Annotated in this window: 47 protein-coding genes and 1 riboswitch; of the genes, 21 read left to right on the forward strand and 26 right to left on the reverse strand. The window is 65.1% G+C overall.

Annotated features, from left to right (window positions below; genetic code table 11):
* Positions 1 to 23 precede the first annotated feature (23 nt).
* The 3 genes from GSQ79_RS22550 to GSQ79_RS22560 are packed head-to-tail and all read left to right on the forward strand — an operon-like array spanning position 24 to position 2499.
* Positions 24 to 1037, forward strand: a complete 1014-nt coding sequence (locus GSQ79_RS22550) for a branched-chain amino acid ABC transporter permease (protein WP_246725515.1) — start codon at positions 24 to 26, stop codon at positions 1035 to 1037.
* Positions 1034 to 1771 (forward strand): ATP-binding cassette domain-containing protein, encoded by a 738-nt coding sequence (locus GSQ79_RS22555; RefSeq protein ID WP_158811016.1) that lies wholly within the window; start codon positions 1034 to 1036, stop codon positions 1769 to 1771. The genes GSQ79_RS22550 and GSQ79_RS22555 overlap by 4 nt, the downstream gene beginning before the upstream one ends.
* A complete protein-coding gene (locus GSQ79_RS22560) occupies positions 1768 to 2499 on the forward strand; it encodes an ABC transporter ATP-binding protein (protein ID WP_158811017.1) in 732 nt (243 codons plus the stop codon). Before GSQ79_RS22555 ends, GSQ79_RS22560 begins: the two co-directional genes overlap by 4 nt.
* Positions 2500 to 2577: 78 nt before the next feature.
* Here GSQ79_RS22560 and GSQ79_RS22565 read toward each other — a convergent pair whose 3' ends face one another.
* Together GSQ79_RS22565 and GSQ79_RS22570 are read right to left on the reverse strand one after the other, a co-directional pair.
* Positions 2578 to 2847, reverse strand: a complete 270-nt coding sequence (locus GSQ79_RS22565; protein WP_158811018.1) for a hypothetical protein — start codon at positions 2845 to 2847, stop codon at positions 2578 to 2580.
* An 83-nt stretch (positions 2848 to 2930) separates the two neighbouring features.
* The gene (locus GSQ79_RS22570; RefSeq protein ID WP_246725512.1) at positions 2931 to 3491 is read right to left on the reverse strand and encodes a MarR family winged helix-turn-helix transcriptional regulator; all 561 of its coding nucleotides are present in this window, start codon (positions 3489 to 3491) and stop codon (positions 2931 to 2933) included.
* Between the two features lie 205 nt (positions 3492 to 3696).
* Between GSQ79_RS22570 and GSQ79_RS22575 the strand changes: the two genes are divergently transcribed.
* The 9 genes from GSQ79_RS22575 (at position 3697) to GSQ79_RS22615 (ending at position 13071) form a co-directional block, all read left to right on the forward strand.
* Entirely contained in the window at positions 3697 to 4974 is a 1278-nt protein-coding gene (locus GSQ79_RS22575) for a sorbosone dehydrogenase family protein (RefSeq protein WP_174243257.1), read from the forward strand.
* Between the two features lie 77 nt (positions 4975 to 5051).
* Positions 5052 to 5618, forward strand: a complete 567-nt coding sequence (locus GSQ79_RS22580) for a cytochrome c (RefSeq protein ID WP_158811019.1) — start codon at positions 5052 to 5054, stop codon at positions 5616 to 5618.
* A 547-nt stretch (positions 5619 to 6165) separates the two neighbouring features.
* Entirely contained in the window at positions 6166 to 6405 is a 240-nt protein-coding gene (locus tag GSQ79_RS22585) for a hypothetical protein (protein ID WP_158811020.1), read from the forward strand.
* Positions 6406 to 6653: 248 nt separating this feature from the next.
* Complete coding sequence (locus tag GSQ79_RS22590; RefSeq protein ID WP_368669966.1) at positions 6654 to 9137, forward strand: TonB-dependent receptor; 2484 nt, start codon at positions 6654 to 6656, stop codon at positions 9135 to 9137.
* 10 nt (positions 9138 to 9147) lie between these two features.
* Positions 9148 to 9831, forward strand: coding sequence for a Fe2+-dependent dioxygenase (locus GSQ79_RS22595; RefSeq protein ID WP_158811022.1), 684 nt, complete (start codon positions 9148 to 9150; stop codon positions 9829 to 9831).
* The gene (gene exbB / locus GSQ79_RS22600) at positions 9828 to 10808 is read left to right on the forward strand and encodes a tonB-system energizer ExbB (protein ID WP_246725513.1); all 981 of its coding nucleotides are present in this window, start codon (positions 9828 to 9830) and stop codon (positions 10806 to 10808) included. Before GSQ79_RS22595 ends, exbB begins: the two co-directional genes overlap by 4 nt.
* 3 nt (positions 10809 to 10811) lie before the next feature.
* Entirely contained in the window at positions 10812 to 11264 is a 453-nt protein-coding gene (gene exbD, locus GSQ79_RS22605; protein WP_158811023.1) for a TonB system transport protein ExbD, read from the forward strand.
* On the forward strand, positions 11261 to 12061 hold the full coding sequence (locus GSQ79_RS22610; RefSeq protein WP_158811024.1) for a TonB family protein: 801 nt from the start codon (positions 11261 to 11263) through the stop codon (positions 12059 to 12061). The genes exbD and GSQ79_RS22610 overlap by 4 nt, the downstream gene beginning before the upstream one ends.
* 143 nt (positions 12062 to 12204) lie before the next feature.
* On the forward strand, positions 12205 to 13071 hold the full coding sequence (locus GSQ79_RS22615; RefSeq protein ID WP_158811025.1) for a dienelactone hydrolase family protein: 867 nt from the start codon (positions 12205 to 12207) through the stop codon (positions 13069 to 13071).
* Between the two features lie 6 nt (positions 13072 to 13077).
* On the opposite strand, the gene GSQ79_RS22620 is transcribed toward GSQ79_RS22615, so the two are convergent.
* The 3 genes from GSQ79_RS22620 to GSQ79_RS22630 form a co-directional block, all read right to left on the reverse strand.
* Complete coding sequence (locus GSQ79_RS22620; RefSeq protein WP_158811026.1) at positions 13078 to 14184, reverse strand: alpha/beta fold hydrolase; 1107 nt, start codon at positions 14182 to 14184, stop codon at positions 13078 to 13080.
* 44 nt (positions 14185 to 14228) lie between these two features.
* Positions 14229 to 14453: a hypothetical protein gene (locus GSQ79_RS22625; protein WP_158811027.1), complete on the reverse strand. Its 225-nt coding sequence runs from the start codon at positions 14451 to 14453 to the stop codon at positions 14229 to 14231.
* Between the two features lie 283 nt (positions 14454 to 14736).
* Entirely contained in the window at positions 14737 to 17151 is a 2415-nt protein-coding gene (locus GSQ79_RS22630) for a TonB-dependent receptor (RefSeq protein ID WP_158811028.1), read from the reverse strand.
* A gap of 489 nt (positions 17152 to 17640) precedes the next feature.
* Here GSQ79_RS22630 and GSQ79_RS22635 point away from each other — a divergent pair, with 489 nt between their 5' ends.
* Genes GSQ79_RS22635 through GSQ79_RS22645 form a run of 3 tightly spaced genes read left to right on the forward strand, consistent with a single transcriptional unit; the run spans position 17641 to position 20644 of the window.
* Positions 17641 to 19623, forward strand: coding sequence for a pilus assembly protein TadG-related protein (locus GSQ79_RS22635; protein WP_158811029.1), 1983 nt, complete (start codon positions 17641 to 17643; stop codon positions 19621 to 19623).
* On the forward strand, positions 19620 to 20201 hold the full coding sequence (locus GSQ79_RS22640; protein WP_158811030.1) for a TadE/TadG family type IV pilus assembly protein: 582 nt from the start codon (positions 19620 to 19622) through the stop codon (positions 20199 to 20201). Before GSQ79_RS22635 ends, GSQ79_RS22640 begins: the two co-directional genes overlap by 4 nt.
* Positions 20198 to 20644, forward strand: a complete 447-nt coding sequence (locus GSQ79_RS22645) for a TadE/TadG family type IV pilus assembly protein (RefSeq protein ID WP_158811031.1) — start codon at positions 20198 to 20200, stop codon at positions 20642 to 20644. The genes GSQ79_RS22640 and GSQ79_RS22645 overlap by 4 nt, the downstream gene beginning before the upstream one ends.
* 5 nt (positions 20645 to 20649) lie before the next feature.
* On the opposite strand, the gene GSQ79_RS22650 is transcribed toward GSQ79_RS22645, so the two are convergent.
* From GSQ79_RS22650 to GSQ79_RS22660, 3 genes are all read right to left on the reverse strand, one after another.
* Positions 20650 to 21108 (reverse strand): NUDIX hydrolase, encoded by a 459-nt coding sequence (locus GSQ79_RS22650; RefSeq protein WP_158811032.1) that lies wholly within the window; start codon positions 21106 to 21108, stop codon positions 20650 to 20652.
* A gap of 82 nt (positions 21109 to 21190) precedes the next feature.
* Complete coding sequence (locus GSQ79_RS22655) at positions 21191 to 21859, reverse strand: MgtC/SapB family protein (RefSeq protein WP_158811033.1); 669 nt, start codon at positions 21857 to 21859, stop codon at positions 21191 to 21193.
* A gap of 140 nt (positions 21860 to 21999) precedes the next feature.
* Entirely contained in the window at positions 22000 to 22788 is a 789-nt protein-coding gene (locus GSQ79_RS22660; protein ID WP_158811034.1) for an OmpW family protein, read from the reverse strand.
* 55 nt (positions 22789 to 22843) lie between these two features.
* Here GSQ79_RS22660 and GSQ79_RS30115 point away from each other — a divergent pair, with 55 nt between their 5' ends.
* Complete coding sequence (locus tag GSQ79_RS30115) at positions 22844 to 22966, forward strand: hypothetical protein (RefSeq protein WP_256379047.1); 123 nt, start codon at positions 22844 to 22846, stop codon at positions 22964 to 22966.
* A 131-nt stretch (positions 22967 to 23097) separates the two neighbouring features.
* On the opposite strand, the gene GSQ79_RS22665 is transcribed toward GSQ79_RS30115, so the two are convergent.
* The 5 genes from GSQ79_RS22665 to GSQ79_RS22685 are packed head-to-tail and all read right to left on the reverse strand — an operon-like array spanning position 23098 to position 30639.
* Positions 23098 to 24888, reverse strand: a complete 1791-nt coding sequence (locus GSQ79_RS22665; RefSeq protein WP_158811035.1) for an acyl-CoA dehydrogenase C-terminal domain-containing protein — start codon at positions 24886 to 24888, stop codon at positions 23098 to 23100.
* Positions 24889 to 24899: 11 nt separating this feature from the next.
* Complete coding sequence (locus tag GSQ79_RS22670; protein ID WP_158811036.1) at positions 24900 to 27227, reverse strand: 3-hydroxyacyl-CoA dehydrogenase/enoyl-CoA hydratase family protein; 2328 nt, start codon at positions 27225 to 27227, stop codon at positions 24900 to 24902.
* On the reverse strand, positions 27227 to 28363 hold the full coding sequence (locus tag GSQ79_RS22675; RefSeq protein ID WP_158811037.1) for a thiolase family protein: 1137 nt from the start codon (positions 28361 to 28363) through the stop codon (positions 27227 to 27229). Before GSQ79_RS22675 ends, GSQ79_RS22670 begins: the two co-directional genes overlap by 1 nt.
* A 45-nt stretch (positions 28364 to 28408) precedes the next feature.
* On the reverse strand, positions 28409 to 28993 hold the full coding sequence (locus GSQ79_RS22680) for a MerR family DNA-binding transcriptional regulator (RefSeq protein ID WP_246725514.1): 585 nt from the start codon (positions 28991 to 28993) through the stop codon (positions 28409 to 28411).
* Entirely contained in the window at positions 28990 to 30639 is a 1650-nt protein-coding gene (locus GSQ79_RS22685) for a long-chain fatty acid--CoA ligase (RefSeq protein WP_158811070.1), read from the reverse strand. Before GSQ79_RS22685 ends, GSQ79_RS22680 begins: the two co-directional genes overlap by 4 nt.
* Before the next feature lie 205 nt (positions 30640 to 30844).
* Here GSQ79_RS22685 and GSQ79_RS22690 point away from each other — a divergent pair, with 205 nt between their 5' ends.
* Positions 30845 to 31849 (forward strand): nitronate monooxygenase family protein, encoded by a 1005-nt coding sequence (locus GSQ79_RS22690; RefSeq protein WP_158811038.1) that lies wholly within the window; start codon positions 30845 to 30847, stop codon positions 31847 to 31849.
* Between the two features lie 116 nt (positions 31850 to 31965).
* Here the strand turns inward: GSQ79_RS22690 and GSQ79_RS22695 are convergent, their stop codons facing one another.
* From GSQ79_RS22695 to GSQ79_RS22715, 5 genes are all read right to left on the reverse strand, one after another.
* A complete protein-coding gene (locus GSQ79_RS22695; protein WP_158811039.1) occupies positions 31966 to 32187 on the reverse strand; it encodes a hypothetical protein in 222 nt (73 codons plus the stop codon).
* A gap of 228 nt (positions 32188 to 32415) precedes the next feature.
* Positions 32416 to 33285, reverse strand: a complete 870-nt coding sequence (locus GSQ79_RS22700) for a DMT family transporter (RefSeq protein ID WP_158811040.1) — start codon at positions 33283 to 33285, stop codon at positions 32416 to 32418.
* Positions 33282 to 34010 carry a precorrin-2 C(20)-methyltransferase gene (locus tag GSQ79_RS22705; protein ID WP_158811041.1) on the reverse strand — a complete coding sequence of 243 codons (729 nt, stop codon included), beginning with the start codon at positions 34008 to 34010 and terminating at the stop codon, positions 33282 to 33284. The genes GSQ79_RS22700 and GSQ79_RS22705 overlap by 4 nt, the downstream gene beginning before the upstream one ends.
* The gene (locus GSQ79_RS22710) at positions 34007 to 34633 is read right to left on the reverse strand and encodes a precorrin-8X methylmutase (RefSeq protein ID WP_158811042.1); all 627 of its coding nucleotides are present in this window, start codon (positions 34631 to 34633) and stop codon (positions 34007 to 34009) included. The genes GSQ79_RS22705 and GSQ79_RS22710 overlap by 4 nt, the downstream gene beginning before the upstream one ends.
* A gap of 10 nt (positions 34634 to 34643) precedes the next feature.
* Positions 34644 to 35051 carry a DUF1636 domain-containing protein gene (locus tag GSQ79_RS22715; RefSeq protein WP_158811043.1) on the reverse strand — a complete coding sequence of 136 codons (408 nt, stop codon included), beginning with the start codon at positions 35049 to 35051 and terminating at the stop codon, positions 34644 to 34646.
* 90 nt (positions 35052 to 35141) lie between these two features.
* A riboswitch (cobalamin riboswitch) is annotated at positions 35142 to 35354 on the reverse strand.
* A gap of 110 nt (positions 35355 to 35464) precedes the next feature.
* Here GSQ79_RS22715 and cobD point away from each other — a divergent pair.
* Positions 35465 to 36466 carry a threonine-phosphate decarboxylase CobD gene (cobD, locus tag GSQ79_RS22720; RefSeq protein WP_158811044.1) on the forward strand — a complete coding sequence of 334 codons (1002 nt, stop codon included), beginning with the start codon at positions 35465 to 35467 and terminating at the stop codon, positions 36464 to 36466.
* Positions 36467 to 36495: 29 nt separating this feature from the next.
* On the opposite strand, the gene phbB is transcribed toward cobD, so the two are convergent.
* A complete protein-coding gene (gene phbB / locus GSQ79_RS22725; RefSeq protein ID WP_158811045.1) occupies positions 36496 to 37221 on the reverse strand; it encodes an acetoacetyl-CoA reductase in 726 nt (241 codons plus the stop codon).
* A 101-nt stretch (positions 37222 to 37322) separates the two neighbouring features.
* Entirely contained in the window at positions 37323 to 38498 is a 1176-nt protein-coding gene (locus GSQ79_RS22730; protein ID WP_158811046.1) for an acetyl-CoA C-acetyltransferase, read from the reverse strand.
* Between the two features lie 240 nt (positions 38499 to 38738).
* Here GSQ79_RS22730 and phaR point away from each other — a divergent pair, with 240 nt between their 5' ends.
* Positions 38739 to 39374 carry a polyhydroxyalkanoate synthesis repressor PhaR gene (phaR, locus tag GSQ79_RS22735; protein ID WP_158811047.1) on the forward strand — a complete coding sequence of 212 codons (636 nt, stop codon included), beginning with the start codon at positions 38739 to 38741 and terminating at the stop codon, positions 39372 to 39374.
* A 57-nt stretch (positions 39375 to 39431) separates the two neighbouring features.
* Here the strand turns inward: phaR and GSQ79_RS22740 are convergent, their stop codons facing one another.
* From GSQ79_RS22740 to GSQ79_RS22755, 4 genes are all read right to left on the reverse strand, one after another.
* Positions 39432 to 41858, reverse strand: a complete 2427-nt coding sequence (locus GSQ79_RS22740) for a bifunctional diguanylate cyclase/phosphodiesterase (protein WP_158811048.1) — start codon at positions 41856 to 41858, stop codon at positions 39432 to 39434.
* A 199-nt stretch (positions 41859 to 42057) separates the two neighbouring features.
* A complete protein-coding gene (locus GSQ79_RS22745) occupies positions 42058 to 43317 on the reverse strand; it encodes a L,D-transpeptidase family protein (RefSeq protein ID WP_368669967.1) in 1260 nt (419 codons plus the stop codon).
* Positions 43318 to 43485: 168 nt separating this feature from the next.
* Positions 43486 to 44439, reverse strand: coding sequence for an acetyl-CoA carboxylase carboxyltransferase subunit alpha (locus GSQ79_RS22750; protein WP_158811050.1), 954 nt, complete (start codon positions 44437 to 44439; stop codon positions 43486 to 43488).
* Positions 44440 to 44848: 409 nt separating this feature from the next.
* Complete coding sequence (locus GSQ79_RS22755; protein WP_158811051.1) at positions 44849 to 45091, reverse strand: hypothetical protein; 243 nt, start codon at positions 45089 to 45091, stop codon at positions 44849 to 44851.
* Positions 45092 to 45233: 142 nt separating this feature from the next.
* Between GSQ79_RS22755 and GSQ79_RS22760 the strand changes: the two genes are divergently transcribed.
* A complete protein-coding gene (locus GSQ79_RS22760) occupies positions 45234 to 45473 on the forward strand; it encodes a hypothetical protein (RefSeq protein WP_158811052.1) in 240 nt (79 codons plus the stop codon).
* Here GSQ79_RS22760 and GSQ79_RS28845 read toward each other — a convergent pair.
* Positions 45470 to 45643 (reverse strand): hypothetical protein, encoded by a 174-nt coding sequence (locus GSQ79_RS28845; protein ID WP_174243258.1) that lies wholly within the window; start codon positions 45641 to 45643, stop codon positions 45470 to 45472. The genes GSQ79_RS22760 and GSQ79_RS28845 overlap by 4 nt on opposite strands.
* A gap of 98 nt (positions 45644 to 45741) precedes the next feature.
* Positions 45742 to 47286 carry a cryptochrome/photolyase family protein gene (locus tag GSQ79_RS22765; RefSeq protein WP_158811053.1) on the reverse strand — a complete coding sequence of 515 codons (1545 nt, stop codon included), beginning with the start codon at positions 47284 to 47286 and terminating at the stop codon, positions 45742 to 45744.
* A 447-nt stretch (positions 47287 to 47733) separates the two neighbouring features.
* Between GSQ79_RS22765 and GSQ79_RS22770 the strand changes: the two genes are divergently transcribed.
* Positions 47734 to 49227: an efflux transporter outer membrane subunit gene (locus tag GSQ79_RS22770; RefSeq protein ID WP_158811054.1), complete on the forward strand. Its 1494-nt coding sequence runs from the start codon at positions 47734 to 47736 to the stop codon at positions 49225 to 49227.
* Positions 49228 to 49391 lie beyond the last annotated feature (164 nt).

The raw sequence follows: 49391 nt of genomic DNA on the forward strand, positions 1-49391 counted from the left end.
GTTTTTACGGTTTCATCGCCGTGGTGGTTTGCGGCGTCGCGATTATGCTGGGCGCGCCGCAGATCCTCGACACTTATGGACTGGTGCAGCTCACCGTGTTCGCCGCGATGGCGGTGTTCGGGCTGAGCCAGGGCTTCGTCTGGGGCTATGCCGGCATCATGTCGTTCGGCCAGGCGGCGTTTCTCGGGCTCGGCGGCTACGCCTATGCGGTTGCGGTGATCAACATGGGCGACAGCACCGTACCGGTGATGCTCGCCATCGCCGTCCCGATGGTGTTCGCCGGACTGCTCGGCTATTTCATGTTCTACGGCCGCATCAGCGACGCCTATATCGGCGTGATCACGCTGACCGTGTCGGTGATCCTGTTCCAGCTGTTCAACACGACGTCGGGCAGCCAGTACCATATCGGCAGCGCCGAACTCGGCGGCTTCAACGGCATGCCCTCGATCCCGCCGCTCAACCTGCCGGGGTCTTCCGACCCGCTGGACCAGACCGGCGTGTGGTACGCCGCTATGGCGAGCGTCATCCTCGTCTACGTTATCCTCCGGGCGCTGCTCGCCAGCCGCTTCGGCCGGGTCATCGTGGCAATCCGCGAGAACGAGACCCGGGCGCAGCTCATCGGCTACGATCCCCGTCTGTACAAGCTCCTCGCCTTCATGATCTCGGCGGGCATCGCCGGGCTCGCCGGCTGCCTGTTCGCCAACTGGGGCGGCTTCATCAGTCCCACCGTGTTCGGCCTGACGATGTCGGCGCAGGTCATCATTTTCGTGCTGGTCGGCGGTCTCGGCACCCTGCTCGGGCCGATGCTTGGGGCGGTCATCATACAATGGCTGATCAACACCGCGGGCACGCAGACCGTGGTCGATCCCAACCTCGGGCTCGGCCTGATCCTGGTTGTCTTCGTGCTGCTGATCCCGCAAGGCGTGGTGCCGGTGGTGCGCAGCCTGTTGGCCCGCGCGGTCGGCCTGCCGAGCCGCGGCAAGGCGCGCCGGGCCGCCGCCTCCACCAAACCCGCCTTGGCGGAGGATCAGCCATGACCGCGCCCGCCTACGCCCCGCGCCCGCTGCTCGAGGCTCGCAACGTCACGATGCGCTTTGGTGGTGTGACCGCCGTGGCGGCCGTCGATTTCGTGCTCGGCGAGCGCGAGCTGCGCTGCCTGATCGGCCCGAACGGCGCCGGCAAGAGCACCTTCTTCAAGATCCTCACCGGCCAGCTCACGCCGAGCGAAGGCACGATCCGCTTCCGCGACAGCGACATCACCGGGTTCAACCCGCACCAGATCGCCAGGCTCGGCGTCGGCATCAAGACGCAGGTGCCGAACGTCTTCAATGGCCTCTCCGTGCGCGAAAACGTGTTTCTGGGCGCGGCGCGGCGGAAGTCGGTGGCGCGCGCCAACGCCATCGTCGACGAAATGCTGACGCGGCTGCGCCTCACCGACATCGCCGACCTCGTCGTCGGGCAACTCGCCCACGGCCAGCGGCAATGGGTGGAGATCGCGACCGTGCTGGCGCAGGAGCCGGAGCTGATCCTGCTCGACGAGCCCGCCGCCGGCATGACCCACGAGGAGGTGCAGCGCACCGCGGCCTTGATCAAGGAGATCAACCGCACCCATGCCCTGATCGTGGTGGAGCACGACATGCCGTTCATCCGGCTGATCGCCAAGACCGTCACCGTGTTCAACCAGGGCAGGATCCTGATGGAGGACGACGTGGGCAAGGTGCTCGCCGACGAGCGGGTGCGCGACGTCTATCTCGGAAAGCAGGCGGCATGAGCGCGGCTCTTTCCGATGGCGCGCCGCTGCTCAGCGTCGAGGGGCTGCACGCCGGCTACGGCCGCATTCCCATTCTGGGCGGCGTCTCGCTGAGCGTCACCGCTGGCGACTTCGTCGGCATCCTCGGCCACAACGGCATGGGCAAAACCACCCTGCTGCGCGCGCTCATGGGCTATCTGCCGGCCACCGCAGGAACGGTTTCGTTCGCGGGCCGCGACATCACCACCGTCTCGTCGACCGCGCGGGCCAAACTCGGGATGGGTTTCGTGCCGCAGGGCCGCGAGATCTTCCCGGGTCTCAGCGTGTTCGAAAACCTGCGCATGGGCTGCCTGCTGAACAAGGCGAACGAGCAGGCGACGATCGCCGAAATTCTCACCATTTTTCCGCGGCTGAAGGCCTATCTCGACCGGCCGGGCGGGGCGCTGTCAGGCGGAGAACAGCAACTGCTGGCACTTGCCCGCTGTCTCTGCGGCGCGCCCAAAATATTGCTACTGGACGAGCCGACGGAAGGGATCCAGCCCTCGATCATCGAAGAGATCATCGAAGTGCTGCAGGCCATCGGCCGCGAGCGGGGCCTAACGGTGCTGCTCGTCGAGCAGAACCTCAATTTCATCGCCTCGCTGTCGAAGCGGGTGCTGATCTTGAAGAAGGGCGTGATCACCCAGGAGGTGGCGCCGGAGGTTGCCCGCGACCGCACGATGATCGACGAATTCGTCGGTATGGATTGAGGAGGCCTGCCGACACGATCTTGTCAGCACCTGTCAGGGTTTCCAGGCCCGGCATTTTCGGCCTGTCAGGAGCGGTGCCTAACCGAACACCGAGTTGCAGACGTCGTCGCATCCAAGACTCGACGGCGCGGGTTCGGCCACGCCGGTCAGCTCCCCGCCGCTATGGACGATGACGTTCAACGGCGGCCGGAATCGATTGTCCTCGTCGCAGGCGTAGCGCGCTTCGTTATGCGCATCGATTCCAAGAGTCGTCGAGACCTGGGCGCGTGCGTCCCAATCGTCGATTGCATAGACCCAGAAGCTATCGGTGTCGGCCGCGTCGAGCGGCCATACGGCAAAAGTCGGCATTGATGGTCCCAAAATTAGCTTGGGCACAATCGATCATCCGACCCGGAGTTGCAATGCTTTTCACATAAAGAAAATTGCTTTCTTTATAAATGGTTTCCGGAAACCACTTTTCGCTCGTCCATTTCCAGCCGTTTGGTTTTGCGGAGTCGGAAATCGGGCGAGGCCAGAAGATCCATGGTCTTGCGGAGCGCGGCCGCTTCCTCGATGCCGAACGTAGCTTCGAACTGTGCCTGGGCGCGCTGCCACAGCTTGTTGCAGACGTCGAGCTTTTCGCGGCCCGTTTCCGTCAGCGCCACCAGTTTGATACGCCGGTCGTTCTTGGCCGGATGAAGCGCTACCAGCGCATCACGCTCGAGGGGGCGCAGCGTATGCGAGAGGGCGGACCGGTCGAGGACGAGGGCGCTTGCCAGATCCGTCATCGAGGGCGCGCCCAATCGCGCAATCTGCTCCATCAGCGCGTGCTGCGTTGCGCGCAGTCCGCTAGGGGCCAAAACATCATCATAGAAATGGCCAAGACGTCGCGAGGCACGTTTCGTCGCAGCATTGTTGCATATACTACTATTGAGGGACATTGGAGTATCCTCCATTACTTGAAAACTTAACATATGTGAAATTTTAGGAGTCGCAAGGATTACTTCAGCCAATATGCAACCCTAAATAGTTAGGGTGCGCGCAATCGGCATGTCTGCATCCCGAATGCGTCGGAGGCTGGCGTGTCTACCTGCACCTTCACCAAGCTTTGTTGCCGCACGCCACCTCGCGCCGTTGCAATCCACGGCCGCCGTTGTACAGCTGGCGCGCGCGGGCAAAGCTCTGCGTAAGCGTGGCTTTTTGGGGAGAGAACCGTCGATGAAACGGCTGATGCGAAGCTTGAATGTTGCCGTAGCCTTGAGCGCCCTGCTGACCGCCGGTGTCGCCTTTGCCCAGAGCCCCGCCGCTCCGGCCGCCGATGCCCCGGCAGCTCCCGCGGCCCCTGCGCCGAAGCCGCCGACCACGGACCGCCAGTCCACCCTGTTCGGCCAGCCGCAGACGGCCGAAGCCGCCAAGCTCGCACCCGTCGCCGGACCGGTGCTGCCGACCCCGCTCGCGAAACTGCCGCTCGCGAAGCTGCACGTGCCGGACGGTTTCAAGGTCGAAGTCTACGCCAGCGGCGTCGGCAACGCCCGCTCGATGCGGCTCAGCGACAAGGGCACGCTGTTCGTCGGCTCGCGCGTGCTCGACAAGGTCTATGCCATCACCTCGGAGAACGGGGTCCAGACCGTCAAGGTCATCGCCAGCGGCCTGCATCGACCCAACGGCGTCGCCTTCCACAACGGCTCGCTGTTCGTCGCCGAACTGTCGAAGATCTGGCGCTACGACGATATCGAAGCCAACCTCGACCATCCGCCGAAGCCGACGCTGATCTATGACGATCTGCCGAAGGATGAGGCTCACGGCTGGAAGTTCATCAGCATCGGGCCCGACAACAAGCTCTATGTGCCGATCGGCTCGCCCGGCAACATCACCATGCCGCCGTCGACCCACGCCCAGATCCGCCGCATGGACCTCGACGGCAAGAACGTCGAGCTGGTGGCGACCGGCGTGCGCAACTCCGTCGGCTTCGACTGGAGCCCGATTACCAAGGACCTGTACTTCACCAACAACGGTCGCGACTGGGTGTCGGAGGATATCCCCAACGACACGCTGCACCGGGTGAGCGCGGATTCGAAGACGCCGCCGAACTTCGGCTTCCCGTTCTGCCACCAGGGCAATTTTACGGATCCGGAATTCGGCTGGGGACGCTCGTGCGATGAATTCGCCAAGCCGACGGCGCTGCTCGGGCCGCACGTCGCCTCGCTCGGCATGCGCTTCTACACGGGCGATATGTTCCCGGCGAGCTACAAGAACGCGATCTTCATCGCCCGTCACGGCTCGTGGAATCGGACGAAGAAGCTCGGCGGTGACATCGTCGTCGTCAAGCTTAAGGAAGACGGGACCTTCGCTTCGATGGAGCCGTTCATGACCGGCTTCCTCGAGAACAACAAATACAACGGCCGTCCCGTCGATGTGCAGCCGATGAAAGACGGATCGCTGCTCGTCTCCGACGACTGGAACGGTGCGGTCTACCGCGTCAGCTACGCCAAGTAGCCCTTGCAAGCCGGTGCGTGGCCTCGAGGCCCGCACCGGCCGACCGCGTTCATCTCTTTTTGGAATAGAGAAAACCCATGCGTTTCGCCGCGATCTGCCTCGCATTGGTTGGCCTTAGCGCTCCCGCTATGGCGCAAACCGTCGCGGAGCGTCTGCCGACCTGTCTCTCCTGCCATGGCGCGCAAGGCATATCCGACACGCCCGGCATCCCCTCGCTTGCCGGTCAGCCTGCGGACTACCTTCTCGTCCAGCTCGTTCTGTTCCGCGACAAGCAGCGCGTCTCCGAAGTGATGAACGCAATGGCGGACGGCCTGAGCGACGACGATCTGCGCGGCCTCGCCGACAGCATGGCCAAGCTTGCGCCGCCGAAGGCGAGCGGGCCGGTCCTCGAAGCGGCGGTCCTGGATCAGGGCCGCGGTCTCGTCGAAAAATACCGGTGCGGCTCGTGCCACGCCGCAAATCTGTCGGGTCAGGAGCAGATTCCGCGGCTGGCTGCGCAACGCGAGGATTATCTCGGCAAGCAGCTGACGGACTACAAGTCCAACGCCCGGGCCGGCTACGATCCCGCGATGAACGAAGTCGCGCAAGAGGTGCAGCCGGCGGATATTCCCGTGCTCGCGAAATACATCGCCAACCTGCGTTAAGACAGCTTTCGCGGACGCGCGCCGAGCATAGCGCGCAGCCCGCCGTCGGCTTCGCGTCCAGATGGCGATTCAGCGATCGCAAGTCTCATGCAGCCGGAACGCCGCTGGCACCTGCACGACCATCGATCGTGTCAAGGCGACGCTGCAGGCGGCGCAGGCCTGCTATTTCTGGGAACGGTGACAGAAACGATCCAAGGTCGATGCCTCCCGTGTGATGGCCGATGCTTGAACGGGGCTCATGAGGCGCCAGATTCCCGCCGATGCACACAGGCAGATCTCGCCCTGCAGCCGGCGGGTTGTTCGTGAGGATCGAAACATCATTAGATCCAGACCATTGGCCCGCCGCGTGCGGCTGTTGCCGATCAACCGGTCGCGCCTCGCAACTTCACATTAGTCTAGTTCTAATATAGAGCCTGATATTGCGCTTGTCATGCAGGTAGTGTCGGGTCTATCTGTGTCGACATCGTGGCCGTTGTGAAGTGGAACAAAGGTCGCGCGGTTTAATTGCGAGCAATGCCAATGCTCCCGCTCGCTCAACGGACCCGTTATGGATGAACTCAACGGCCGCATGATCGCGTGCCAGCTCCTCATTACCGGCCTTATCGCGCGGGTAGCCAACCAGTCGGCCGAGCCGCTGGTCTTTTTGAGCGAGTTCCGTGACGAAATACGCGCTGTTGCCTCCCAGATCAGGATCGCCGGCCAGTCCGATCCCACCCGCACCCGTCAAGTCGCGCGGGAGACAATCGACGAGTTGTTTTCCTTGATGAAACCTCCATCGGACGCGTGAACACTGCGATGCCATGAGTTTGTAATAATTCTAAATTTGAGATTCGCCATTCTTAGAATCATTACATTGTAGAAGAAGTCTATAATTGTGGTTTTTGTCGTTTATTCTTTGACACACTGATCACGTTCATGCGAGGACGGCGATTAGTGGTCGGGGCGTAAATCGTTAATGGCGCCGACGGCATCCATTTCGCGGGGGCGATTAAAATGAGCTTGGCCATTGTTCCGCAGTCATTGCGATTTAGGACTTTGTCTTCAGCATCCGCGGGCAGGGGCGACTTCGACGCGACCCGCACCTTGACCGCCGCCTGCGCGATCGTTGCAGGGTCGGTCGGCACTGCCGAAGCGCAGCAGACGCCGGCATCCTTGCCGGCCGTGACGGTCGACGCGCCGGTGTCCCGGCCGCGTGCCGCGCCGCCCAAACCGTCTACCGCGCAACTCAAGGCGCGGACCGCGATCCGCCGCAAAGCGCGCGAGGCGCGGACCCAGTCCGCCCCTGTCTCGGGCCCCGCTGCGGCGCCCAGCGGTCTGCCGACGTTCGCTCAGGGGGGCGCCGCCGCGGACGCCAATCCCTATGCGGACCCTGCAGCGCCCTACAAGGCCGACCGGCTGTCATCCAACAAGTTCACCGAGCCGTTGCTCAACACGCCGAAGACGGTGACGGTCCTCACCAAGGAAGTTCTCGAGGACAAGAAGGCGACGACGCTGCGTGAAATCGGCCGGACCACGGCCGGCGTGACGCTCGGCAGCGGGGAGGGCGGCAACGCGTTCGGCGATCGCTTCTTCATCCGCGGCTTCGATGCGCGCGGCGACATCTTCGTCGATGGCGTGCGCGACCCTGGCGTCAGCGTCCGCGAAAACTTCTTCACCGAGCAGGTCGAGATCCTGCGCGGGCCGGCCTCGTCCTTCGCCGGGCGCGGTACGACGGGCGGCGCCATCAACATCGTCACCAAGAAGGCCGGCGACGTCAATTTTACCAACATCGAAACGACGCTCGGCAGCGACCAGACCAAACGCGTCACCGTCGACGTCAATCGGGCGATCAGCCCGATTTGGGACGTGCGCGTCAACGGCCTGTTCCAGGACGCCAGCGTTGCCGGCCGCGACTTTACGACCGATAACCGCAACGGCATCGCCGGCGCGGTGACTTTCAAAGGCATCGACAATCTCACGGTGACCGCGGACTACGCCCATACCTACCTGAGCGGACTGCCGGACTTCGGCGTGCCCTACGATCCGGTCACGCATCGGCCGGTCACCGAAGGCGTTAACCCGCGCAACACCTATTACGGCATCCTCAACCGCGATTTCACCAAAACCACGCAGAACATCGGTACGATCAACGGCGAGTATAAGGTCAACGACTGGCTGACGCTGAGCAACAAGGCGCGGCAGGGCTATTCCGTCCTCAACTACGTCGGGACGATCCCGGAAAACCCGAGCGCGACCGGCCTTACCGCACCCTTCTCGTCCACGGCGGCGAATTTTACGGGCTTCACGCAGCTCAACGCGCAAAGCCGCTTCGAGACCTCCGCCGTCCTTGCGGATCAGACGGAAGCGATCGCCAAGTTCGAAACCGGCCCGGTCAAACATACGGTCGTGTTCGGCACGGAGTTTTCCGGCGAGCGTATCAGTCTGAACTCCTACACCGGGCTGACGTCGGAACTCGCGACCGGCAACGCGCCGTCGCCCGGTGCGCCGATCACGACGGTCGTCAATCCGTTGAACTATATTCCGAGCCTCGGAACGCCCGCGCTCGGCGGCAATCCGCAGATCTACCACGTCGACACCAAGTCCGTGTATCTGATGGATACCGCGAACTGGAACGACACGCTGATCCTGAACGGCGGCCTGCGCTACGACAATTACAACATCACCTCGCAGAACAACACGGCCTCCGTCTCCGCGACGTCGGACCTCGTGAATTACAACGTCGGCCTGGTCTACAAGCCGATTCCGATCGGCAGCGTCTACGCCGCCTTCGCGACGGCCGCCGATCCGATCGGCGACGAGCTCGACGCCAATGCGAGCGCCTACGGCGGTCTCAGCCCGACCCAGCCCGCGGGCCAGATTTTTGGGCCGCAGCGCAGCCAGGCCGTCGAGGTCGGCACGAAGTGGGAACTGTTTGATCGCCATCTTCTGGCGACCGCAGCTGCGTTCCAGACGACCGTGGAAAATGCCCGTGAAACGGTGCCGACGGGAACGCCGGCATCGACAGGTCTCGTCGTGGGCAGCGTCGCGGCCGGCGCCGCCTATAAGGTTCAGGGCCTCGATTTCGAGGTTGCTGGCAAGATCACCGAGAAGTGGAGCGTGATCGGCGGCGTCGTCCTGATGAAGTCCGACATAACCAAGTCCGTCGTGCCCCACAACGTCGGCCTGCAACTCGCCAACATCGCGCACCAGTCGTTCAACCTGCTGTCGAAATACGAGTTCACCAGCTGGTTCGAACTCGGCGCGCAGGCGTCCTATGCCTCGCAGATCGAGGGCGGGTCGCTGCTCGCGGCGAACGGTGGCGTGGCCTATGGCGTCGCCCCCAGTCCGACGATCCTGCCGTCGCATTGGCGCTTCGATACGTTCGCGGAAACCAAGATCGGGCCCTACACGACGCTGAAACTCTACGTCCAAAACATCTTCAACCGGACGTACTACGACTCGATCTATCAAAGCGGCGTACCGTTCATCGCCGTCGCGCCGGGGCGCAGCGTGTCGCTGATCGCCACGGCAAAATTCTGATCGGACTTTTATGCTGATTTGCGTACCGGATGTGTTGAGCAAGCAGGATGTCGCGGCGTTCCGCGGCATCATGGATGCGGCGGAATGGGAAGACGGGCGTTCGACCGCCGGCGCGCAATCGGCGCTGGTCAAGAACAACGAGCAGCTGCCGCCGGCTGGCGCCATCGCGCGCCAGCTCGGCGAGCGCGTCATTTCCGCGCTGACGAGCAATGCGCTGTTCGTCTCCGCGGCGGTGCCGCTCAAAATCTTTCCGCCGTTGTTCAACCGCTACGGCGTCGGCCACAAGTTCGGCATTCACGTCGACAACGCGGTGCGCGGTGACCACCTCACCGGCATGCGGATCCGCACCGATCTGTCGGTCACGCTGTTCTTGTCCGAGCCCGACGAGTATGATGGCGGCGAGCTGATCGTCGAGGATTATTATGGGTCGCACACCGTCAAGCTGCCGGCGGGATCGCTGGTGCTCTATCCCGCGTCCAGCCTGCACATGGTCACGCCGGTGACGCGGGGCACGCGCGTGGCCTCGTTCTTCTGGCTGCAGAGCATGATCCGCGACGCGCATCCGCGCAGCTTGATCTTCGATGTCGACACGGTCATTCAGGGCCTTGTCGAACGGCTGGGCCGTGACGATGATGACGTGGTGAAGCTCACCGGCGTCTATCACAATCTCATCCGCCATTGGGCCGACGTATGATTCTGAACCAATTCTGCCGCGGGACCGGGCTAGCCTTGGCGGTGATGATCGGCCTTGTGACCGCGGCCGTCGCGCAGACCCCTGCAACACCGTCGGCACCGGCTGGTCGGACGCTGCAGCCGGTGGTGGAAACCAAGGCGACCACAAAGCCGTTGTCGCCAACGGCTCCCATTCCCGTACTCCCACCGTCGCCACCTTCGGCGGCAGCGTCATCAATCGCCGCGAGCGCGCCGGCATCTGCGTCCGAACCGCTTGGCGTCACCGAGGCGTCGCCCGCACGGCCGGCGGCGGGCATGCACGAACTGTCGCCGTGGTCGATGTTTCTCGCCGCCGATATCGTGGTCAAGGCGGTGATGGTCGGCCTGATGTTCGCCTCCGTCGTGACCTGGACGATCCTCATCGGCAAGACGATCGAATTGGCCATGGCGCGGCGGCGCCTGACCAAGGCGATGAAGCGCATGGGCGAAGCCCGGATGATTGCCGAGGCCGGCCTCGCCATTCAGCACGATGGTTTTCTCTCCGACCTTCTTGCCGCGGCCAGCCACGAGCTCGACCTTTCCGGCGCCAACGCGACGCGCGCGGGCGTCAAGGAGCGCAGCGAGTCGCGCTTCGCCGATCTCGTGCGCGTCGAGACGCAGAGCATGCGGCGCGGTATGGGCGTGCTCGCGACCATCGGCTCGACCTCGCCCTTCGTCGGGCTGTTCGGCACGGTGTGGGGCATCATGAACAGTTTTATCGGCATCTCGAAATCGCAGACGACGAACCTCGCCGTCGTCGCGCCGGGCATCGCCGAGGCGCTGCTCGCCACCGCCGTCGGCCTCGTTGCGGCGATTCCCGCCGTCATCATCTACAACCATTTTTCGCGCTCGACCCGGAGCTATCAGCTGCTGGTCACCCGGGCGGTCGGCGCCGTGACGCGGCTGCTGTCGCGCGAACTGGACCGCAACGGCACCGCTGCGGCGCGGGCGGCGGAGTAGGGCATGGGCGCGTCGATCGGCGACACAGACGACGACGACTTCGAGGAAACGCATGACATCAACGTCACGCCATTCATCGACGTTATCCTCGTGCTGCTCATCATCTTCATGGTCGCGGCGCCGCTCTCCACCGTCGATCTGCCGATCGATCTGCCGTCCTCCACTGCCATTCCCACGAAAAAGCCGGATAAGCCGACTTATGTGACGATCAAGGCGGACCTGTCCGTCGCGATCGGGGAAGCCATGGTGAAGCGCGTCGATCTCGTGCACACGCTGGATCTGGATTCGTCCGGCAGCAAGGACCGTCGGCTGTTCCTGCGCGCCGATCGCGCGGTGCCCTACGGCGAAATGATGGATGTGCTCGAGCTGCTGCGCAACGGCGGCTACCTCAAGATCGCGCTGGTGGCGCTGGAGGGCGTCCCGGACACCACGGGCAGCAACGGTAAAGCGCCATGACGGGAAGCCCCACCGAGACCCGCTCCGCCCGGCCCATGCTGCTCGCCTGGGCCGTCGCGATCTGTTTCGCGGCGGCGCTGCACGCCGCCGGCTTCGCCTATGCTTTGGCGAAAATGAAGCCCGACGATGTCGACGATGCGCTCGGCGCCCCTGCGATCGAAATCGGCCTCGAACTGACCGCGCCGCACGAGGAGCAGAGCGACCTGCCGCCTGGGCCGCCGGCGGAGGCGTCCACGGCCTCGTCGGCTTCCGTCGAACAGACGGCCAAGGTCGAGCCGACCGATCTGCCGAAGGCCCAGCCGACCGAGACCGAGGACCCCGACCGCCTCGTCGCGCCCGACGCCAAGAAGACGCCGAAAGACGAGACGCCGACGGTGGTGGAGTCAAAGGCCAACCCCACGGCGGAGTCCGTGGCGAGCGAGGCGGCAGCGCCGCCGAATCTCGAGGCCGCGAAGGAATCGACGCGCTCGGTGGCGCCGGCGCAAGGCTCCGGCGAGAGCCTGCAGCGTATCCGCACAACGTGGCAGAAGGAGCTTGTCGCCCATCTCAACCGCTTCAAGCGATACCCGCAGACGGGATCGCGCCGCGCCGTGCAGATCCTGGTGACCTTCACGATCGACCGCCTCGGACATGTTGTGGCGTCGAGCGTGCCGCAGAGTTCGGGCGATCCCGCCTTCGATCGCGCCGCCCTGGCGATGATGGCGTTGGCTAATCCCGTGCCGCCGCCGCCGCCGCTCATCGCAGACGAAGGCCTTAGCTTTACCGTGCCGGTGATCTTTCGCGACAAGAAGAAGTAGCGGTGTCCGGGCCCGAGAGGCCGGCGGTTGGCTCTTCCCCCGCTCGGACATCGTCCGCGCCGTCGCGCCTTGCCGTCTGCCGCATCGCAGGATTGCGGTGATCAAACCCGCGCTTTAGGGTCTGCGCACATTGGAGACACGACATGTGCGACGACGAGATCCATCAAGGGCTTATCCATGATCCTGACGTCACGCGCCGGACCTTCGGCCTGACGGCAGCCGCGACCGTCGCTCTCGCGGCGGGATCGGCTTACGCCGATGCCGAAGTCGTCGAGACCGACGTCGCGGTGACGACGCCGGATGGCGCGGCCGATGCGGCTCTCTTCCACCCGGCCGGGACAGGGCCTTGGCCGGCGGTTCTCATCTGGACGGATATTCTCGGCCTGCGGCCGGTGTTTCGCCAAATGGGCCGACGGCTCGCGGCGCAGGGCTATGTCGTCTTGGTGCCCAATCCGTTCTATCGCGTGAAGCGAGCGCCGATCGTCGATGCCTCGTTTGATTTTTCCAAGCCGGAGGACCGCGCCAAGGTCATGCCGCTTGCTGCCGCCCTGACGCCTGAGGGCACGGTCAAAGACGCGACGGCCTTCATCGCGTTCCTCGATGCCCAGCCGCAGACGAAGACGGCAGCCAAGGCCGGCGTCCAGGGCTATTGCATGGGCGGTCCGCTGGCTTTCCGCACCGCGGGCGCGGTCGCCAACCGCATCGGCGCCCTGGCGACCTGCCATGGCGGCAACCTCGTAACGGCGAAACCGGACAGCCCGCATCTCCTTATCCCGGCGATGAAGGCCAAAGCGTTTTGCGCGGTAGCCGACAACGACGACAAGCGCGAGCCGAATACGAAGGAGACCCTGAAAGCGGCGTTCGCCGCCGCGAAGGACGACGCCAAGATCCAAGTCTATGAAGGTGCGAACCACGGTTGGTGCGTCAAGGGCAACGCCGTCTACAACGAAGCCGCTGCCGAACGCGCCTGGAGCGAGCTGAGCGCGCTCTACAAAAGCGCCCTGGTGTGAGCGCGATCAGCGGGTCGTCTGCCATCCCTTGGTGACGTCCTGCATGAAGCCGCGGACCGTCGCGTTGATGAAGGCGAGGTCCGCGGGCTTGTAGCCGGCCGCGGCCGCGACGTGGCCCTGGACGGACGGGATCGTGACGTGGCGCCCGTCGGGAATGGCGGCGGCGGCTTCGATGCCGTTCTCGACGGGATTGTAGAGATCGAGCGTGCCTGACATCATCAGAGCCTTGGCCTTGATGCTGTGGAGCGCGCGGATCGGATCGCCGTCGAAAATCGGTTTGCCGTCGATCCTGGTGTCGCCGACGTTATGGCGGTCGTAGGCCCAGGTCTGGGCGATCCAGTCGTTGGCGTCGGCGTGCGATGCCACGACCGCGTCTTCCTGCGCGGTGATCCAGGCCTCGACATCCATCGGATCGACGAATTGCTGGCGCATCGCTTCGGGCGTCCGCGTCGCCAGGACCTGCAGAATGTCGGCGCGCATCCGCCAGCCGGCCTCGGGCTGCGCGGTGTAATGGCCGCCCTGAAACGCCGGATCGAGCATCAGCGCATTGCGTGTCGCGTGGTTGACGGCGATCGACCAGGCGGTGGTGCGGGCCATCGGCGTCAGCGCGATCAGGCCATCCATCATCGCGGGATGGCTCACTCCCCACTGCAACGTCTGCATGCCGCCCATGGAGGCGCCGGCGACGGCGACGAGGTGTTCGATCCCGAGATGCCGGAGCAGGCGATACTGGCTCTCCACCATGTCGCGAATGGTGAAATGCGGGAAGTCGGGACCGTGTTGACTGACGCTCGTGCTGGGCGACGTGGTCAGGCCATTGCCGATCGCATTGGTCTTGATGACGAACAGGTGGTCGGTGTCGAGGCCGCGGCCCGGACCGATCAGATAGTCGATGCGGTGATGGTTGCCGCCGATCGCGGTGACCATCAGCACGACATTCGACTTGGCTGCGTTCAGTGTGCCCTCGGTCCTATAGGCGATGTTGAAATCGTGGATGACCGTACCGCTTTCCAGCGGAAGGTCGCCGATCTCGAAGCTTTCGAGACCCGGCTCCTGGGCCTGGGCCCAGGACGTCAGGGCGACTAAGGCGAGAGCCGCGAGGCAAGAGCGCATGGTTCCAATCCTCCTCGATCGCCGCAACCCAACGCAGCCAGATCTCAGACCGGCTCGATCGGTGGCATCTTCGCGGCGCGCTCGCGAAACCACAGATCCACCTCGTCGGCGGAGGCGATCTCGCCGTCTGGCCCTTCGATCGCGGTGATATCCTCGCCGTCCTGCGCCAGCCGCCACGCTTCTTCGAACGCGTCCTCCTCGCTCGCCAGTTCGGGCGACATCATGTCGTGCTTCAGGGTGGGGCTGAAAAATCGAACGTGCCAGGCCATGGGAGGCGCCTTGTCCAGGAGGTCGGGTTTGCGGCGCGCAACACTTTGCTTTTCGCGCGGAGCTTGTCCAGTGCGACACTCGTCTGCCCCCGCCCCTCGCGATGCAATATGGCGGTGTGAAACGAAACGACCGCGCTCGGTGAGAAGCGCGGTCGTGTGGGGAGGTCAATGCGAGCCGAAGGCGAAGCAACCCAGGGCAGGAGAAACGCTGTTTTACGGAAGCAGCGGCTCCAGGGTTGCTTCGCTCCGCTCGCCATGACGGACCGCAAGAATAGCGTCAGCTTCAGAACGTGACCTTGATGCCGCCGTAGAACGACAGCGGCTGCGCCACGGTCACGGCGCGGGCGTCCGGCGTGTCGGCGGCGGCGTTGGCCGCGAGCGTGGCATTGACGTTGCCACCCGTCGTATCCGTTCCGTAGAACGTGCCGAAGGTGGCGTAATGCCGGTTCAGCAGGTTGTTCACCAGGCCGAAGATCTGCACATGGTCGGTCAGCTGGTACGAGGCGTGAGCGTTGACGACGTAATAGAACGGCAACTGCGGGTTCTGGTTGGCGTCGTCGCCGACGTAATACTGGCTGCCGACGAGGATGGTGTCCGCGCCGGCCTTGAAGCGCGGGGTGAACTGGTACTCGACGCCGAGCTTGCCGATGTTGCGCGGAATGCCCGGAATATGGTCGCCTGGCCGCACGAAGATGTTGCCGTCGCCATCGGCCATCGGATTGTTCGGCGACGCGAAAGTGCCGGAAAATTGGTAGGTCGCATCGACGTAGGCGTAGTTGCCGTAGAAGCTGAACGGACCCTTGTTGTAGATCAAACCGAATTCGACGCCCTGGCGCAGCGTCTCCGGCACGTTGGTGAAGAAGCCCTGGCCGGAGATCGGGCTGGCTTCGTTGACGATGTCGTTGGTGCTCGTCGTGTGGAAGTAGCCGGCCTTGTAGGAGAGGCTGCCGTATTCGTTCGGTAGCGTGTAAAGGCCGCGAGCGCCGCCTTCAAAGGTGTGCGACACGACCTGCTGCAGCGGCGGATCCGAGACGAGCGCCGTTTCCAAGATACAGGGTTGCGCCGGGTTAGAGCACTGGCTTTCGAGCGGGGTTGGTGCGCGATTGGCTTCGGAATAGCCGCCATAGACAGTGAAGGCCGGCGCGAACTCGTAGGTGAGACCAACGACAGGATTGATGCGGTTGTAGGAGTTGGACGTATTGAGGGCCGGGGACATCCCGCTCAGGTCATTCAGCGCAATATTCGCGATGTTGAAGCGCGCGCCGGCCGTCAGCGCCAACTGCTTCGTAATGTTGAACGTATCGAGCGCGAACAGGCCGTAATAGGTTGCTTGCGAATGGATGTAGACCGGGGCGTAACCAAGCTGACCCGCCGTCTGGAGGATGACGCCGGCACCGGGGAAACCGGATTCGATGTTCTGGAACGCGCTGTTCAACTGGCCAAGGGTCGTGGCGGAGGAAAAGTTTGTCGAGCTGGTATCGACGCTGCCGCCGAGGACGAAATAGTTTTCGTGGCCGAAGATCTTATCCGTGTTGGTGACCTGCTGCTGCGTGCCGAAGCTCGTCGTGTGGGTCGCCGTCCGCGCCGTCGAGCCATAGGGGAAGGCATCGCCGAGGTAGGGGATGAACTGCCCGTGGTTGATGAAAGCGCGCTGCGCCGCAGTGCCGGGCGAGTCGTCCGATGGCAGACAGGCGACGACGGCCGTGCCGCGTCCGCCCGGGCGGCAATCGTCGACGTCGGCGTCGTTGCCGTCGACATGGTACTGATCGAACTGGCGGACGTAGAAGTTGCTGGCGATCGACCAGTGCGGAGCGATGTCGAAGCGGCCGGTCAGCTGGGCGAGCCCGGCCTGGTTGTTGGTCGTCTGTGGTGTCGTGAACACCGAATTATATTGCTGGTTGACCAGGACCGTCGGTGTCGTGCCCTGGACGCCGAGAAGCGAGCGTCCGTACGAGCCGATGACATGGATTTCCGAATCCTGCGAGCGGTAGCCGAGATCGAGGTAGGCGCGCTCGGCGTTCTGCGCGCCGAAGGGGCGGTAGCCGCCGTCACGATACCCGTCGGCGGCGAAGTACATGCTGTAGTTGCCGGACTCCTTGCCGTATTCCATGAAGCCGTTGACCCGGCCGTAGGAGCCGCCGAGCACCGTCACGTCGCCGCCGTGGAAGTTGAAGCCGTTCTTCATCGTGAAGTTGATGGCGCCGCCGAGCGCGTTCAGGCCGAAGATCGGATTGTTGGTGTAGATGTCGGCGTGGTCGATGGCGATTGGCGGGATCAGGTCGAGGTTGACGCTGTCGCCGAACGCCTCGTTGATACGCACGCCGTTCTGGTAGATCGCCAGACCCTGCGCTGTGCCCGACACACGTGAAACGTCGAAGCCGCGATAATAGAGATCCGGCGATAGGTCGCTGCCGTCGACGTTGATGGCGATGGCGGCAGGCACTTTTTGGGTGATCGCCTGGGTGACGCTTGGGGCGTAATTGGCCTTCTCGCCGAAATCGTCGGAGGAGACCCTGTTTTGAATGGAGGGCACCTTGTTCGCTTCGATGCCGACGGCACCGGGAACAGGCGTGGTCGAGACGATGACGTCCGGAATGACCACCGGATTGGCGGCGCTCTGCGCGAACGTCGCGTGCCCGGTGATCAACGCGCCCGCTGCGGACAGAGCCGCAACGGAAACACAATGTGCAAACCTCATCCTCGTCCCCCGACGTTTTTTATCCCCGGGGCGGCTTCCGCAACGGTTACCCGTCGTCGATTCTTGCCCTGCGCCGCCCCGCGACATCATTATTTTGCCACGAATACCTACATCGAAAGCGTGGGCAATGGGGAAAACTTCCCGATCTACGGGACGTGAAGCTTTCGCTCCTCAGAGGGGTCGATCGCGCCCGCCGCCGGTTGCGCCTTTCCACGGCGCCGTGGCGAAAGCGGCACAATAGTAGGTTTCTCGCGTCGCGCCGCCGGTGAGGCGGTCGCGAAAATAGAGACCAAGACTTCGCCACAGGGCGCGCGCTTTTGTTATCTGAAATTGTGGTATAAGCATCGAATACAAAGACAAATTCCGTTCAGTTCGTCGTAAATCGTCATGGTCGCAAAACGCTGAATACATTTTTATATTTTATAAACGTTCTGGGTGCGAGCTATGGGCCGAAAGCCAAGCGTCCGGCTTGCAGTTGTGGTCATCTTGATGCGATTCCGCTTTTTAAGGGCATTCTGGCGGCGCGATCAGGGAAGCGTCACCGTCATCGCGGCGATCGGCCTGCCGGTGCTCGTCGGGTTTGCCGCCTTGGCCGTCGAGTTCGGCCACGGGCTTCTGAGCAAGGCGGAGTACCAGCGCGTCGCGGATCTCTCCGCCTATGCCGGCGCTCTGGCCTACGGATCCAGCGGGTCGGCGACGACGATGACCGCGGCGGCGCAAGCCGTGGCCGTGCTGAACGGCCTCAGTGCGTCGAACGTGACGGTCAATCTGATCCCATCGCCGCGGAACGCCGCCAACCAGGCGGTCTCGGTGTCGATCGCCAAGGCCAACGTGCTGCTTCTCGCGCCGGTGCTCGGCTATGGATCGACGCTTCCGGTCCGATCATCCTCGTATGCCGAGATGGGGGCTGCGCCGGCTCCTTGCATCCTCGCCCTGAACGCCGGCGGGACCGGCGTCACGCTGTCAGGCTCGGCGGCCGTTACCGCGCCGCTGTGCGCGGTTGCGTCCAATGCGTCGCTCACCGTGCCCTGCTTGACGACGATCAAGGCCAAGGCGGTCACCTACAACACCACGGTCCCGAGCCAGGCCTGCAGCGGCATCACATCGCCCACCGGCGGCAGTGCCTCGATCAGCAAAGTGAAAACGAGCGATCCGCTGGCCAGCAACGCCGGCGTCATTGCAGCCTTGGCCCATGTCAGCACGGTGCAGACCTTTGCGCCCTACACGTTCACGCCGCTTTCCATCAGCGCCGGCATCCCGCTGAATTTCAACTTCAGCATCCTCGGCCTGGGCGCCCTGCTTTCGGCCTTGCCAGGGGGATGCCTCGCCGTCGGCATTCTCGGGAATTATACCGTCACCTGCGCGGGGTATCCGAGCTACAAATTCGGGACGATCACCGTCGACAGCGGCGTCACCGTCGCTTTCAACGTGCTCGGCGCGTCTTCGACCACGTACAACATCAGCGGATCCATCGTAAACGCGGGCACCATCACCTTTGGCCCGGGCACCTACAATTTCACCGGATCGATCGCCAACACCGGCACGCTGACCTTCGCTGCGGGCACCTACAACGTCGCGCAGGGCATCTCGAACAGCGCGACGCTGAGTTTCAAAGCCGGCACCTTCAACGTCGGCGGCGGGATGTCCTGCAACGGCAGCACATACAGCATTTGCAATACGGGGACTGCCACGTTCGCCGGCCCGAGCACCTTCGCGTTGTCCTCGGGGATCTTCAATGGCGGAAATGCGACGCTGGCCCTTGGCGGTGGAACCTCCAACAGTTTTCAGGTCGGGGCTGCCGGCAACGGCGACGCCCTGGATACGGGCAACAACTCGAAGACCACGTTCGCCGACGCGACGGGCGCTTCCAACCTGTTTCAACTCAACGGCAACATCAATGCCATCGGCGCCACCAGCTGTCTGACCTTAAGTGCCGCCGCGCAGCACGATGTCGACGGCTTCTTTGCCTCCGCAGGCGGTGTGACGCTCGGCGCCGGCGTCTACACCTTTGACGGCTATATTGCGTTCGGCCCCAGCGGCGGCGTCGACGTCAGCTGCAACGGCGTCACGGTGGGCGTGGCCGGAACCGGCGTCACGCTCGTGACGTCGGGTGCCAGCACCGCGACGGGATCGTCCTGTTCCGGCACGTCGTTCTGCCTCGCCTCAGGCTATAGCAATGTCACTTTCGCCGCGCCGACGTCGGGGACGATGGCCAACCTCGTCGTTATCGGGCCCGCGGCCAAGACGAGCAACGCGACGTTCACCTCGAATGCCAGCACCACGATCTTGTCCGGCGTTTTTTATTATCCCGACGGACCGATCACGCTCGGTGGTAGCGCCAGCATCGGTTCGGTGTCGGGACAATGTCTGCAAATCGTGGGATCGCAGGTGTCGATCTCGGGTGGCGCAACGGCGGCATCGACTTGCATTGGCTCGGGGAGCGGCACGCAAACCGTGCGGCTGGTTCAATGACCGTGACAGGATTCCGCCGCTGGAGCGACCGGCTCCGCCGCCGCGATCTCGCGGACACGAGCGGCGCTTCCGCGGTCGAGTTCGCGCTCATCACGCCGATCTTCCTGCTGATTCTCGTCGGCACGCTCGACTTCGGCGGTGTCCTCTTCACCGAATTCGGATTGAACGGCGCCGTCTCCGCCGCGGCGGACTTTGCCCTTGTGAACGCCGCCAGCGTCAGCGGAACCGGCGGCGCGGCCCTGGCCAGCCAGCTTGTCGGCATTGCCGCGAGCGCCCATGCCACGAACTGGGCGAGCGCCACCGTGGTGGTGAACAACGGGCCAAGCGCGACGGGAAATTCGACCACGGTGACGGCCAGCGGCACCGCCACGAATGCCGACAGCACCTATTGCCCGACGATCAGCGGCACGACCATCGTCTGGGGCGCCGCGGTGGCTGCGCCGCCATGCGGCAACGGGAGCGTGCCCGGCAAGTTCGTCACGATCACGGCGACCCGCACCTACAGGCCGATCTTCGGTTCCTATGGCATCGTCAAGAACAACGCCCTTTCGGCAAGCACCGTGGTGCAGGTGCAATGACCCGCGCCGCACAGCGAACTATCGGCACGGACGTCAGAGGCGCAACCGCCGTCGAATTTGCGCTGATCGCGTTCCCGCTGCTGCTCTTCATCTTCGGGATCACCGAATTCGGCCGGGCCCTGTGGATCCGCCAGGGCCTGCAGGCGACCGCCATCGCCGGCGCGCGCTGCGTCGCCCTGGTGCAACCCTCCTGCGGCACCGGGGGGGTCTATAGTGCCTCGATGAGCATGAGCTACGTGCAGACGGTCGCGAAAGGCTGGATGATCACACTTCCGACCTCCGCGATCACCCTCAACACGACGGCCACCTGTGCGAACGTGACGGGTTTTTCCCAGGTCACGATCAACTATACGTTTCAAACCGTGGTCCCGGTGCTGATCCCGGCGCTCGGTACGGCCGCGCAACTGAACGCGGCGGCCTGCTTCCCGACGCAGCCAAGTTAGCCCGGCTAAGCCACGTCCTTAGCCACGTCCTGTTTCTGCCCGAGTTCTCGGATCAGACGGGCGAGGCCCGGTTCCGAAATCTGCTCGGCCGCGACCTCCGGCGACATCCACGCGCGGCGGCGCTGATCGCGCTCCTGCCAGGCGATGCGCTCTTTCTCGACGTCGAGTAGATAGACCATGACACGGCAGGGCTGGACGCCGGTTTCGAGCCGCTTCTGATAGGTGTAGGCGCCGATCGGATGCTTGTGGACCTTGCCCGACACGCCGGCCTCCTCGAGCGCCTCCTGCGCCGCAGCCTGATGATCCTTGCGGCCCTTCATCGGCCAGCCCTTGGGCACGATCCACCGCCGGGTTTCGCGCGAACTGATCAGCAGGACCTCGAACCCGTTGACGCCACGGCGACACGGAAGCGCCGCAACCTGCGCGCGGTAAGGTTGTTCAAGCCTTGATCCTTGGTCCTTCATCATTGTTTTCTTGAAGTAATCCTAAAGTCTAATGAGCGGTGACGTGTGTCATGTCGCCTAGCTTGCAACAAACGGGCCGGCTCTACGAGAGTTCCGCCGTCACCACAAATGGAAGAGCGCGCAGCTTTGTCGCAATGGTTTCAACGAGGTCGCTTGGCATCCGTGAAAATGTAACGTGGATAGTGTCGAGCTCTTCCGCAACATCTTGCAGCAGAACGAATTGCTTGACTCGGCTGGCCCGGGGCCCGAGCACGTCGTGCAGGACCGCGATCGACATCGCGCCGCGCTTCGCGGTGACCACCAGAAAGCGGCTCTGCACCCTGTCGCGGACCCGCTCCTCGATCGGCTTCAGGCCGGCGAGAATGACCAGGACAATGACCGTCGTGGTCAGCGCTGCGACATAAAGTCCGCTCCCGACCGCAAGGCCGATCGCGGCCACGGCCCAGAGGCTGGCCGCGGTGGTGAGTCCTTTGACCACTTCGCCGCGCAGCAGAATCGTCCCGGCGCCGAGAAAGCCGATGCCGGATACTACTTGGGCCGCGATGCGCGAGGGATCGAGGACGATGTGATTGCCGAGGATATCGGCGAAGCCGTAGGCCGAGACGATGATGACCAGGCAGCTGCCGACGCAGACGAGCATGTGGGTGCGCAGGCCCGCGGCCCACTGCAGCCGCTCGCGCTCGATGCCCACGACGCTGCCGGCGAAGGCGGCGATGACGAGCCGGAGGATGGTCTCCTGATGATTGAGCATCGATCTCTTTTGCCTGCAAAATTTGAATATGACCCGACGATGATCCGACGCAAGGATCGACGTCGCAGGTCACAAGGCAAAAGCAAAAGAACACCGCGTCCGCAAGGGACGAAGTGCTCTTCGGCAGGCGTTTGCCGCGATCAGAAGCGGTAGCCGACGCCGGCGGTCACGATGACCGGATCCGTGCGGACCGAGGCGGCCACGGTCGGCTGGACCGTGCCGAGGAAGCCGAACGGCGGGACGACGACGGGCTGCGGCTGCGTCCGTCCGGTGAACGACTGGGTCAGGAACGCCTTCTTCACGTCAACGAATAGCCCCCAATGCTCGGAGAGATCATAATCGATGCCGCCGACAAGGACAAAGGCGGCCTTGTTGCGCAGAAGCGGGTTCAGCACCGCCGCGGATTCGTTGCGGAAGACGATGGCATAGCCGACACCGACGCCGGCGTAGGGGCGGATCGGGCCGAAATTGTCGAGGTGGTAGGTCACCGCGGCGACCGGCAGGCCTTCCATCACGCGATACAGCACGCCCTGCGTGGCAAGGCCGTTCTGGCCCGTGGTCGTAAAGGTCGGCGGGAAGCCGCCAGCGATCGAGACCGCGATATGACGCGTCACATAATAGCCTGCCTCGAACGCCGCCGCGGGTCGGTTGCTGACGTGGCCGCTGCCGGGAAAGAACGACCCGGGGATGGTGCCGATCGGCGGAAACGGCGCGGCGTTGATGGTGGTGTTGATGCCGGTGTCCGGGAACACGCCGGCGACACCGGCGCGGACGAAGAACGGATGCCAAGCGGGTTCGAGGATCGGCGCCACCGGCGCGATTGCGCGGGAGGGGAGATCGGCTGCCAGAACCTGGCTGGATGCCAGAGCCCCGACGGCGCAACCAAATCCCAATAGGGCCGATTTCAGCTTAGCCGTGATGGTCGACATGTATTCCCCCCCGTTCGACCAAGTTTAAATTGCGCGGTGCGCCTTGGTTCTTAAAATGCTTGCGAAGACGAAAAGCCTGCCGAATCAGGAATGGTGGTCAAAAATCGTCTCGGCCGCTTCAAGATCAGCCATCATCCAGGTTGAATGCAACCAAGAAAAGCAGATCGGCGTTGCTTGACGTCACTTGGCTCACACGAGTTGCAGGAAAGACGCGATGACCGCCCGTCTTAAGAGACGTGCGGTCGTCGCAAGGACGAGAAAGATGAGCCGGCACAGAATGCTGCTACGCCGAAGGATAGAGCCGCCGGTTTAAAATGCGGCTTCGTCCAGCGCCATGACGGCGCCTTTGCCGGACTTGATCGCCATCAGCAGCGAGCCGACCTCCGGCAGAATTCGTTCGAAGTAAAACCGCGCGGTCACCAGCTTGGCTTGGTAGAATCCAGCCTCGCCATTGGCCTTCGGCAGCGCCGCCAGCGACACTTTCGCCATCCGCGCCCACATGTAGGCCAGCGCAACGAGCCCGAAGAGGCGGAGATAGTCGCTCGCCGCGGCACCTGCTTCCTCCGGGTCCTTCATGCCGGCCTGGGCGATATGGCCGGTCGCCAGCTGCAGCGCGCCGAACGCCTTGCCGAGGCTTTTGACCATGTCGCCCATCGCGGGATCGGTCTGATTCTCCTCGATGAAGGCGCTGACGGGATGGAAGAAGGCGCGCAGGTAGCGCCCGGCATGCGCCGGCATCTTCCGCCCGACGAGGTCGAGCGCCTGGATGCCGTTGGTGCCTTCGTAGATCATCGCGATGCGGGAATCGCGGACATACTGCTCGACGCCGTGGTCGCGAATGTAGCCGTGGCCGCCGTAGACCTGCATGCCGCGGCTCGCGTTCTGGAACGCCATGTCGGTGAACAGCGCCTTCACGATCGGCGTCATCAGCTGGCAGAGATCATCGGCCTCGCGGCGCACCGCGGGATCGTCGGACTTTTCCACCCGGTCGAGCGCACGGGCGACCCAGCCGGCCAGCGCGCGGCAGCCTTCGATCTCGGCGCGCATCGTCATCAGCATTTTGCGAACGTCGGGATGCACGATGATCGGATCGGCGGGCTTGTCCGGATGCTTGGGGCCCGACAGCGCGCGGCCCTGAAGGCGGTCCTTGGCATAGGCCACGGCGCTCTGGTAGGCGGCTTCGGCGACGCCGAGGCCCTGGATGCCGACGGAGAGGCGCTCGCTGTTCATCATCGTGAACATCGCCTGCATGCCCTTGTGCGGCTCGCCGACGAGCCAGCCCTGGGCGTCGTTGAAGTTGATCTGGCAGGTGGCGGAGGCCTTCATCCCCATCTTGTGCTCGAGGCCGGCACAGGTGACGCCGTTGCGCGCCCCGGCGCGGCCGTCCTCGGTCGGCAGTCGTTTCGGCACCAGGAACAGGCTGATGCCTTTCACGCCCTTCGGCGCGTTCGGCATGCGCGCGAGCACGAGGTGGATGATGTTTTCGGTGAGATCATGCTCGCCTGCGGAGATGAAGATCTTCGAGCCCTCGAGCTTGTAGCTGCCGTCCGCCTGCGGTTCGGCGCGGGTGCGCAGCAGGCCGAGATCGGTACCGCAATGGGCTTCGGTGAGGCACATCGTGCCGCTCCAGGTGCCATCCACCATCTTAGGGAGATAGCGGTCCTTCAGCTCCTGGCTGGCATAGGCCTCCAGCGCGACATAGGCGCCATGGGTCAGGCCGGGATAAAGGCCGAACGACATGTTGGCGGAACAGATCATCTCCTCGACCGGCTTGGCGAGACTTTCCGGAAGGCCCTGGCCGCCGTACTTTTGGTCCGCCGCCAGCGAGGTCCAGCCGCCGTCGCGGAACGTATCATAGGCCTCCTTAAAACCTTTCGGGGTGCGGACGACGCCGTTCTCGTAGGTGCAGCCTTCCACGTCGCCCGAGGCGTTGATCGGAAACAGCACGCCTTCGGTGAGCTTTGCGGCTTCTTCCAGAACCGTGTCGATCAGCTCTTCGTTGACATCGGCATAGCCGAGCTTTTCGGCGAGCTCGCCGCTGTCGTAGAGCTCGTGCATCACGAACCGCATGTCGCGCACCGGCGCCTTGTAGGTCTGCATGGGGTGGCTCCTCAGTTTCGCAGCGGCTTGCCGGTTTCGAGCGTGTGCTCGATGCGGGCGAGTGTTTCCGGCGTCTTGATCAGCCGCATGAAGGCGGCCCGCTCCAGCTTCAAAATATCCTCCTCGGTCACCGGATCGATCGGGTCGAAGGCGCCGCCGGACAAAATGTCGGCGAGCGCCCCCGACACGGTGACGTCGTGATCCGTTGCGAGGCCGCGCTTGTGGAGCGAGGCCGCGGCCATCGTCATCCCGAGTTTCCCGGCGCTGCCCGGCAGATTGATCGGCTCTAGCTTTGGTGGCGGCACGTAGGCCTCGGCGAGCGCGAGGGCCTTGGCCTTAGCGTCCGCGAGCAGGCGGTTGCGGTTCATCGTGATGCCGTCGCCGGCGCGCAAAATCAGCATGTCCTGTGCCTGCGCCGCGGATTTCGAGACGGTTGCGGTCGAGACCATCTCGAAGATCTTGACCGGCGTCGGCATCGGACCCTTCGGCATTCGCGCGTTGGCTTTCCAGCGCGTCAGCATTTCCTTGCAGCCGCCCCAGCCGGGGATCAGGCCGACGCCGCATTCGACGAGCCCGGTATAGGTCTCGGCATGCGCCTGCACCGCATCGCTATGCAGCAGGATCTCGCAGCCGCCGCCGAGCGCCATGCCGGACGGCGCCGACACGACGGGAAACTTCGAATATTTCAGTGCCTTGTAAATGTCCTGGCCGGTGGCGATCAGCGTCTCGATCTCGCTCCAGGCCGCGATGTTCGCCGCAAACAGCGCGAGGCCGAGGTTGGCGCCCAACGAAAAATGCGAGCCCTCGTTGTAGATCACCAGCGCCTTGAATTGGTCCGACACCACCTTGATCGACTTGTGCAGCAGCGTCATCGCCGCCTGGTCGATGGCGTTGCCCTTGCCGGTGAACTCGAAACAGGCGACGCCATCGCCGATGTCCCACAGCGCCGCTGAGCTCGTCTTCAGCACCGGCTGCGACACCAGCTTGATATCCTCCAGCAGGATCACGCCTTCGGGTCGGACGAGATCGCGGTAGGTGCCGTCGAGCCCGAGATACTGCCGCTTGCCGGCTTCGACGCGGTAGAACGGTTTGTCCCCGGCAACGCTGAGGATCGGCGGGATGGCGATGCCGTCGGCCGCCAGACGCTCGGCGAGCCAGGCGCCACCGAGTTTGTCGATCAGTTCGAAGGGCCCGAGCTTCCAGTTGTAGCCGAGCCGCATCGCGTCATCGATGGCGGTGATGTCGTCGGCGGCCGCCGGCACCAGGCTCGCGGCATAGGCGAGCACACGGCCGATGACGCCCCAGGCGTATTGGCCGGCCTTGCTGTCGGAGGCCATCAGCTTGCGCAGGTTTTTCTCTGCACCGGCAAGCTCGGGAAGGTCCGGCTTGAGCGGCGCGCGATAGTCGCCGGTGGCGAGGTCGATGGACTGCTTGTCCTTACGACCGGCGCTGCGATCGAGCCGGTAGAACCCGCCCTTGCCCTTGCGGCCGATATACCCTTCGGCGATCATCTTGGTAATCAGCGGCACGTCGCGCAGCGTCGCGTGGAACGCGTCGTCCGGCGCCAGCGTGGCGGCGAGGCTGGCGTTGATGTGCGGCATCAGGTCGAGGCCGACGAGATCGATCAGGCCGAACACGCCGGTCTTGGGAATGCCGAGCGGTTTGCCCATCACGGCGTCGGCTTCTTCCACCGTTAGGCCGAGATCCATCGCTTGGAGCACGCCGACCTGCAGCCAGTACACGCCGAGCCGGTTGGCGATGAAGCCGGGGCTGTCCTTGCAGGCCACGATGCTTTTGCCCAAAACCACGTCGCCGAACCGCGACACCGCCGCCACCATCGCCGGATCGCTCTTGGGACCGGCGACGATTTCCAGCAGCCGCATGTAGCGCGGTGGATTGAAGAAGTGCGTGATGAGGAAATCCCGGGCGAAAGCGTCCGGCATGCCCTCGACAAGATTTTTCAGCGGAATGGTGGACGTGTTCGAGGATACCGGCGTGCCTGGCCGGCGCACCGCATCGATCTTGCGATACAGCGCCTGCTTGATGTCGAGCCGCTCGACGACGACTTCGATGATGAGATCGCAGTCGGCGAGTTTTTCGAGGTCGTCCTCGATGTTGCCGACGGCAACCAGCTTGGCGGCGCGCTCCGACATGAAGGGCGCGGGATCGGTCTTCAGCATCTTCGCGACGGCGCCGGAGGCGACGACGTTGCGGTCCATGGCATCCTTCGGCACGATGTCGAGCAGCAGCACCGGGACGCCGCCGTTGGCGATCTGCGCCGCGATGCCGGCGCCCATCACACCGGAGCCGATGACCGCGACCTTTTTGATCTCGCTCATCATATCGCCTCCAGGATGGTGGCGATACCCTGGCCGCCGCCGATGCATTGCGTCGCCAGAGCGTAGCGGGCGCCGTGGCGCTTCAGCAGGCTCGCCGCCTTGCCGACGATGCGCGCGCCGGTCGCGCCGAGCGGGTGGCCGAGCGCGATCGCGCCGCCGTCGATGTTCAGCGTCTCGTCGCGGATGCCGAGCTCCTGGATGCAGGCCAGCGCCTGCGCGGCGAAGGCCTCGTTAAGCTCGACGACCTCGATGGCGTCCATCGTGATGCCGGCGCGGGCTAGCGCCTTGCGCGTCGCCGCGACGGGGCCGATGCCCATCACGTCGGGCGCGCAGCCGGCGACGGCGACGCTCTTCAGCCGCGCCAGCGGTTCGAGGCCGTGGCGATGCGCGTAACCTTCGCTGCACAGCAGGATCGCGGCGGCGCCGTCGGTCAGCGGCGAGGAGGTGCCGGCGGTCACCGAGCCCTCCTGGTCGAAGGCCGGCTTCAGCGCCGCGAGGCCTTCCGCCGTGGTGTCTGGCCGCACGCAGCCGTCGGTATCGACCATCCCGCCATTGGCCTTGATCGGCACGATCTCGGCGGCAAAGCTGCCGGCATCCTGGGCATCCTTGGCCCGCTTATGGCTGCGCACGGCCAGCGCCTCCTGGGCGGCGCGGGTAATCTGCCATTTGCGCGCGACGTTCTCCGCGGTGTCGCCCATGCCGATGTAGGCGCCGGGCATTTTGGCCGCCAGCGCCGGGTTGGGCATCGGATTATAGCCGCCCATCGGCACCCGCGTCATGCTCTCGACACCGGCGCAGATGAAGGCTTCGCCCGCGCCCATCGTGATCTGCCCGGCCGCGATATGCACCGCATGCATCGACGAGCCGCAGAAACGGTTGATCGTGGCGCCGCCGACGGTGATCGGCAGGTCCGCCTGCAGCGCGACGAGGCGCGCCATGTTGAGGCCTTGCTCGCCCTCGGGGAAGGCGCAGCCGAGGATCAGGTCCTCGATGTCCTCGGGATTGATCCCGGTGCGCGCGACCAGCGCCCGCACGACGTCGGCGATGAGATCGTCGGGACGGACGCGGGTCAGCGCGCCCTTCTTGGCGAGCGTGAAAGGGGATCGGGCATAGCCGGCGATGACGATGTTCTGCATGGTCGTGGTCCTGCTCGTCGCGGCGCGAGGCGCCATAGGGAATGACTAGATCGCGACGGGGTCGCGCTTGAGCGTCGGGCGGCTCTCCGGCTGCCGCTCCGCCTTGGCGAGCACCGCCAAAGCGTCCTGTTCCAATTCCTTCAGGCCGATCAGCGCCTGATCGAGCGCGACGCGCTGCTCCTCGAGCTGCTGGGTGCGGATCTCGATCTTCTTCAGCAGCGCCCGGGTCTGGGTGATGCGCTTGGGATCGGCGTCGTAGAGGTCGAGGTAGTCCTTGATCTCACGCAGGCTGAACCCCAGCCGCTTGCCGCGCAGGATCAAAATCATCCGCGCCCGTTCGCGGTTCGAGTAGATGCGGGCGTTGGCGACGCGGCGCGGCGTGATCAGCCCCTTGTCTTCGTAAAAGCGTAACGCGCGAGCGGTGATGTCGAGTTCCCGCGCGAGTTCGGTCACGGTGGCGAACCGGTCATCGTGGAGCACGGTCGGCGTTTCGGTTTCGGCAAAAGCGGCCATGGCAGATCCCTTGACGGCACCGGGCGATCGGGCGATTTCTTGGGCGTTGGCGGCGGATCTTTCGTCCGAGCCCGACGGTTTGATGAGACGGACCTGTTTGATGGGGAGAACCGTCATGCCGGCTGCTCCGCCCGCATGCGCTCTTCCTCGACCAGCTCCTTCTTCGACAGTTTGCCGACGAACGTCTTCGGCAACGAGGTCCGGATTTCGATCGCCTTCGGCTGTTCGATCTTCGAGACGTAACCGGTGAGAAAGGCCTTCAGGGCATCGGGCGTCACGTCGCCATGGCCGTCGCGCAGCACCACGAACGCCTTGGGCACCTGGCCGCGATAGGGGTCGGGCAGCCCGATCACCACCGCCTCGGCGACGCCGGGGTGCTGGTATAGCGCCTCCTCCAGGACGCGCGGATAGACGTTGAAGCCGCCGCAAAGGATCACGTCCTTGATACGGTCGACGATGAAGAGATAGCCGTCCGCATCGAGGTACCCGATGTCGCCGGTGCGCAGAAAACCGTCCTCCAGGACCGCGGCGGTGTCGCCGGGCTTGTTCCAGTAGCCCCGCATGACCTGCGGGCCCTTGACGACGATCTCGCCCTTCTCGCCGGCCGCGTCGACGCGTTCGCCGCTGACGAGATCGCGGATCTCGATCACGGTATCCTTCATCGGGATGCCGACGGAGCCTTCGCGCACGTCTCCGGTGACAAGGCTGCTGCAGACCACGGGCGAGGCCTCGGTGAGGCCGTAGCCTTCGATCACGCGGCATCCCGTCAGCGCCTCGAAGCGGTGCCGCGTTTCGATCGGCAGCGGCGCGCCGCCCGAAATGCAGAAGCGGATCGAAGACAGGTCGCAGCGGGCCTTCTCCGCCTCTTTGGCGATGGCCGCGTAGATCGTCGGCACCGCCGGGAACATCGTCGCCTTGCGGCGCACCAGCGTCTTCAGGCACTGCGTGAGAACGAAACGCGGCAGCAGAATGATTTCCGCGCCGATAGCGATGCCGACGTTCATCACCACCGTCATCGCGAAGACGTGGAAGAACGGGAGCACCGCCAGCAGCCGCTCTTCGCCCGGCCGCAGCAGGTCCGTGAAGCCGACGACCTGCTCGCAGTTGGCGACGACATTGGCGTGGGTGAGGATCGCCCCCTTCGGCGTGCCGGTGGTGCCGCCGGTATATTGCAGCACCGCGATGTCATCGGGCTCGATGATCACAGGCGTCGGCGCGGCGCCGCTCGTCATCAATGTCGCGTAATCGACATGCAGCCCGTCGCGCGGCAGGCGGACGATCTCGTTGCGCTTGATCAGGCGGTAGAGGGCCGCCTTGGTGAAGGGCAGGGCGCCGGCCAGCGGGCACAGCACGATTTTGCGCAAGCCCGCCGTGGCGGCGATCGACAAGAGCTTGTTGTGAATCTCGGCGATGTCGATCGTCACCATGACTGATGTGCCGGAATCGCGGATCTGGTGGTCGAGTTCGCGCGTCACGTAGAGCGGATTGTAGTTCACGACGATCGCGCCGGCTTTCAGCGCGGCAAAGTAGAAGATGATGGAATAGGGCGTGTTGGGCAGACAGAGGCCGACGCGGTCGCCTTTGACGACGCCGATCGCCTGGAGCCCGGCCGCCGCGCGATCGACCAGCACGCCGAGCTCGCCATAGGTCCAATGCCGGCCGAAAAAATCCACCGCCGGCCGGCGCGCATAATGGCGGACCGCATCGGTCAGGATGTCATGCGCCGCGCCTTGCAGCGTCGGCGTCATTGCGGGCTGGCTCATCCTCATCGCGCATGTCCGTTTCGTGACAGCACCCCGGTCCGCATTGGTTTTTGTACGCGGCGGGTTGACGTATAGGGTAACCTACATACGCCTCGCGCCGGCCTATGGGAATGGCCCCGGCCTCATCCGTTCGTCCAGGTGTCGTCGGGGTGCAAAACCGGCGCTATCACGCACGCGGCGCGGTCCGCAAAGGGGAGCTTCGCACATGACACTCGACGCGCATCTCAAGGGCCGCCTGCGGATCCCGGTGATCGGCGCGCCTTTGTTCATCCTCTCCGGCCCGGAGCTGGTGATCGCCCAGTGCAAGGCCGGCATTGTCGGTGCGTTTCCCGCGCTCAACGCCCGTCCGGCGGCGGTTCTGGACGCATGGCTGAGCCAGATCCGAGACGAACTCGCGGCGCACGACGCCGCGCATCCGGAGCGGCCCAGCGCGCCCTTTGCGGTCAACCAGATCGTGCACAAATCGAACGACCGCCTGGCGCACGACGTCGCGCTCTGCGTGCGCCACAAGGTGCCGATCGTCATCACTTCGCTCGGCGCCCGCGCCGACGTGAACGAGGCGGTGCATAGCTACGGCGGCACCGTGCTGCACGACGTCATCAACGTCGCCTTCGCGCGCAAGGCGATCGAGAAAGGCGCCGACGGCCTGATCGCGGTGGCGGCCGGCGCCGGCGGCCACGCCGGGCGGCTCTCGCCTTTCGCGTTGGTGCAGGAGATCCGCGCATGGTTTGATGGCCCTCTAGCGCTGTCGGGCGCCATCGCCACCGGCGCGTCGATCCTCGCGGCGCAGGCGGCGGGCGCGGACTTCGCCTACATCGGCTCGCCCTTCATCGCCACCGACGAGGCGCGGGCGAGCGTCGACTACAAGCAGGCGGTGGTCGACGCCAAGGCCGGCGACATCGTCTATTCCAGCCTGTTCACCGGCATCCATGGCAATTATTTGCGCCGCTCCATCGTCAACGCCGGCCTCGACCCCGACGCGCTGCCGGAGGCCGACGCGTCGACGATGAATTTTAGCGCTGCGGGCGCCAAAGCCTGGCGCGACATCTGGGGGGCGGGGCAGGGGATCGGCGTGGTGGATGCCGTGGTGCCGGCCGGGGTGCGGGTCGCACGGCTGGTGGCGGAGTACGAGGCCGCGGTCCGCGGGCTGGCGGGACAGACGGCTTTGTCATCCTGGGGCGCACCGCAGGTGCGAACCCGGGATCCATGAAACCGTCGATGCAGGACGGTCTGCATCGTGGTGTATTTCCGGTCGACACGGTGTGCATGGATCCCGGGTTCTCGCCGTCGGCGAGCCCCAGGATGACAGCGGCAAGGCTGCGACGCTTACCCCAGCGTGATCGGCAGCGGCGCGAAGCTCACTGCGCCGGGCCGCTTGCCGGTTTCGCTCAGCGCGTAATGCAGCGCTGCGTCGCGGGTGATAAAAATCCCGCCGCCGAGCCCGTGAGTCTCGACCGCAAGCCAGTGACCTTGCGCGTCCTGGCCGACAAGAAACTGATGCGCGTCCGCGCTTATGGGAACCACCGGAGATTCCGAGCCTTCAAGCATGTTCGAACCGCTGTGACCGACGCATCCTGTGCGTCACGGCGCTTGAGATAACGACGAGGGCGTAGGGGTTCGAGCGGGGGCGGAAGGACGGGGTATTAAAAGTGTGTGGGGGGCTGGAACGGCGTCGTCATTGCGAGCGGAGCGAAGCAACCCAGGAGCAACATATGGCATCGTAGACGCAGCCGCCCCTGGGTTGCTTCGCCTTCGGCTCGCAAAGACGGGGTTGCCTCAACCCCGGTTGGCGATCGCCACGCCGGCCGCCGCGACCGCCATGCCGACGAACTGGATCGGCGCCAGCGCCTCGCCGAACAGTACAAACGCCATCAGCGCGGTCACCGGCGGCACGAGGTAGAACAGCGAGGCGATTTTTGCCACCGCGCCCCCCTTGATCAGCCACAGCAGCAGCATGGTGGTCACCACCGACAGGCCCAGCACCGCCCAGGCGAGACCGGCCCACACGTTGATATTGTTGCCGACGTGGCCGTGTTCCGTCGCCAGCATCAGCGGCACCGTGACGAGCAGGCCGCCGACGAATTGCAGCGAGGCGCCGCTGCGCAGATCGGCGAGGCCGCCGATGCGTTTCTGCCAGATCGTGCCGAGCGTGATGCCGACCATGCCGAACGTGCAGGCGGCCACGGCGATCGGCGGCACGGCCGTGGTGCCCGAAAGGTTCGGCGCGATCACCAGCACGGCCCCGGCGAAGCCGATGGCGATGCCGATCCAGCGGGTGCGGCCGACGCGCTCGCCGAGCAGCGGCGTCGCGAGCATGCCGGTGAGCAGGGGTTGCAGTCCCGAGATCAGCGCGGCTAGCGCCGGCGGCAAACCGTTCTTGACCGACCAGAACACGCTGCCGACGTAGACGCCCTGCATCAGCGCCCCGGCGATCAATCCGTTGATCCAGCCGCGCGCCGTGCGCGGCCAGTGCGCGCCGCCGATCGTGGCGATGACGAAAAGCACCACCGCGCTCAGCGCGAAGCGGAGGGAGACAAAACTCTCCGGCTCGGCGTAGGGGCGCACCAGGCGCGCGACGATGAAGCCGCTGGCCCACAGCAGCACGAAAAGCCAGGGGATGAATTTCGCCGCACGGCTTTCGGTCAAGGTCGGCGTCCATGTCCTGGAATGAGAATGATCGAGAAGTAGGGCGCCACACCATCGTGCTTGTCGCGCAGCGGCAGCACGATCTCGTCCTGCATCGAGCCGCGCTCGACGTAGACGGCCTCGTCGAGCAGCCCGGCGGCGTCGATCGCGGCGCGCACTTTGGCAAAGTTGCTGCCGAGCTTCATGATCACGGCGGCGTCGCTGCCGGCGAGTTTGTCGCGCAACGCGTCGGCAGACAAAGTGCCGGGCAGGACGGTCAGCACGTCGTCGCCCCAGGTGATCGGCAGGCCCGCCGCGCTCCAGCAGCCGGACATGCCGCTGATGCCCGGCACGATCGTCACCGCGAACCGCGCGCGCAGGCGGATATAGAGGTGCATGAACGAGCCGTAGAACAGCGGATCGCCCTCGCAGAGCAGCGCTACGTCGCGGCCGGCGTCGAGATGCGCGGCGAGCGTCGCGGCCTGCTCCTCGTAGAAGGGCGCGAGGCAGGCGGCGTAATCGGCGTGGTGGACCGGGATTTCGGTGGTGACGGGGTAGACCATCGGCACCTCGGCGCAGCCCGCCGGCATGACGTGGTCGGCGATGGTGCGGGCGTGGCCGCGTTTGCCGCATTTGGCGAAATAGGCAACGACCGAAACCGCCTGCAGGCAGCGGACGGCCTTCAGCGTCATCAGCTCGGGATCGCCGGGCCCAAGCCCGATCCCGTAGAGGCGGCCGGTACTCACTCGGCAGCACTCGCCAGGGCGTTGACGGCGGCGGCCACCATGGCGCTGCCGCCGCGCCGCCCGCGCACGACGATGGAGGCGAGGTCGGGCCGGGCGATCAGCGCCTCTTTCGATTCTTCCGCGCCGACGAAGCCGACGGGAATGCCGACGACGAGGGCCGGGCGCGGCGCGCCGGCGTCGATCATCTCGAACAGCCGAAACAGAGCCGTCGGCGCGTTGCCGATCGCCACCACCGCGCCGTCGAGATGGTCGCGCCAGAGTTCCATCGCCGCCGCCGTGCGTGTCGTGCCGAGCTTTTGGGCCAGCGCCGGCACCTGCGGGTCACGCAGCGTGCAGATCACGGGGTTGGCGACCGGCAGGCGGGCGCGGGTCACCCCGTCCGCCACCATCGAGGCGTCGCAGAGGATCGGGGCGCCGGCGGCGAGTGCCGCGATACCCGCGGTTGCCGCGCCGGTTGAAAAATGGATGTGGTCGGCGATCTCGACCATGCCGCAGGCGTGGATAATGCGCACCGCGACCCGCTCCTCATCCGGCGTGAAACGGGAAAGCGCCGCCTCGGAGCGGATGATGGCGAAGGAGCGGCGGTAGATTTCCGCGCCGTCGCGGATGTAGTCGAAGGTCATGCGGCGGGTCTCATGGAGCCGGACTCGGCAGCGCCGGGATGCGGGCAACGGCGCCTTTCTTCAGGGCGTCGGGGCGCTGTTTCCACGGGATCAGCCCGTCCTTGGCCTCGGCATACATTTTTGCGCCGAGCAGGATCGTCTCGGCTGCGGTTTCGGCGGGCATATCGCCATAGACATAGGTCCACTTGCCCGGCGCGGCGAAGCTGACGGCGCAGGTCCGCTTGCAGACGCTGAGGCATTCGACCGGCACGATCGTGATGGCGGGATCGGCGGGCGCGGCGGTGATCGCGGCGAAGAGGCGCGCGCCGGCGCAGGGCGCGCCCTGGCCGACGACATGGTCGGCGTCCCGGCAGGTGGTGCAGACGTAGAGGGTCATCGGGGCAGGGGTGGGGGCCAGGTCTTGGATTGCCGTCGTCATTTCAAAACTCCCGCGCGTCAGGCGCAGGGGTGAGGAGCGCGCGCTGTCACACGAGAACAGCAGCCGAGGGCTCCTGGACACCCCGCCGGGAGCACGCGCAAGGGAGACGGCAGGTTTCCTGGCTCGTGGATCGTCGCCGGAACGCCGCCTTCCCAGACCGTCCGGCTCGCGCCGACGCGGCTCCAGTGGCAAAATGGCGCCCAAGCTTCCCACCTACAGTTGCGGGGGCAGCTGTGGCTCATGGCCCGCGAGGGCCCCACATTCCCTTTTGACCCCGAGGGGACCATCGAGAGGGGCTTGGTGTAGGGCGTCGGGGGTTTGGGTGTCAATGCGCTTGCCGGAAGGCCGCGCCCGGCTCACAAGGCGGCGTTCGCCCCGTGACCGAGAGCGCTGCCATCCCTTCGACGCATGATATGACGACCGCAATGCGCTTCGCTCACCATGGCGGGGCGCTCGATGCGGCGCGCGCGGCCTTTCCGGACGCGCCGGAGCCGTGGATCGACCTGTCGACCGGGATCAACCCGCAGGCCTATCCCGTGGGAGCGCTGCCGGTCGATGCGTGGACGCGCCTGCCGGAAGCGGCGGCGCTGGCGGGGCTCGAGGCTGCGGCGGTGAGGCGCTACGGCTGCCCGCCCGGCGTCGCGGTGGTGGCGGCGCCGGGCACGCAGGCGATCATCCAGCGTCTGCCGGCGCTGTTTGCCGGCCGCGACATCAGGATTCTGGGACGGACCTACGGCGAATATGCCCGGGTTTTTGCGGCCGCAGGGGCTGCGGTGCAGGTCGTCGCGGCGTTAGGCGACCTCGCCGGGGCCGACGTGGCGGTGGTGGTCAATCCAAACAATCCCGACGGGCGGCTCGTTGACCCTGCAGCGCTGGTGGCGTTGAGCACCGAGGTCGGCGCTTTGGTGGTCGACGAAGCTTTTGTGGATGCGCTGCCTCCGGGCCATAGCGTCGTGCCGCATCTGCCCGCGGCACGGATGCTGGGGCTCCGCTCGTTCGGAAAATTCTACGGCCTCGCCGGCCTAAGGCTTGGTTTCGCGGTGGCGCGGCTCGACCTCGCCGCGGTCCTGCGCGACACACTCGGGCCTTGGGCGGTCAGCGGGCCGGCGCTGGAGATCGGCGCGCGGGCGCTGGCCGATACGGCCTGGGTGCAAGCCAGTCGAACGCGACTTGTCGCGGAGGCGGCGCGGCTGGATGCGCTGCTCGCAGGCGCGGGCATGACTCTGATTGGCGGCACGCCGCTGTTTCGCTTGGCCGCCAGCGCGCAGGCGGCCAGCCTGTTCGATGCGCTCGCCCGGGCCGGCATTCTGACGCGGCCCTTCGCCGACAATCCCACCTGGCTGCGCTTCGGCCTTCCCGAATCAGAGGACGCCTGGGTGCGGCTGGACCGCGTCCTTGCCGCGTTCTCAGGCTGAACGGCCCGTCAGAGACGAGCCGCGCCGCCTCAGTACATATGCTGCCCGCCGTTGGCCGACAGCGTCGAGCCGGTGATGAACCCGGCATCGTCGGAGGCCAAAAACACCACGCAGCGCGCCACCTCGTCCGGCTCGCCGAGGCGGCCGACGGGGATGTGCGGCAGCACGTTCTTGGCGATGATCTCGGGCGGCACAGCCAGCACCATTTCGGTCGCGATATAGCCGGGGCAGACCACGTTGACGGTGATGCCCTTGTTGGCGTTTTCCTGCGCCAGCGCCTTGCTGAAGCCGATGTCGCCGGATTTCGCCGCGGCATAGTTCGTCTGGCCGAACTGGCCTTTCTGGCCGTTGATCGAGGAGATGTTGATGATGCGCCCGAAGCCGCGGTTGCGCATGCCTTCGATGACCGGCCGCGTCATGTTGAACAGCGAGTTCAGGTTGGTATTGATGACGTCATACCATTGCTCGGGCTTCATCTTGTGAAGCGCGGCGTCCTTGGTTATGCCGGCGTTGTTGACGAGAATCTCGACCGGGCCAAGGTCGGCCTCGACCTGCCTGAGCCCTTCGCTGCACGCCTCGAAACTCGAGACGTCCCACTTGTAGACGGCGATACCGGTCGCGTCCTTGAAGGCCGCCGCCACCGCGTCGTTGCCGGCATAGGTCGCCGCCACCGTGTAGCCCGCCGCCTTCAGCGCCTTGCTGATCGCCGCCCCGATGCCGCGCGACCCGCCACTCACCACCGCTACTCGAGACATTCCGTTCCCCCCAGACCAAGAATGACCGGGTTCTAGCGACCCGCTTTAACGCTATCGTGTCCGGCGCCGCGGCGCCGGCTTTTCATCCCTGGCGAAACGGCCTAACGCTCGACCGTCATCGCGATACCCATCCCGCCGCCGATGCACAGCGTGGCAAGACCCTTCTTCGAGTCGCGCTTCTGCATTTCGTGGAGCAGCGTCACCAGCACGCGGGCGCCCGACGCGCCGATCGGATGGCCGATGGCGATGGCGCCGCCGTTGACGTTCACGATCGACGGATCCCAGCCCATGTCCTTGTTGACCGAGAGCGACTGCGCGGCAAAAGCCTCGTTGGCCTCAATGAGGTCGAGGTCCTTGACCTTCCAGCCGGCCTTTTCCAGCGCCTTGCGCGAGGCCGGGATCGGGCCTGTCCCCATGATCGCCGGGTCGACGCCGGCGGTCGCCCAGGAGGCGATGCGGGCGATCGGCGTCAGGCCACGCTTCTTGGCCTCCTCCGCACTCATCAGCACGACAGCGGCGGCGCCGTCGTTGAGTCCGGACGCGTTGCCCGCGGTGATCGTGCCGTCCTTGGAGAAGGCCGGCTTCAGCTTGGTCATGCTCTCCAGCGTCGCGCCCTGGCGGATGTATTCGTCCTGGTCGACGATGGTGTCGCCCTTGCGGCCGGGGACGGTGAAGGCGATGATCTCGTCCTTGAATTTGCCCGCCTTCTGCGCCGCCTCGGCCTTGTTCTGCGAGGCCACGGCGAACTGGTCCTGGTCGTCGCGCGAGAGCTGCCATTTGGTCGCGATGTTTTCCGCGGTCGTGCCCATGTGGTAGCCGTGGAACGCATCCATCAGGCCGTCCTTGATCATCGTGTCGACGAATTTCAGGTCGCCCATCTTGGTCCCGGCGCGCAGGTACGCGGCGTGGGGTGCAAGCGACATGCTCTCGATGCCGCCGGCAATGATGATGCTGGCGTCGCCGTTGGCGATCTGCTGCTGGCCGAGCGCCACAGCGCGCAGGCCGGAGCCGCACAGCTGGTTGAGACCCCAAGCCGTTTTTTCCTGCGGCATGCCGGCCTTCATCGCGGCTTGGCGCGCCGGGTTCTGGCCTTGGCCGGCGCTCAGCACCTGGCCCAAGATCGCCTCGTCGACATCGCCGGCATCGATGTTGGCTTTTTCCAGAAGCGCCTTGATGACGGTTGCGCCGAGATCATGGGCCGGCGTGTTGGCAAAAGCGCCGTTAAAGGAGCCGACGGCGGTGCGTCCGGCAGCAACGATGACGATATCGCTCGACATAGGAATTTCGCTCCTGGCTTCGCCGCGCCCGTTGGGCGCCGTGGTTGCGGGCATCAGCCTCTTAGTTAAGGCATCTTCAGCACCTTACAACGCGGTGGGTCAAGCGAGCCGATCGGACCGGCGGGGGGATAGGTCGCAAGACGGATTGCGGCGCAGCAATTTGAGGTATTCGCATTGCCGCAAAACGCCTATCTTCGCCGCGGCCCCGTGGCGTTCGGTCTGGGAAGCAGGTTGATTGATATGACGAGCGACAAGTCACCGATCACGATCAAGAAGTACGCCAATCGCCGGCTCTACAACACCGGGACCAGCGCCTACGTCACGCTCGAAGATCTCGCGGTGATGGTGAAACGCGGCGAGGATTTCGTCGTGTTCGACGCCAAGACCGGCGAGGAGATCACCCGCTCGGTTCTCACCCAGATCATCTTCGAACAGGAAGGCAAGGGCGGCCAGAGCCTGCTGCCGATCGCGTTCCTGCGCCAGCTCATCCGCTTCTACGGCGACAGCATGCAGATGATGGTGCCGAGCTATCTCGAATTCTCGCTGGACAAGCTGACAGCCGAGCAGGGCGCGTTCCGCGATCAGTGCGCCGACGCCTTCGGCGTGGCGCCGCTGGCCAATGTGGCGAAGCCGATCATCGGCCAGATCGAGGAGCAGACGCGCAAGAACATGGCGATGTTCCGTCAGGCGCTGTCGATGTTCCCGGCCTTCACGCCGCCGGGCATGGCACCTGCGCCCGCAGCCCCGGCAAAGCCGCCCGTTGCGCCGGCCGCGCCGGAGCCTCAGGCGCCGCAGACCCGCGACGAGTTCGAGGCGCTGAAGCAGCAGCTCGACGAGCTTCACAAGCGGCTCGACGGGATGATCGCGCGAGACTGATCGAGAGACCGTCCAAGTCCTACCTCGAGGCTGCTGGTCATGGTCCCGCGGTCGAGATCAAACAGCGTTCGGCACCTTGCGCAGATGACTTTGGGCGCCGCGCGCCGGGCGTGATCCGACGGCGCCGCGCATATAATGGTTGAGGCGCCGTGGGATCGTGCGCAGCATGAAGTCGATGTCCTCCTTCGGCCGCGCCGGGCTCAGCAGAAAGCCCTGAATGTCGTGGCAGCCATGCTGCTTGAGAAGCGCCGCCTGCTCGATCGTCTCGACGCCCTCGGCGGTGACGGAAATCGACAGCTTCTGCGCCAGCGTGAGGATCGCGTCGATGACGGCGAGGCAGGCTGGCCGGCTGATGACGTCGCGGACGAACGACTGGTCGATCTTGATCTTGTCGACCGGAAACCGAATGAGATAGTTCAGCGACGAGAACCCCGTGCCGAAATCGTCGATGGCGATGCGCACACCGATCTTGCGGAGCTGGTTGAGATTGGCGATCGCCGCCGCCGAATTTTCGAGGAAGACGCCTTCGGTAATTTCGATTTCCAGGCGCCCCGCGGCGAGCGTGCTCCGCTCGAGCGCGATCAGGACGGTCTGCACGAAGTCTGCGCGGCGAAAGTGAACCGGCGAAATATTGACGGCGACGCGCGCCTTCGATTGCCAGCGGGCCGCTTCCATGCAGGCCTGGGTCAGCGCCCAGGTTCCGATCGGACTGATGAGGCCGATGGCTTCGGCGACGGGAATGAAGATGGTGGGGGCGACGATGCCGCGGATCTCATGCTGCCAGCGCAGCAAAGCCTCGAACGCCACGATCCGCCCATCGGCGAGGCACACCAAAGGCTGGTAGTGCAGCTCGAACTCGCCGCGCGCCAAAGCGAGCTTGAGATCGGTCTCGAGCTCGCGGCGCGCCATGATGGCGTGCTCGATCGCGACATCGAAGACATCGTAGCGGTCTTTGCCGTTGGCCTTCGCGCGATAGAGCGCGAGATCGGCTTTCGCGAGCAGTGCTTTCGGATCGGCGGCATCCTTGGGCGCCGACGCGATGCCGATGCTGACGCTGATTTCGATGAAATGACCATCGAAGTAATAGGGTGCGCCTAGACTCTCGACGAGGCTCTTGGCGAGCGCCGCCGCGTCGGCGGCGTCCGGGCCGCTGTGCAGGATGGCGAATTCGTCGCCGCCGAGCCGCGCGGCCGATGCGCCGGCTGGCAGGCGCGCCAGAAGCCGTGCCGCGACCTCTCGCAGCAGGCGGTCCCCCGTCTCGTGTCCAAACGTGTCGTTGACCGATTTGAAGCCGTCCAGGTCGAGGTACAGGAGGCCGAACGGCGTTCCCTTCATCGCCGCCGCCCGGCACGCCTGGGTGGCGAGGAATTGAAAGCGATTGCGGTTGCCGAGACCCGTCAGCGCGTCGTGGCTCGCCATGAAGGCGATGCGCGCGTCCGTGGCCTTGACTGCTGTCACGTCCGAAACGACGCCGCGAAACCCTTTGAACCGGTCGTCCTTGCCGTAGAGCGGCTTGCCGCTGAGCTTCCACCAAAAGGAGCGCGAAGGGCCGCGAACTTCGACGACATGATCGTGAAACTGCGTCCGCAACGCGATGAAATCGCGGAGCGCGCCGGCGTCCTCGATCGTCGATCCATGCCCTTGACCGAGAAAAAGCGCCTCGAACGGGGCTCCCAGCAACGCGTCGGCCGAGCACCCGGCCGCCTGCGCTGCACGGTCGGAAACCTGCAGCAGGCGACCCTGCGCATCGATTTCCCAAAGCCAGTCGCTGGTGTTTTCTTCGAATTCGCGGAGAAGCAGGGCGATCGTTTCGCTCTGCTCGGCGACCCGGGCGCGGTCGCGGATGCGTTGGGTCGACAGCCCGGTCAGGTCCTTGATCGTGAAACCGAGAAAGAGCGCGTAGATCGACAGCAGGAGGGCCATCATGGCGCCGACGAAATCGCCGATCATCGCCACGCCGATGAAGCTGCCGATCAGCATCGGGATTAGGAAGAGCAGGCAGACCGAGAGGATCGGGCCCATCAGATAGACATCGGCGATGACGCCCGTGGCGGTCGCGACCAAGACCATCCTGTGGTCGGCATCCGCAGCCGGGATCAACGCGATCGGCACAAAGCCCCAGATCGAGCCGAGCAGAAAGGCAAAGGCCGCGGCGATGCGATGGCCTAGCGTGACGGCCCTCTCGCTTCGGACTCGAGAACTGAAAAGGCGGACGGCGACGACAGCCAGGACAGCCATCACGGCGATCGCCACGGAAAGGGCGATGACGAAGGGCCGGCCCGTCGTGTTCCAGAAGAACAGAATAAGCGCGAGCGCCACGCCGATCGGCGTCCCCGCGGAATATCTCGCGAGGCGGAACGTCTCATCGAGCTGCGCGGAGCGCGTCTCGCGGACATAGCGGTTTGATGTGGCTGTAGTCCGAGCCAATCCGGAAAGAGAGAGATCGACGGCGGTTTCGATCTGTCTCCGGGATAGAATTCGCATTCATGGGTTCCGGAGACTTTGGGAAGGCTCTCCAATGCTGCCACGACGATCGGCAGCTTTGGAGCCTTCCTCCACCCGGGCACACGGACGTGAACAATCTATTGCTGCGACCGTCTATTACGTTCGATAGATATCAATTGGTACCTTTTAGGCTTCCGCAACGTCAGATCTGACGGACGCGGCGCCGTTGCCCCTTATCTCAGGGCCGGATCGCTTCGCCCGCCGCGACTTGAGCGGGCGCAGCTTTGGCGGGCGTCGCCATCGCCTGCGGCCGCGGTGTCGCGCCGTGGTCGGAGGCACCCTTCGGATCCGCTTTCTTCACCGATCCGGTCTTGCTGTCGGCGTCGCCCTCAGCCAGATCGCCACCCTTCGCATCGGGCGTCTTGACTTTCGAGGCCATGGTCGACTTCGCCGTCCTGGCCGCAGCGACCTTCACGACGGGCGAGACTTTCTTGCCCTTGGGCTCGACGAGCCAGTCCGTCGGACCCGCGGCGATCGCCTCGGGCCGGCTGACGTCCTCGAGGTTGGCCTTGGCGAATTCCGGGTTCTGCCCACCGTCGGAATACAGCGTACGCACCGCCGCCAAGCCGCCGGCCACGAGCTCGGCGACCTTGGCGTCGTCCTTGCCGGCCTTGGCCGCGACATCGGCATCGATGCCGCCGTCATGCTTCATCGCCGGGCAGGCGGCGACGGGATCGAAATGGCCGCCGGATGCCGGCACGGCGTTGAAGACGTAGTGCCGCGCACAGACGCCGACCTGGACATCCTGCTTGGTCACTTCGAAATGATCGGAGCCTTCCTTCAGCTGCTTCCAGAAAGCGATGTTCGGATCTTCCCGATACTTCGCCATGTTCTCGGGCGTCATATGGAAGGGATACGACTGCATCTGGATGGCCTGCTGGCCGCTGGCGAAGCCGTCGCGGGCGACCGCGTAGATTTCGTCGATCTGCTTGTCGGTCATCGAGAAACAGCCGGCCGACGAGCAGGCGCCGTGCACCATGATCGAGCCGCCGGTGCGGTTCCAGGCGCGGTCGTAGGCGTTGGGATAGCCGACGTTGAACGAGAGGTAGTACGCCGAGTTCGGGTTCATCTGCCCGGGGGTGATCTTGTAAAAACCCTCGGGGAGCTGGCGATCGCCTTCCTTGACCTTCGGGCCGAGCTGACCGGACCAGCGACACATCGGATAGGTGCGCAAAAGCGTGTACTGCCCGTCGGCCTTCATCTTCCAGATCTCGAATTCCGCTTCCTTCTTGTAGGTGCGGATGAGGACCGGGGATTCCTTGGTGACGCCCTTCTTTTCCATCAGCGCCAGCATGTCCGGCGACAGCGGATGCGAGGCGCGCACCGACCCTTCCATGCCGCTGCTCACGCCGCCTTCGTCACAGCCGGCGAGGAGCGCAGCGGATGAGGCGAGGACGGCGGCGAGGCCGATGCGACGAAAGATCAAAGAAAAGGTCAACCGAGTGGAACGCATACGGGGTCTACTCTGTTAAGGAGGGTTGCAAATTCCTCCTAATTTCGGCTTACCCCAACACGCGGGCCACCGCAAGATCGTGACAATCCACGCTCAGGCGTAAACGAAGCTTAAACAGTCGCTTGATGGCAGGGCGATGGCGGCGCAGGCCGCCTAGATCCTGCGGCCCATCGCCAGGAATTTTTCCGCCCGCGCCATCTTGATCGCCTCGCGATCGAAGCTTGCCAGGTCGCCGAGCGCCGCTCCGATGGCATCGCCGGTCGCCGAGAGAATGCGGTCGCGGTCGCGGTGCGCCCCGCCCGCCGGCTCGGGGATGATCGTGTCGATGATGCCGAAGCGCAACAGATCCTGCGCCGTGATCTTCATGTTGGTGGCGGCATCTTCCGCGCGGCCGGACTCGCGCCAGAGGATCGAGGCCGAGGCCTCGGGCGAGGCCACCGTGTAGATCGCGTGCTCCAGCATCAGCACCTTGTTGCAGCTGGCGATGGCGATGGCGCCGCCCGAGCCGCCTTCGCCGATGATCACCGCGATGTTCGGCACGCCGATGCCGAGGCAGACATCGATGGAATGGGCGATGGCCTGGGCCTGGCCGCGCTCCTCCGCGTCAACGCCGGGAAACGCGCCGGCGGTGTCGACGAGCGACAGGACCGGGACATCGAAGCGGTCGGCGAGCTCCATCAGCCGCGCCGCCTTGCGGTAGCCCTCTGGCCGGGCCATGCCGAAATTGTGCTTGATGCGGCTGTCGGTGTCGGAGCCTTTTTCCTGGCCGATGACGCAGATCGAGCGACCCTGAAACCGCCCGAAGCCGCCGACGATGGCCTGGTCCTCGCCGAAGGCGCGATCGCCGGCGAGCGGGGTGAAGTCCGTCACCAGGTGGGTGATATAGTCGTTGAAATGCGGGCGCTGCGGATGGCGCGCCACCTGCGTCTTCTGCCACGGCGTCAGGCCGGCGTAGAGATCGCTGAGCGCCTTCGTGGCCTTGGCCTCGAGACGGGTGAGCTCCTCGCCGATCGAGACGGATTCCCCGTTCAGCTCGAGGGCGCGCAACTCGTCGACCTTGGCTTCGAGGTCGGCGACGGGTTTTTCAAAGTCGAGATAAGTGCGCATGGGGCCGGGGGTTGTGGCGGAGGCGCGGACCCTTGCGATTTTGCCCGGGCAAGTCAAGGCGAGGCGCGGTGGTGGCTACGATTGAGGCGCGGCGCCCTCTCCACTGCCTATCGGCGGTCCACCTCCCCCTGCGCGGGTGAGGAAAGCCGGCGTCTCCTCCCCTGCGTCAGCGGGGAAGGGGGCCATGCGCAGCATGGGGGCGCGCGCCTGTCGATCGGACACGTCGCAGGCGTAAAACGTCGGGTCGCCCCGATCACGCCGAGCGCAGGGTCTTGCCGTGTCACGCCGCGGCGCGCATGTTGATCGCGTGGGCCCCGCATGCTGCAAGGCCGAAAATCGTGACGCGTGACGCCTGGTGACGCAAAAATGGCGGGTGTGACGTTCGCGGTTGTGTCCGTCCGGCAACAGGTCAGCGCTGCATGGTCGCGAGGGCCAGCGCCCAGATCGCCGCACAGAGCCCGGCGGCGAGGAGCAGGGCCAACGGCTTCCAGCGATCCGAGGCCCAGAGACGGAGGCTGGCCAAGGCGATGGCGGCCGTGACGACAAAGACGCCGACAAGCGCCGGCCGCAGGCCGACGGAGGCGCCGATCAGGATCGGCACGAAGGCGGCGACCAGGAGAAGCTTGAGAACAAGGGTGAGGCCGCGGGTCACGTTTCGGTTGGCCTCGATGAGAACGGAGGGTCCGTGCCGCCGGCCAAAGACGGCGCCGGCTTAAGCGTGCAGCGCCATAAAACCGGGCGCGCCCTGGCGCAAGTCCAGACGATCAGAGGAGGTGCCGATCCGCAACGATCTCGTGACCGACGCGTCGCTCGTCGGCCTGGCCGGGCTGGGCGTGGTCTTCCTCTATGCCATTGTCCGCTATGGCGTGATGTTTTACCGCGAGGCCAGGGGACCGCGAAACCTGTCGACGCTGGCCGGCGCCGCGGCGGTGATCGCCATCATCATCAGTATCGTCGTCGGGACGTTGACCCAACCGCTGGCCGTGTTGACGCCGCCGCCGGCCAAAAAGCCAGCGCCGGTCAAGGCGGATTAGCGTCGGGTGCTGTCCGGCGGCAGATGGCGGTTGTAGGCCTTTTCGCGTTCGTCGCGCTCTTTCATCATGACCTCGTAAGCCTGCTTGGCTTCGGGCGACATGGATACGTGCTTGCCTTTTGCCGCCTTGCGCTTGGGCGCGCGTTGGAACGTATCGGGTGGCTCGGCCATCGGCTGGATCCTCGCGCTGCAGGCGCTTCAGGCGTGTCCTAGCGCATAAAAAGCCGGAGCACGAGCGGCCAAGCTTCGCATGGTTGAAGAAAGCGCACTTATCGTGGCACCGCCCCGAACTCCGTCTTGACCCGCTCGGCCTCCGTGGCGATCGCCGCCCGATCCTCCGGGGTCATGCGCTCGAGCGTCTTGTAGGGCATGGCCATGCGGATGTTGCGGCCGAGCAAGGCCTGGTTGCGGGCGAGAAAATCCCAGTACAGCGCGTTGAACGGGCAGGCGTCGGGCCCGATTCGCTGCTTCACGTCGTAGCGGCACGGGCCGCAGTAATCGCTCATCCGGTTGATGTAGGCGCCGGAGGCCGCATAGGGCTTCGAGCCGATGATGCCGCCGTCGGCGAAGGTCGCCATCCCGTGGGTGTTGGGCAGTTCCACCCATTCGTAGGCGTCGGCATAGACGACCATGTACCAGTCGTTGATCTCGTCCGGGTGCACCCCGAGCAGCATGGCGAAATTGCCGGTCACCATCAGGCGCTGGATGTGGTGCGCGTAGGCGTGGGCCTGCGTCGTGGTCACCGCATCCTTGATGCAGGCCATGGCCGTCTCGCCGGACCAGTAGAACCATGGCAGCTTGCGGTTTGCCTCCAACGCGTTGAGCGCCTTGAACGCCGGCATTTTCAGCCAGTAGATCCCGCGCATGAACTCGCGCCAGCCCAGAATCTGGCGGATGAAGCCTTCGACGGCGTTGAGCGGCGCGCGGCCGGCGCGATATTCCGCCTCGGCGCGGCGGCAGATGGCGAGCGGATCGATGAGGCCGAGGTTCATTGCCGCGGAAATCACCGCATGCCACATCCACGGCTCGCCGCGGACCATCGCATCCTGGTATTCGCCGAAGCCCGGCAGGATGGTGGCGAGGAAATCCGCCACGACCCCCTCCGCCTCGGCCGGTGTCGTCGCATAGAAGAACCCGGCGCAGGATCCAAAATGCTCGGCGAACAGCCGCTCGACGTCGGCGATCGCGGCCAGCGTGATCGCGTTGGGCGGTACGAAGCGGTGCGGCGGCGGGGTGAGCCGCTTCGGCATCGCCTTGCGGTTTTCCTTGTCGAAGTTCCACGCCCCGCCCTCGGGCTTGCCGTCGGCGTCGAGCAGCAGGCCGTAACGCACCCGCATCACCCGGTAGAACAGCTCCATCCGCAACACGCTCTTGCCATGCGCCCAGGCGGCGAAGTCGCTGGCGTTGCAGAGGTAGCGATCATCCTCTCTGATCTGGAAGGGGACGTTGGAGGCCGCGGCGAAGGCCTCGAAAGCGTCCATTAGCCGGTATTCGCCGGGCGCCGTCACCACCACGCGGTCGAAGGGCGCTTCGGCCAGGGCGCGACGCACCTCGCCGATCAGCGATCCCGTGTTGTCGGCATCCTCGAGGCCGACGTAGCGCACGCCGACGCCCTGCGCGCGGAGCCGCTCGGCAAAGCCGCGCATGCCGGCGAACACCAGGGCGATCTTCTGCTTGTGGTGCCTGACGTAGTCGGTCTCGGCGCGGACCTCGGCGAAAAGCACCGTATCGGTCGCGGAATCGAGGTCGCGCAGCGAAGACAATCGGCCGTCGGAGATCTGATCGCCGAGAACGAGACGCAGGGTTTTGGGCACGTATCAGCCTTCGGTGGGCCGGCTGCGGTCGCAGCACGGACGCCAAACAGGCTTGCATCTATAGGATCACTTCCCCGCGAGTTCGCCGCGACCAATTGTGCCGGCCCGTCGGCTTATACGGGGGAAGGCCTCCGGGCGCTGCGGCCCGGTAACGCCGGCAGCCGTTCATTTCAGGAGGGTAGGGCATGTGTCCGGACCGTGCCGGGCGACCGCGCACGAAGAGGTGAAAGCAATCCGGCCATTGTGGCCTCAGAACCACGCCACCGCGCCAACCCGTCTCGCGCCTGTGCATCGTCACGGTTTGGCCGCTATGCCCCGTCTGAAAACAAACCTATGACGAATGTCTTAACACTGCGGCTCGAAGGCCGGACCGGCGCCAGGCCTTGCGAGGCCCAAGCGCCGGCATCAGCCGAACGTGAACACCGAACCACAATGGGCGGACGATCGATGCATAGCGTTCTCCCGACGCGATATTCCGGCCCAACGTCGAGGGGTGCCGCCGCGTCCCGCCTGCTTGCGCTCGCAACGGTCGCCGTGCTCCTCGCCGGCTGCGTGCCCGCCGCGGTGACGCCCAACGTCGCGCTCGATGTGCCATCAGCGTACCGCTATGCCGGGAAGACCGGCGGGCTCCAGGATCACGCCACCGATTGGTGGAGCGGCTTCCGCTCGGCCGAATTGACCCGGCTGATGGAAGAGACGGAGATCGCCAACTTCGACATCGCGGCGGCGATCGGCCGGGTCAAACAGGCCGATGCACAGGCAAGCCAATCCGGTGCCGCGCTGCTGCCCTCGATCAGCGCCAGCGACTCCTTCACCCGATCGGCGTCTTCGACATCGACCTCCAGTTCGTCCGCGAGCCTTGCGGCCAGCGGCCTCGGCTCGTCGTTCAGCAGCGGTCCGCGCAACGATCTCATCGCCTCGTTCTCGGCAAGCTATCAGCTGGATTTCTGGGGCAAGAACCGCGCGACCTTCGTCGCCGCGCAGGACAACGCCACCGCAAGCCGCTGGGATCGCCAGACGGTCACCCTTACGTCGCTCGCTTCGACGGCGACGACCTACTACACGATCCTCTCGGCGCGGGAGCGCATCGCCTTCGCCAAGCAGGACGTGGTGGACTCGAGCCGCATCCTCAAGCTCATCCAGGATCGGGTGAAGTTCGGCACCGCGACCTCCCTGCAGGAGGCGCAGCAGGCGGCGCTCGTTGCCAACCTCAAAGCCTCGATTCCGCCGTTGCAGGTCACCGTCGATCAGAACATCGCGGCGCTGGCGATCCTTCTCGGCCGGGCGCCGGAGCGTGTCGACGTCGCGGGCAAGAGCGTGCTCGATGCGCATGTCCCGGTGATCGCGCCGGGCATCCCGTCGGAGGTCCTGACCCAGCGACCCGACGTCCAAAACGCCGAGTTCCTGTTGTCGTCGGAACACGCCAGCCTGGTCGCGGCGCGCGCCGCCTTCTTCCCGACCATTACCTTGACGGCGCAAGGCGGGTTCGAGAGCCTGGCCCTGCGCACGCTGTTCTCGCCGGCCTCGACCTTCTACTCGGCCGCAGCCAGCCTGGCGCAGCCGATCTTCGACGGCGGCCTGCTGCAAGGTCAGTTCGACCAGGTGAAGGGGCGGCAGGACGAATTGCTGGCGGATTACAAGAAAACCGTCGTCACAGCCTTCTCCGATGTCGACAAAGCGCTGACCGCGCTGCGACTTCTTGCCCAACAAGAAGAATTGACCCGGGAATCTCTTGTCGCGTCGCGAAAAGCCTATGAATTGTCGGAAGATCAGTTGAAGAACGGCGTCCTCGATGTCGTAACTTTGCTGCAAACGGAGCAGACATTGTTCACGACCCAGGACACGCTCACGCAGGTGCGCCTGTCGCGGCTGACCGAAGCGGTCGCCCTCTATCAGGCGCTCGGCGGCGCTTATGCCGTCAAGGTCAAGAGCGGTTCATGATGGAAGAGTTCGGCATTACCGTGTTTCCCAGGTCTAAATCGGAGCGGCCAATATGAAACGTCTGTGGCGCATCATCGCCTGGACGGCCGTTCTCGCGGCCGTGGCCTTCCTCTTGTCGCCGATCATCACCGGCGGCAATTACACCAAGGATCAGCCCGGCGGTC

This window comes from Beijerinckia sp. L45, assembly GCF_009765775.1.
GTDB lineage: Bacteria > Pseudomonadota > Alphaproteobacteria > Rhizobiales > Beijerinckiaceae > RH-AL1.

Coding starts and splice junctions, on each gene's coding strand:
- GSQ79_RS22555 (WP_158811016.1), top strand. CDS start 1,034: ATGACCGCGCCCGCCTACGCCCCGCGCCCGCTGCTCGAGGCTCGCAAC.
- GSQ79_RS22560 (WP_158811017.1), top strand. CDS start 1,768: ATGAGCGCGGCTCTTTCCGATGGCGCGCCGCTGCTCAGCGTCGAGGGG.
- GSQ79_RS22565 (WP_158811018.1), bottom strand. CDS start 2,847: ATGCCGACTTTTGCCGTATGGCCGCTCGACGCGGCCGACACCGATAGC.
- GSQ79_RS22575 (WP_174243257.1), top strand. CDS start 3,697: ATGAAACGGCTGATGCGAAGCTTGAATGTTGCCGTAGCCTTGAGCGCC.
- GSQ79_RS22580 (WP_158811019.1), top strand. CDS start 5,052: ATGCGTTTCGCCGCGATCTGCCTCGCATTGGTTGGCCTTAGCGCTCCC.
- GSQ79_RS22585 (WP_158811020.1), top strand. CDS start 6,166: ATGGATGAACTCAACGGCCGCATGATCGCGTGCCAGCTCCTCATTACC.
- GSQ79_RS22595 (WP_158811022.1), top strand. CDS start 9,148: ATGCTGATTTGCGTACCGGATGTGTTGAGCAAGCAGGATGTCGCGGCG.
- exbB (WP_246725513.1), top strand. CDS start 9,828: ATGATTCTGAACCAATTCTGCCGCGGGACCGGGCTAGCCTTGGCGGTG.
- exbD (WP_158811023.1), top strand. CDS start 10,812: ATGGGCGCGTCGATCGGCGACACAGACGACGACGACTTCGAGGAAACG.
- GSQ79_RS22610 (WP_158811024.1), top strand. CDS start 11,261: ATGACGGGAAGCCCCACCGAGACCCGCTCCGCCCGGCCCATGCTGCTC.
- GSQ79_RS22615 (WP_158811025.1), top strand. CDS start 12,205: ATGTGCGACGACGAGATCCATCAAGGGCTTATCCATGATCCTGACGTC.
- GSQ79_RS22620 (WP_158811026.1), bottom strand. CDS start 14,184: ATGCGCTCTTGCCTCGCGGCTCTCGCCTTAGTCGCCCTGACGTCCTGG.
- GSQ79_RS22625 (WP_158811027.1), bottom strand. CDS start 14,453: ATGGCCTGGCACGTTCGATTTTTCAGCCCCACCCTGAAGCACGACATG.
- GSQ79_RS22630 (WP_158811028.1), bottom strand. CDS start 17,151: ATGAGGTTTGCACATTGTGTTTCCGTTGCGGCTCTGTCCGCAGCGGGC.
- GSQ79_RS22635 (WP_158811029.1), top strand. CDS start 17,641: ATGCGATTCCGCTTTTTAAGGGCATTCTGGCGGCGCGATCAGGGAAGC.
- GSQ79_RS22640 (WP_158811030.1), top strand. CDS start 19,620: ATGACCGTGACAGGATTCCGCCGCTGGAGCGACCGGCTCCGCCGCCGC.
- GSQ79_RS22645 (WP_158811031.1), top strand. CDS start 20,198: ATGACCCGCGCCGCACAGCGAACTATCGGCACGGACGTCAGAGGCGCA.
- GSQ79_RS22650 (WP_158811032.1), bottom strand. CDS start 21,108: ATGAAGGACCAAGGATCAAGGCTTGAACAACCTTACCGCGCGCAGGTT.
- GSQ79_RS22655 (WP_158811033.1), bottom strand. CDS start 21,859: ATGCTCAATCATCAGGAGACCATCCTCCGGCTCGTCATCGCCGCCTTC.
- GSQ79_RS22660 (WP_158811034.1), bottom strand. CDS start 22,788: ATGTCGACCATCACGGCTAAGCTGAAATCGGCCCTATTGGGATTTGGT.
- GSQ79_RS30115 (WP_256379047.1), top strand. CDS start 22,844: ATGCTTGCGAAGACGAAAAGCCTGCCGAATCAGGAATGGTGGTCAAAA.
- GSQ79_RS22665 (WP_158811035.1), bottom strand. CDS start 24,888: ATGCAGACCTACAAGGCGCCGGTGCGCGACATGCGGTTCGTGATGCAC.
- GSQ79_RS22670 (WP_158811036.1), bottom strand. CDS start 27,227: ATGAGCGAGATCAAAAAGGTCGCGGTCATCGGCTCCGGTGTGATGGGC.
- GSQ79_RS22675 (WP_158811037.1), bottom strand. CDS start 28,363: ATGCAGAACATCGTCATCGCCGGCTATGCCCGATCCCCTTTCACGCTC.
- GSQ79_RS22680 (WP_246725514.1), bottom strand. CDS start 28,993: ATGACGGTTCTCCCCATCAAACAGGTCCGTCTCATCAAACCGTCGGGC.
- GSQ79_RS22685 (WP_158811070.1), bottom strand. CDS start 30,639: ATGAGCCAGCCCGCAATGACGCCGACGCTGCAAGGCGCGGCGCATGAC.
- GSQ79_RS22690 (WP_158811038.1), top strand. CDS start 30,845: ATGACACTCGACGCGCATCTCAAGGGCCGCCTGCGGATCCCGGTGATC.
- GSQ79_RS22695 (WP_158811039.1), bottom strand. CDS start 32,187: ATGCTTGAAGGCTCGGAATCTCCGGTGGTTCCCATAAGCGCGGACGCG.
- GSQ79_RS22710 (WP_158811042.1), bottom strand. CDS start 34,633: ATGACCTTCGACTACATCCGCGACGGCGCGGAAATCTACCGCCGCTCC.
- GSQ79_RS22715 (WP_158811043.1), bottom strand. CDS start 35,051: ATGACGACGGCAATCCAAGACCTGGCCCCCACCCCTGCCCCGATGACC.
- cobD (WP_158811044.1), top strand. CDS start 35,465: ATGACGACCGCAATGCGCTTCGCTCACCATGGCGGGGCGCTCGATGCG.
- phbB (WP_158811045.1), bottom strand. CDS start 37,221: ATGTCTCGAGTAGCGGTGGTGAGTGGCGGGTCGCGCGGCATCGGGGCG.
- GSQ79_RS22730 (WP_158811046.1), bottom strand. CDS start 38,498: ATGTCGAGCGATATCGTCATCGTTGCTGCCGGACGCACCGCCGTCGGC.
- phaR (WP_158811047.1), top strand. CDS start 38,739: ATGACGAGCGACAAGTCACCGATCACGATCAAGAAGTACGCCAATCGC.
- GSQ79_RS22740 (WP_158811048.1), bottom strand. CDS start 41,858: ATGCGAATTCTATCCCGGAGACAGATCGAAACCGCCGTCGATCTCTCT.
- GSQ79_RS22750 (WP_158811050.1), bottom strand. CDS start 44,439: ATGCGCACTTATCTCGACTTTGAAAAACCCGTCGCCGACCTCGAAGCC.
- GSQ79_RS28845 (WP_174243258.1), bottom strand. CDS start 45,643: ATGGCCGAGCCACCCGATACGTTCCAACGCGCGCCCAAGCGCAAGGCG.
- GSQ79_RS22770 (WP_158811054.1), top strand. CDS start 47,734: ATGCATAGCGTTCTCCCGACGCGATATTCCGGCCCAACGTCGAGGGGT.